We start from the raw sequence: 54802 nt of genomic DNA on the forward strand, positions 1-54802 counted from the left end.
GGGCGGAACTGGTTAACTGTCGCAGCCGAACTTGGTCGAAGCAACAATTGTCAGCTCCGCTAATGTAAGGATAACGAAAATGGCGCGGCGACGGAAAGACAATGCGTCTCGGACAATACAGGGAATGAAGCTATGGTTGGGCAACCGCACGGGATTTACGACAGCTTCACCGAACAGGGGCTCTTTTGGTTTCCCGAAAAGCGCGAGGACAAGGTTCCTGGCACTCTTAGCTATGACCCTGAGAGCGGCGCAGTGCTAAAGCTACTCGGGATCTTCGGCGAATTCCATGAAGCGGTGAAACGAGCTTTCGGGGGCGTGCGCAACGACCAAGTCGTCATTCATGGTGTGACGACCAAAGGCAAACCCATCAGCCTTTTGCAAGCCTTCGATACTAGCAGACACCTCCATATGCCGGGTATCCCTCACGAAACCTGGTGGGCGAACTTGCTAGTGATCGGCGCGCACATCAATTCTGCTGACGATGAGGCCATCTTCGATAAGTCCTATTTCCGGTTTGACGAAATTGAAACGTGGCTTGAGCACAGCCCTTTCACTGATACGTTCGACATCGATACGAGGACGCTGTCCGTCCTTGCCGAGATTCCTCAGGAAACAGCCTTTGCATCGCACACCGATTTTGAGGTGAGTTCGATTGGGAACCTGTATCGCAACAACGATCAATCAACCCGGTTTTTAATCGACGCCCCCAGCCAAATGGCAATCACGCCACGGAAGCCCGAATCACTCAGTTGGCATCTCGATCGAGCCGTCCGTATCCAAGAGTTGGCCTCCCTGTGCACAGGTCATTTCCTTCCGCTCACCTCGCTGGAACTGCGTGGCCCCGATGTGGAACTGGATGGGGGCGGGACGCGGCCTACCGAAGCGCACTTCTACGCGCGCATGATTCACGGCGAAACGCGCAATGACGCCAAGCCTAAACGTCGCACACCGATCGTGACCGGTCTTGAGCTTGTTCGGTTCAATCCGCAGGCCGTGCAACTATGGTTCGACCAGTTTGCTGTGTTCGACCCAGCGTTGCGCCTATTTTTCACGATCACCGGAGAACGAATGATCTTCACGAACATCTGGCTCCTGCTCGCGATCCAGGCGCTTGAGGTGTTTCATCGACGCACCAGCGTCGAGACTGTCATTCCCGAGCACAAATTCGCGGAGTTCGCTGAGGCGATGGTGGCAGCAATCCCACGCGACACCGCGCCCGACATGCGCGAAAAGCTCGAATCTCTCTATCGCTTCGCCAATGAGCCAAGCCTTAAACAGCGCCTGAGGTCGATTGTAGCCTCGCTGACCGACGCCTTTGGCGAGGCGCCGGGAGGCTTCAACGGCAAGTTCTTGCGTAAGCTCGTCGATACGCGCAACTACTATACCCATTTCTCTGAGGAACTCACTCTGCGGACTCTGGATGGGGAGGAGATGTATTGGGCGACCCGGCGTGTCGTGCTCTTGTTGACCCTGCTTTTCCTCCAGCGCCTCGGGATCGCAGCCGACGATATCAAGCCTCTCCTCCAACGGCATCACGAGTTCGCGCAGCTTTGGGCGAAGGCAGACCGACCAGTTTGAGGGGCGCGTCGACGGGTTGATTTGCATTGCTTCTCCGGATTGGAGCCGAAGCGTCGGTTTTAGGGGGCGGCCAACATCCCCTAAGGCACACCCCTCACAACACCCCAACACCCCGCAGGGATGGCGTGATCTGCTCGAACACTGGGCAACGGTCGCCCCCGCATGCACCATCGCGCGCACCGCACCACTACGCACCGTCTACAGGATTGTTTTGGCTAAAACCTTCAGCTAGCTCTTGATTCTAGGGTCGCGGAAAAGCCCGGGGGCGGCATCGCGGATCAGGGTTCAGGGGGGTTAAGGCGATGAAGCGGACGGTCACTCTCACGATGGTCGCGGGCGCAATTGCGTTGATGCCGCAGGCGGGGGCCGCGCAAGACAAGGCGGCCGCGCCTGCGGCCGCTGCATCGGCCGTCCCAACCGCCCCGACCGCTATCGTCTTTTCCGAAAAAGGCGCCAACGGGATGAGCGACCTGCCGATGGGCGTGCATCGCATCCCCGACAGCAACGTCGTCGTGTCCGGCTATCAGGGCGGCGGCGGCTTGGGGATTTTGTTCGGTGTGGTCGGCATGCTGGTGCAGAGCTCGATCAGTACCGAAACCACCACCGGCAAGGTTCGCAATGTCGAGGATGACCTGCGCTTCGACGTCCGGGCGCAGGCGATCGAGGCGACTAACCGGATCATGGCGACCGACCAGTTCCGGACAGCCTATACGCTGACGCCGCAGCCGGGTGGCAGTACGATGACCGTGACCCCCTATGTCGTGCTGACCTTTGTCAAAAAGACCAATGATGTTCGCCCCTTCGTCGTGCTGAAGACAAAAATCGCGACCGGCACCGACTCGGGCAAGACGATCAAATATTTCTGCTGTGAGGGGAAGGCGCTGCCGCTGGCGAGCCTGACCGAAAACAATGGTGCCGGTCTGAAAGAACTGCTGACGAGCGAACTCGATACGGCGGTGAACGTGATGCTGCTGGATCGTTCGCAGCCCTTTCCCCGGAACAACGATGCCAAGGTCGACACCAACGGCTTGCTTCCGTTTGTCGGCAAACCGTTGAAGTGGCGGGGGTTCGATCTGGGGCGTTACAAGGATTACAGTCTGATCGAGTTTCGCGGCGGGCTCTTCGTTTTCTCGGGCGTGAATATCGTCGAGCCGGGCGGGCTGGAAATCACGCCGGTGGTCAAGAAGTAAGCGCCGATACCGCGAGGGGGTGATGCACGGTCGGCTGAGCGACCGACAGATCACCCGGTCATACCAGCTCGCAACGTCAGCTTCCCCTCACCGCCGAGCCCGCTCATCGTCGCGCTGGACGATCAGCTTGCGCACTCGGTCGATGCCGGTGTTGAAGTCCGCCGTGTCGCGCGGGCGGAGCGTTGCCGCGCGGCGATAGGCTTCGATCGCGGCTTCGTAATCGCCGCGCGCTTCGGCGCAGATGCCGACGTCATAGGCGACCGCGAATTGCGGCGCGGCCTGATCGATCGCGGCGAGTTCCGCACAGGCGCCGGGCAGGTCGCCCTGCGTGCGGCGGATCGCCGCCTTGAAGCGGTCGTGATAGTCCTTCGGCAGCCCGTCGCGGCTTTCATAAAAGCGCGGGGCATAGGTTTCGGTGCGGGGGGAGATTTCGCGCGCGATCTCCTCGGCGATCGAATCGGTCATGCCGCGCACCACGCCGTCGACCGGGCCCGGTGCGCTCTGATTGGGGCACCAGGTCACCGCGTTGCGGCGCGGCTTGCGCGTCGAATAGACGACGCGGCCGTCGTTCGCGCGGGCGATGCGCAGGTCGGCGGCGACGTCGATCGTACGCTGGCGGCAATATATCGTCCGCTTTTCCTTGCGCGCGCATTGCTCGCGGCCGAAATTGTCCTTGGTCTTTTCGACGCACTCCTCGCGCTCCTGCGTTACGCGCGATTCGTTGATTTCGGTGGAGACGAAGCCCGACAGGATGCCGTCGACATTCCCGCCGCCGGCGACCACGCTGTAATGGCCACGGTTGCCGATCGCGCGTTCGAGCGCATAGCCCAGCATCCGCCCGTCAGGCCCGTCGATGCGATCGACGCCCATCCGCTTCAGGAAGCTCGGCTCGCGGTAATCGGCGGGGAAGCGCCCGGTGATCTGCACGCTTTCGGCCAGCGCCGCGCCGCTCAGCGCCAGCGCCCCGACGGCCACCAGCTGCCACGACCTGAATCGCCCCATGACGTCCCCCTTTTGCCAATGTTGGCGAGAAGTTAGCGCGGTTGCGCGCTACAGCCAACTGCGTTCGCGGAACCATTTTGTGATGATGTACTTTACGCCGCGCACCACTGGCATGCCTTCGTGGAGCGTGAGCACATTCGGGCTGCCGTCTGCCGCCATGTTGTTCCACGCGAGCAGCAGCCCGCGCTTGGGCGCAACGCGGAAACCGGCCTGCGGGAACCAGGTCGCGCCGCCTTCCTCTACATCGTTCAGATAGACCATCGCGGTCCACGTCCGCTGGCCGCCCTGTTCGCGCACCTTTTGCCAATAGGATTGGGTTTCGAAGAAATAATCGTGGTGCGCGCGGAAATGCTGACCCGGGGCATAACGCTGGCCTTGAATCGTCTCACCATTTTCGGGCGGCTGGCCGAGCAGCGCGGCAATGCCTTCATCGACCGGGCGAATGTCATCGGCCCAGCGTTCGAGGTCGCAGCTTTCGCTGGTGCGGAAATTCTCCTCGGGGTGGTCGCTGAGCAGAGTAGAGGGCCGCCGCCCCGCGTCGATCCGCGCGATCAGCCGCTTGCAGGTGGCGGCGTCGAGAAAGTCGTCGATGCGGTACGCCTGCACGCCATCGACTGCGATCGGCACCGCGCGCGGATTGGCGGCAAGCGAGGCGGCGACCGATGCGCCGATCCCGGCGCGCAGCGGCGAGGCTGGGGACGATTTCCTGAAGCGACTGAACACGGGCGCGACTCTGCCGTCGCCCGATCAAAAAGCAAGGCCCGGCGGGGGTGTCGCCGGGCCTTGTCCGTTCACGTCACGGCATCAGTAGAAGATGCCGTACACCACATCGATCACTTCGCCCGTCTCGACGTCGACGAGCAGCGCGTCGTCATAATAGCGGACCCATTCATAGGGATAATAGGCTTCGGGCAGGCGATAAAAATAGGGATCGCTGATCCAGTAACGCTGGTCGAACAGGATGCTGTTCAGCGTGTAGCCGATCGCGAACCGCCGATAGCCAAAGCTCCAGCCATAGGGCGCGTAATAGCGCGGCAGGCGGAAGACATCGCGGTTGTAATTGCGATAGCTCTGCCAGTTCCAGCGGTTGTCGCGCCGCCAGTCGCGGTTCCACGCGCCGCGATAGCCGTTCGAATAGAACCCGTTGCCGCGATAGTTCGGCTGGTTGCGGTAGGCGCCACGGAAATCCTGCCGGAAGTTGCCCTGGAAGCCATAGCGCTGGTCGCCCCGGAAATCGCGGCGGAAGTCCTGCCGGTCATCGCGGCGATCGTTGCGGAAGTCCTGGCGATCGTCGCGGCGGTCGGCACGGAAATCCGGGCGCTGGTCGCGGCGGTCGTTGCGGAAGTCCTGCCGATCATCGCGACGATCAGCGCGGAAATCGGGACGCTGGTCGCGGAATTGCGGGGCAGGGGCGACGCCACCGAAATTGCCGCGATTCTGGCGCCAGTCGGGCCGGTTCGGGCGCGGCTGGTCCTGCACCTGCGGTTGTCCCTGAAAGGCGGGCGGCGTGACATTGCGCTGGGGCCGGTCGATCGTTACCTGCGGCACATCGGCGCGCGGCTGGTTGAAGCGGCGATCGGGCCGGTTGAATTGCGGCGGCTGTTGCGGGTTGAACGCACGATCGGGCCGCTGAAACTGCGGCTGCGCTTGCGGCTGGGCCTGAAACTGCGGCGGCCCCCGGAAATCGCGCGACTGGCGCGATTCGGACGGCTGAAAGCGCGGGCCGTTTTCGTTGCGCTGGAATTGCCCGCGCCCGCGCAGCTGCGGCTCCTCCTGAGCAAGCGCGGCACCCGGCAGCAATGCCACTGCGGCCAGCAGGCCGACCATAAACGACTTACGCATCATGTCCCTCCAAACAGGCGTCGTTCCGATGGGCCGGTGGCGACGATGACATGCTTTTGCGCCGCGCGCGATGAGCGGTTTCTGAATTGGCGTGACAGCCAATTGAAAGCTTATTTCTTATCCGGCGGCGTCAGCGCGGGGACGATCCGCGCGGCATCGGCGGGCTCGATGCCGGGGCGGGGCGGGCCGACAACTGTTTCGTCGCCGCGCTGGATGCGCGCGGCGAGCTGTACCGCTTCGATCACGCGCGGATAGACGCCGCAGCGACAGATATTGGTGATCGCCGCCTCAATGTCTTCTTCCGACGGGTTGCGGTTCTTCTTGATCAGCACGGCGGCGGCCATGATCATGCCGGGGATGCAGAAGCCGCATTGCGGCACGTTCTTGGCGATCCACGCCTGCTGCACCGGATGTTCGCGCTCGCGCGACAGCCCTTCGATCGTGGTGACGAACGCCCCTTCGAGGCTGCCGATCGCGACCTGGCATGACCGCACGGCATTGCCGTCGACATCGACCGTGCAGGTGCCGCAGTGCCCGGTGCCGCAGCCATATTTGGTGCCGGTCAGGTTGGAGGCATCGCGCAGCGCCCAGAGCAGCGGAGTCTTGGGGTCCATCCGATATTCGATCGGCTGATTGTTGACGGTGAATTTGGTCATGGCGCGAACGGGCGTTGCGGGCTGGCGGTATCTGAGACCATGCGTTCCCCGTCGATGACGATCGGGCTGGCGACGCCGGGGATGCCGTCGCGCGCGATCGCCATCCCGCGTGCGGTCACTTGCGGGTCGGCGAAGACCTCCGCGACGGTGTTGATCGGCCCGGCGGGGACGCCCGCGGCTTCGAGCGCTTCGTAGAGATCGGCCTTTCGCCAGGTAACGATCACGGCGGTGAGTGCGGCGATCAACGCCGCGCGATTGCGCACGCGCTCGGGGTTGGTCGCGAAGCGGGGGTCGTCGGCAAGCGGCAGCGCCAGCACTTCGCACAATTTGCGGAACTGGCCGTCGTTGCCGACCGCGACGATCAGCTCGCCATCGGCGCAGGCGAACGCCTGATAGGGTGCGAGGTTGGCGTGGCCATTGCCCATGCGGTGCGGCACGACTCCGCTCGCCATCCAGTTGAGCGCCTGGTTGGCGAGCACCGCGACCTGAGCGTCGAGCAGCGCCATGTCGATATGCGCGCCCCGGCCGGTTGCATCGCGCTGGCGCAAAGCGGCGAGGATCGCGACGGCCGAATAGACCCCGGTGAAGATGTCGGCATAGGCAATGCCAGACTTCTGCGGCGCGCCATCGGGCTCGCCGGTCATCGACATGATGCCGCCCATGCCCTGAATGATGAAGTCATAGCCCGCGCGGTGCGCATAGGGCCCGGTCTGGCCAAAACCGGTGATCGAGCAGGTGATCAGGCGAGGGTAGGCGGCGCTGAGGCTTGCATGGTCGAGGCCGTATTTGGCGAGCCCGCCGACCTTGTAATTCTCGATCACGACATCCGCATCGGCGATCAGGTCGCGCACCTGCGCCTGACCCTCGGGCGTGGCGATGTCGATTGCGACCGAGCGCTTGCCGCGATTGGTCGAGTGGTAATAGGCAGCGTCGAGATTGGTGCCGTCGGGCGCGATCATGAACGGCGGCCCCCAGTGGCGGGTGTCGTCGCCCGCACCGGGGCGCTCGACCTTGACCACCTCGGCGCCGAGATCGGCGAGCAATTGCCCGCACCACGGCCCCGCGAGAATACGCGCGAGTTCGACCACCCTGATCCCGGCGAGCGGGCGAGGACTCATGCAAGCGGCTCGCGGATGGCGTAGACCACGTGCGGCGTCGGCACGCCCGCCATGTCGAAGTCGATCGTGCGATCGGGGAGCAGCACGCCGCCGATCTTCTCCATCGCGCGGCGCGAGCGGATGTTGCCCTTGCCGACGTAAAACACCGCCGCATCGAACCAGCGCAGCGCGTGGCCGACCATCAGCGTCTTGATCTCGCGGTTGGTGATCCCGCCCCAGTAAGCACGCGCCAGGAAGGTCCAGCCAATCTCGACTTCGCCCGGCTCGACCCGGCTGCGGTCGTACCGGCTGGAGCCGATGACGGCACCGGTCGCATTGTCGCGGATCACGAGGCACCCGCCCGACGCCATCGCATCGGCGAAGAAGCGGCGGAACACCGCTTCCTGCCAGCGATCATGCGCGGGATGCACTTCCCAGATCAGCGGATCGGCGGCGACCGCGAACAGCGCATCCCAATCCGCCGCGCGCAGCGGCGACAGCGTGACGGTGGCGCCGGTCAGCGTCGGCTGCGCGTCAAATTCGGCCGTCTCAACCATCAGAAGGCAGCAATCCCCGTGATCGCGCGGCCGAGGATCAGCGCATGCACGTCGTGCGCGCCTTCATAGGTGTTGACCGTTTCGAGGTTCATCAGGTGGCGCATCACTTGATATTCGGCCGAAATGCCGTTGCCGCCATGCATGTCACGGGCGGCGCGGGCAATGTCGAGCGCCTTGCCGACATTGTTGCGCTTGACGATCGAGATCATCTCGGGCGCGAACTTATGCGCGTCCATCAGTCGCCCGACGCGCAAGCTCGCCTGCAAGCCCAGCGCGATCTCGCTGGCCATGTCGGCGAGCTTCTTCTGATAGAGTTGCGTGCCCGCCAGCGGCCGCCCGAACTGCTTGCGGTCGAGGCCATACTGGCGCGCGGCGTGGTAGCAGAACTCCGCCGCGCCCATCGCGCCCCAGCTGATCCCGTAACGCGCGCGGTTGAGGCAGCCGAACGGCCCCTTCAGCCCCTGCACATTGGGCAGCAGCGCGTCCTCGCCGACTTCGACGCCGTCCATCTGGATCATGCCGGTGATCGACGCGCGCAAGGAGAGCTTGCCCTCGATCTTGGGCGTGGCGAGGCCCTTCATGCCCTTTTCGAGGATGAAGCCGCGAATGCCACCGCCGTGCGCGTCGCTCTTCGCCCAGACGACGAATACGTCGGCGATCGGCGAATTGGAAATCCAGGTCTTGGCGCCCGAGATGCGATAGCCGCCGTCGATCTTCTCCGCCTTGGTCAGCATGCCGCCGGGGTCGGAGCCGGCATCGGGCTCGGTCAGACCGAAGCAGCCGATCCACTCGCCGGTCGCGAGCTTGGGCAGATATTTGTGGCGCTGTTCTTCCGATCCATATTCGTAGATCGGGAACATCACGAGGCTCGACTGGACGCTCATCATCGATCGATAGCCCGAGTCGATCCGCTCGACTTCGCGCGCGACGAGGCCGTAGCTGACATAGGACGCACCGACGCCGCCATATTCGGCCGGGATCGTCGGCCCGAGCAGCCCGAGCGCGCCCATTTCGCGGAAGATTTCGGGATCGGTGGTTTCGTGCTGGAACGCATCGATGATGCGCGGCGCCAGCTTGTCCTGCGCATAGGCAGCCGCCGTATCGCGGACGGCGCGTTCCTCGTCATCGAGCTGATCGTCGATGAAGAAGGGATCGGCCCAATCGAACCTGCTCATGCCGGACATTTTTCGTGCTCCTCTGCGTGCTGCTTTCCGATTCCGCGCAACCGCGTGATTTGTCCAGCCCTGTCCTTTGGGCCGCGTCCCTTTGACGGCTGATCGTCATTCCCGCGAAGGCGGGAATCCATTCTGGCCGAGGTCCGAGAGACTCTCGAAGTTCGGCGGCTATGGATCCCCGCCTTCGCGGGGATGACGAATGCATATGGCTGCATCTTGGCGCGACAGGTTCTAAAGGACGGTCATGACTCAGCCCATCCGCCCCTGCCGCTCCGCGCTCTACCTCCCCGCGTCCAACCCGCGCGCGATCGAAAAGGCGCGGGGGTTGCCGTGCGATGCGGTGATCCTCGATCTCGAAGACGCGGTCGCTCCCGAAGCCAAGGTCGAGGCACGCGCGGCGGCAGTGCTCGCCTTCGATACCGGCGGCTTCGGCGAGCGGCTGACCGTGCTGCGGGTGAACGCGCTCGATACGGCATGGGGCGAGGCCGATCTGGTCGCCGCGGCGAGCTTGGGGATCGACGCGGTGCTCGCCCCCAAGATCGAGACCGCCGCTGATGTCGCGCGCTACCGCGAGCGGCTGGGCGGGCAGAAGCTATGGGTGATGATCGAGACCGCGCGCGCAGTCGCGAACCTCCAGCCGATTGCCGATGCGGTCGGCGCGGGCGGCGCGCTCGTGATCGGCACCAACGACCTTGCGCTCGAGATGCGCTGCGCCGGGCGCGCGCCGCTGCTCCCGATCCTCACCCTCGCGGTCGCGGCGGCGCGGGCGAGCGGGCTGGCGGTGCTCGACGGCGTGCGCAACGATTTCAGCGATGTCGAAGCCTTTCTTGCCGAGGCAGAGCAGGGCCGCGATATGGGCTTCGACGGGAAGACGCTGATCCACCCTGCGCAGATCATGGCGTGCAACGGCGTCTTCACGCCGAGCGCCGACCAGGTCGCGCGCGCCCGCGCGATCGTTGCCGCGTTCGACCTGCCGGAGCATGCAGGCGAAGGCGCGATCCGGCTCGACGGGAGGATGGTCGAGCGTTTGCACCTGAACGAAGCGCAGCGCACGCTCGCGCTTTTCGCGGCGGCCAATTCGGCCTATGCTGGCGCAAAACAGGATTAGGAGACGTCTACGATGGCCACTGCGCTCAAGCCCGCCGAAACGCTCCGCGACCGCTGCTCGCCCGAGGAATGGCAGGCGCGCGTCGACCTCGCCGCCGCTTACCGGCTGGTCGCGATGTACGGCTGGGACGACCTGATCTTCACCCATCTGTCAGCGCGGGTGCCGGGCCCCGAGCATCATTTCCTGATCAATCCCTACACGCATATGTTCGAGGAAATGACCGCGTCGGCGCTGGTCAAGATCGACGTCGACGGCAACAAGGTCGACGACACGCCCGCCCCGGTAAACCGCGCGGGCTTCGTGATCCATTCGGCGATCCATATGGCGCGCGAGGATGCCGCATCGGTGATGCACCTGCACACGCCCTATGGTCAGGCCGTGTCGGCAATGGCCGAAGGGCTGCTGCCGCACACCCAGACATCGATGATCGCCGGGCATGACGTGGCGTATCACGAATATGAGGGCATCGCGACCGAACTCGAGGAACGCGAGCGGCTGGTCGAGGACCTCGGCAGCAAGAACACGATGATCCTGCGCAACCACGGCACCTTGGCGGTGGGCGCGACGGTCGCGCAGGCATTCCTGCGGCTCTATTTCTTGGAGCGCGCGTGCGAAGCGCAGGTGCATATGCTGAGCGCGGGGCGGTCGGGGTTGCACAACCCGCCGCAGGGCGTCGAAGGCAAGGTCGAGGAACAATCGAGCGGCGCCGGGATGGCAATGCTCGCGCAGGGGCTGGCCTGGCCGGCGCTGCTGCGGAAGTTGGACCGGCATAATCCGGGTTATGCGGAGTAGGGGATAGCTTTCCCCACACCCGCAACCGTCACCCCGGCCTTGTGCCGGGGCCCACGGTGCCGCAAGCGATGTAGCTTGAGCGGAAAGTGCATCGCCTGATGCCCGGTGGGCCCCGGCACGAGGCCGGGGTGACGACAATGGGGCACGTCGGCTTTCGCCCCAGTTGCTGTCGTTCATTGAGTACGGAACGACCCTCAAAGTCCACCGTCGCCCCGTGCTTGACACGGGGCTGGGCTTTTCTCGTCGATGCCACCGGCGAACCATTGATCCCAGAGGTCGAGCCACGCCGGATTATCCGCCTCGATCAGTGCGAACTTCCATTCGCGCCGCCATTTCTTCAGCAGTTTCTCGCGAGCGATCGCAGCCTCGATCTCGGCGTGGAACTCGACATAGACGACCCGCGTCTTGCCGAAGTCGCGCACATGAGTCGACCCGGCTCCTTCGCGATGCTGATAGACGCGCCTGATGACGTCGGCTGACACGCCGACATACATTCCCCCGCGATACCGGTTCGCGGTAATGTAGACCCACCCGCCTTTCGCCATGTCGTTTTGTCGCAAGCGGTAGCCCGGAAGAAAAGCCTAGCCCCGTGTCAAGCACGGGGCGACGAGCCAAAAGGGACGGGATGGGTCAGGCACAACGACGGCTAAAAGCAGCGCGACCGCCAACCACCGGTCGCAGCCCACCCATCCCTCAAGGCACCAAAACCACCCGCCCCACGGCCTGCCGACTCTCGATGTACGCATGCGCTTCGGCTGCCTCGGACAGTGCAAACCGGCGGTCGATCACCACTTCCAGCTTTCCAGCGGCGACATCCTCGATCAGCCCCTGGATCATGTCGTGCACCCGGTCGGTCATGATCTCCGCGCCCAGGAACACCCCGCCCAAAGTCCGGTTGCCGCCCATCAGCGAGGCGACGTCGACCTTCATTGCCTCGCGCCCGGCCGCGCCGACCATCGACAGCCGCCCCCGATAGGCGAGCGCGTCGATCGAGCCTTGGAGCGTCGTGCCGCCGACCGGATCCACCACGACATCGGCGCCCTTGCCGCGGGTGAGCCGCCGGACTTCGGCCGCGACCTCGTCGCGCTTGTAGTTGATGCCGTGGTCGAGGCCGTAAGCTTTCAGCCGATCGAGCCGTTCGTCGCTTGAGGCAGTCGCAATCACCGTCGCACCCGCTTGCTTGGCGAGCTGGATCGCGGCGATGCCGACGCCGCTCGCGCCGGCCTGAATCAGCGCGACTTCGCCCGCTTTCAGCCCGCCGCGCCCGAACAGGCATTCATGCGCCGTCCCGAAGGCGACCGGCACGACGGCTGCCTTGGCGAGATCGAGGCCGGCGGGGATCGGCCAGCAATTGCGTGCCGGCACCGGACGCAGTTCGGCATGGGAGCCGAAGGCGTCGACCGTCGCGACCCGGTCGCCGATCTTCAGATGCGATACTTCGGCGCCGACCTCGACGATCTCGCCCGCTGCCTGATAGCCGACGATGTGCGGCGTGGTGACGAGCGGCCCGCGCCAGCGATTGAGCGTGTCGCCGCCCTCGATGCTGACCGCCTCGACGCGGATGACGACGCCCTTGGGGTGGCAGAGGGGATCGGGCACGTCCTCATACACCAGCACGCTGGGATCGCCGTTGGTATAATAGACCGCTGCTTTCATATGTCCGCTCCTGTCTTTGGTTTGCGCGTATCTGCGCCTGTCGCATCGCCGATGGCAAGCGGTGCGGTGGCAGCGCCGAACGGTGCTGTGCGCACGACGAACGGCGCCGAGCGCATCAATCGACATGCTAAATGCAAATGACACATCATTATTGCGATAGTTAACGTCCAGTAAACGATCAATAGAGCTCGACAGTAATCCAACACAGGATCATCATCCAACTCACAAGCCGAGTCGTAGTGAAGATAGCTCCTCGGCAACATTATTGTAGTCGAGCAAAATCGATCTCGAATCGACAGGATGGGGATTTGCCATGGCGGGGATATTGAAGAAGGCCATGTGGATTCATGGCCACAGCATGGATATCGAAAACCCCGGCGCGATCGCCAGCACCTGGCGCGCGGGGTTCTTCATCCGCGTGGTCGGCAAGCCGAACACGACCAACTGGTTCCACTTCCACGTGCCCACGCCCGTGATCGTCAAGGACAAGCGGCTGATGGTCGACTCGGCGATGCTGCGGTACCGTAGCGGGTCGAGCAACGCTGCCGTCACCAACGTCCATGTCTTCGACGGCGAGAACCGCATTGCCGCGCACGACGGCCTCGCGCTCAGCCCGCTCACCAATTTCGCATTCCAGCGCTTCGACGTGCCCGGCAAGCCCGATGTGCTGTGGGGCACCGGCGTCACCGTCGGCGTGCGCTTCGGCGGCGGGACGGATGCGCAGCGCACGATCGAGTTTGCCTCGGTCGGGATCGACTTCAATCTCTACCAGACGATCCGGCTGCACCTGAAGATCCTGGCGACGCCGACGATTCCGATCGACACGATGCTGGCGTCGATGCGCTCGGTCTATGAGCCCGCAGGGTTCCGGGTGGTGCGCGCGAGCACCGAGAACCTCAACCTGCCGCTGCTCAACATCTGCGACGTCGGATCGTGCACGCGCGGCAATACGACGGCCGAGCAGAACACGCTGTTCGGCAACCGCAACAATGTCGGCGCGAACGATGTCGTCGTTTACTTCGTCCAGGGCACCAATCCGGTGCTCAACGGTTGCGCCGCGCACCCCAATGGGCGGCCCGGCGCCGTCGTCGCGAGCATCGCCTCACGCTGGACGATGGGGCATGAGGTTGGCCATGTGCTCGGCCTGTCGCACGTCAATAACAACGACCGGCTGATGACGGGCAACGGCACCAGCAACATCACCAATCCGCCGCCCGATCTCGCCGCGAGCGAGATCACGACGATGAACAACAGCCCGCTCACCGTAAATCCATAAGGGGCCGCCGCCATGCCGATGACCGATGAGGAACTGAAATTCGCGCTGGGCAATGAAGAGCCGCAGTACGGCGTGATCGTCGTCCAGCTGACGGCCGCCGACATTCCCCGGCTGCAGGCGCTGGCCGACGGGGGCGACGTGGCGCTTGCGAGCAAAGCGATCTACGTCGCCAGCCTGCTCAAGGAAGACGCCGCGCATCAGATCGTCGCGCGCGCGGCCAAGAGCGGCAACGAGCTGCTCCGTGTCGCGTCGGCGACCGCGCTCCAGAACCTGCCGACGCTGGCGCGCGCGCAAGTTGCCGACACGCTGATCCAGGACCAGAATCCGAGCATATCGAAAATGGTGATCCGCGCGATCGATGCGCCGACGCCGCAATTGCAGCAGCGGCTGCGCGACCTCGAGACCCGTAGCGCCATTCCCGAGCTCAAGGCGCTCGCGCGGCAGAAGCTCGACAACATCAACTGATCGCAATTTGGAGGGAGGCAGATCATGCTCGAACAAGCAATGTGGGCGCATGGCCACAGCATGGCCGTCGAGGTTCCCGCGAACCTCGTGTCGGAATGGCGCGCCGGATTTTTCATCCGCGTGGTGGGCCGGAAGAACAGCACCAACTGGTTTCACTTCGCGATCCCGACATCGGTGATCGTCAACGACAACCGGCTGCGGATCGATTCGGCGATGCTGCGCTTCCGCTCGGGCTCGACGCTGGCGGACGTGACCAACGTCCATGTCTTCGACGGCGAGAACCGGGTGTTTGCCGCCGACAATCTCAATCTGTCGCCCAATGCGCTGGGGTTTCAGCGCTTCACCTTGCCCAACAAGCCCGAAGTATTCTGGGGCGTGGGGGTGACGGTCGGGGTGCGCTTCACCGGCGCGACCGATGCTGCGAACACGATGGAATTCGCCGCCGCCGGGGTCGATTTCCTGCCCTGATCAGGCGCCGAGCTGGCTCGCCAGATCGGTGATGCTGGTGGCCGACCATTCCCAGTCCTGCGCGAAATGCGCGTCCGGGGCAGGGGCGCCGCCATATTCCATCGGGCGGGCGATGAAGGCGGTCTTTAGCCCCACCGCGCGGGCGGCGGCGAGGTCGCTGTGGTGCGCGGCGACGAGGCAGAGTTCGCCGGCTGCGATGCCGAGAATGTTTGCCGTGCCGAGGTACGCGCCCGGCAGCGGCTTGTAGAGGCCGGTCGACTCCGCGCCGAGGATCGTGTCCCACGGAAGGCCCGCACGCCGGGCCATTGCCAGCGTCAGCGCGATATTGCCGTTGGAGAGCGTGACGATCGGCGAGCGCGCCTTGATCCGCGTCAGCCCCGCCACCGCATCGGGCCACGGATCGAGCCGCCGCCACGCCATCGCCAGATCGGCGCGAGTCGCCTCATCCACGTCTACTCCAAGTGCCGCGAGCAGATCGTCGAGCGTCTCGCGGTTGAGGATATCGAGCCGCGTATAGGGCCGCGCGCCGCTGCGGCAGGCCTCCATCGCGGGCTGGTAGCGCGCGCGCCACTGGTCGGCGAAGCTGTGTGGATCGATGCCGGTATCCACTAGCAGGGGAGCGGCCTCGCGCGCGATGCTGGTGCGCCAGTCGACGACGGTGCCGAATACGTCGAACGCGAAAACCTTGACCTCGGACATGATCGGCTCTCCAACTGTGGTGCATAGGGCACGTCGCTGCTTCCAAGGGCGCGGTCAACGGGGGATGATGATGGCGACGACACCGCGCGGCGGGCTGTGGATGGTGGTGCTGGGACTGATCCTGGCGATCGGCGGCGCCTTCTGGGCATCTTCGGTGCAGACCAGCGGCGGCGTGTCGGTCCGCGATATCCGCTTCGCGGCCACCGGCGGCAAGACGATGAGCGCATTGCTCTATGTGCCGCCGGGCGCGAGCGCACAGGCCAAGGCGCCGGGCATCCTCGCGGTCCACGGCTACATCAATTCACGCGAGACGCAGGATGCCTTTGCGATCGAATTCGCGCGGCGCGGTTATGTCGTGCTGGCGATGGACCAGCGCGGCCATGGCTATAGCGACGGCCCGGCCTATGCCGATGGTTTCGGCGGGCCGGCGGGGCTTGCCTATCTGCGCTCGCTGCCGATGGTCGATACCGCCAATATCGGGCTGGAGGGGCACAGCATGGGCGGCTGGACGGTACTCGCCGCCGCTGCCGCGATGCCCGATGCTTACAAGGCGATCCTGCTCGAAGGGTCGTCGACCGGTGCGCCCTTTGCGAAGGAAGGCAGCCCGAACTGGCCGCGCAACCTCGGCCTCGTCTTCAGCCAGTATGACGAATTCTCTAAGCTGATGTGGGGCGTCGACAAGGCCCGCGACATCGGCACGTCGGCCAAGCTGAAGGCCGTGTTCGGCACGACCGAGACGATCGTGCCGCGCAAGCTCTATGGCTCGATCGCCGATGGCACCGCGCGGGTGCTGGCGACGCCGGCGGTGACGCATCCCGGCGACCATATCTCGCCCGAGGCGGTGGCGCGCGCGATCGACTGGTTCTCGGTGACGCTGAAAGGCGCCAAGCCGATCCCGTCCGACGATCAGATCTGGTTCGGCAAAGAGCTGGGCACTGGTTTGGGTTTGGTCGGGTTCGTGCTGGTAGTGCTCGGCACGTTTGACCTGTTGCTCGGCGTCCCGGCGTTCGCACGTCTGCGCGCCGAGCCGGTGGCGGGCAGCGCGCGGCGAGACGGCAAGTGGCGCACCGCCTTCCTGCAGACCGCTTTCCTGCCGATGCTGACGTTCTTCCCTTGCTTCATCGCGGTGTTCCTGCTGGTGCAGCCCAACCCGGTGCTGCCGCAGACGGTGAGCACGCAAGTGGCGCTGTGGCTTCTGGTGGGGGCGGCGGTCAGTTACTGGATCGGGCGCGGGGCGCGCGTTGGGCCGCAGTCGGACTGGGGCCGCTCGATCGCGATTGCAGCGCTTAGCACGGCGGCGGGCTATGCGCTGCTGCTGGTCGTCGACCGGCTGTTCGTCACCGATTTCCGGCTGTGGGTGGTCGCCATCAAGCTGCCGAGCGTGCAGCAATTGCTGATCGCGGCCATTTACGTCGTGCCGATCACTTTCGGCTTCGTCGCGGCGATGCGGACTCTGACTGGACGGCTGACGGTGAAGGGCGACGGCTGGCTCGCGCAATATGGCTGGGCGAAGGCAGCGATGGTGCTCGGCATCGTGCTGCTGCTCGCGGTCGATTACGGCGTGCTCTTCGCGACCGGGCAATTGCCGACCGCGTTCGACCCGCTGACGACGGTGATCGCGATCCAGTTCGTCGTGCTGCTGCCGGTGATCGCCGCGATCGGCATCTTCACTTGGCGGCGCACCGGCAGCCACCGGCCGGGCGCGGTGCTGATCGGGTTGCTGGTGACGCTCTACACCGTGGCGGGGACGGCGACGCAGGGCTGGTAAAGGGCGCTGCCATTTGCCAAGGCGCGCGCATGAGCTTTGCCCTGCCCGGAGTCGATCTCGACGCGTTCGTCGCAGCCACTTTGGCCGAGGATCTGGGGCAGGTGGGCGACATCACCTCGGCTGCCGTCATCCCGGCCGACGCGCGCTTCACCGGCGTGATGGACAGCCGCGATCCGATTGTGGTGGCGGGGCTGGGGATTGCTGAGGCCTTCTTCCGCGCGCTCGACCCCGAGGTGCGGATTGAGGCGCTGGTCGCTGATGGTGACAAGGTCGCGGCGGGCACTGATCTGCTGCGACTGGAGGGGAAAGCGCGCGCGCTGCTGACGGCGGAACGCTCGGCGCTCAACACGGTGCAGCATCTGTCGGGCATCGCAACAATGACGCGCGGCTATGTCGAGGCGATTGCGGGGACCGGCGCCACCTTGCTCGACACGCGCAAGACGATCCCCGGGCTGCGCGTGCTGGAGAAATATGCGACCCGCATGGGCGGCGCGACCAATCACCGCATGGGGCTGTGGGATGCGGCGATGATCAAGGACAATCACGTCGCGGTGGCGGGCTCGGTCGGCGAAGCGGTGCGGCGCGCGGTCGCGGCGGGGATCGAACGCATCATCGTTGAGGTCGACCGGATCGACCAGATCGCCCCTGCGCTCGACGCTGGCGCCACCCATCTGCTGCTCGACAATATGCCGCCGCCGGTGCTGCGTGAGGCGGTCGCGCTGGTCGCCGGGCGCGTGCCGACCGAGGCCTCGGGGGGCGTGCGGCTCGACACGATCCGCGCGATTGCGGAGACGGGCGTCACCTTCATCAGCGTCGGGCGGCTAACGCAAAGCGCGCCCGCCGCCGACATCGGTCTCGATTTTTCAGCCGCTTGAGCCGCGCGAGCCGGGCGCTATGATGCGGCAACACTAAGGGGAACTACCATGGACCGGCCCGCATCGATCGTTCGCTTCGAACAATTTTATCTCGGCCATATCGTGGTCGGGCTGGTGGGGTCGTCGATCGCCCTGTTCGGCAGCGACAATCCGGCGCTGGCGCAGGCCAATGAGACCGTCGGCCCGTGGCTGTTGCCCGCGACGCTCGGGCTGGGGGTGCTGACCCAAGCGCTGCTCTGGTATTTCATCAGCCGCAAGGGGGCAGTGGTCGCGAAATGGATTCTCGTGGCGCTGACCGCGCTTAACTTGCTTGGCGCCATGTTTCTGCTGTTCGGGCTGGTGACCGGCTTTGGCGCCGAATCGCGCAGCCTCGTCGGCACGCTTTGCAGCCTAGGCGCCTCGGCATTGCTGATCGCGGCGGTCGCCATGATGTTCCGGCCCGACACCCCCGCCTGGTTCGGTGAAGCGGCGCCCGCAGCGTGATCCGCCTCGCGCTTACACTCGCCGCGCTTGCGCTGCCGTCCTTGGCGCAGGCGCAGGCCTATAGCTGCGCCGTCCCGGCCAAGCTGCCGCGCCCGCGTCCCGATTTGCCGACGCCAGCACAGCCCAAGCGCGTGGTGCCGATCGGCGGCTATACGCTCGCGATCTCTTGGGCCGCGCAATATTGCCATAACAACGGCAGCGACGCGTCGGCCAAGTTCGAATGCGGCAGCGGCAATCGCTTCGGCTTCACGCTGCACGGGCTGTGGCCCGATGGTGAGGGCCCCGAATGGCCGCAATATTGCCGCGCGACGGGCATCGTTCCCGCGCCGGTGATCCGTGGTCAGCTCTGCGCCACCCCTTCGGCGCAGCTCATCCAGCATGAATGGGCCAAGCACGGGACCTGCATGAGCCGGACCCCCGCCGACTATTTCGCCAGGTCGTCGCGCCTTTATACGGCGCTCCGCTATCCCGACATGGTGGCGCTGTCGCGGCGCGATGGCCTGACCGCTGGCGATGTCGCCAAGGCGGTGGCAGGCGCCAACCGCGGCATGGCCGCCGACATGATGCGGATCACCGCCAATAAATCGGGCTGGCTTGAAGAGGTCTGGCTCTGTCTCGACAAACAGTTCCGCTACGCGACCTGCCCGGCGCACCAGGGCGGGCTGGCGGCGGACGCGCCGATCAAGATCTGGCGGGGGGCTTCACGTCGATAGTCACGCTCGCCGGATGATGCTTGTCGAGGTGGCGTTTGATGATCTTCAGGTTGCGCGTGTTCGACCGGAAGAAGAAATCGGGGATCGCGCCGACGAACGGGATCAGCCCCAGCCCGAAGTCGATGCCCACATTCGCCGCCATCCGTGTCATCTGCCAGCGCGACATGCCGAGATTGCGCGCTTCCCAAATCATATAGGCGCCCATCGCGGCGGCGACTGCGTCGCCCGCTACCGGCACCAGATCGAGAATTACGTCGAGCCCGATCCGGCGATTGAGCCCGGGGATTTTGACCAGCCCTTCCATCAGATGTTCGAGCGCCTCAACGCGCTGCCGCACCGACGTGGGGTCGTCCTTCAGTGCCAGCGCCTCGGCGAACCGGGCGACGGTTTCGGGATCGATGCGGGACGTGCGACCGGTCATCATTGCCTCTCGTTACGCAGCGCATTCAACGAATGCCACGCGCGGCTGTTCCCCTGCCATTTCGCCAGCCGCAGCGCGACCAGGCTCCAGCGCAGCGGCCGCGCGATCGGGATATAGGCACCGTCCTCGGTCAGTGCCACATCGGCCTCCGCCAGCCGTGCCGACCGGCTCGCCATATCGGGTGCATCGCGCGCTGCGTCGATCTTGGCGGCGACATCGGGACTGCACGGCTGGCATGCGGTGCCGAGGTACCATCGCGCGCTGTCATAGGGGGCAACCGCATCGATCAGCCGAAGGTCGGCATTGGCGTTGATGGGCACGCGCTGGGGCTCGATCCCGATCGAGCGCAGCGACGCGCCGACGAAGCCGAACAGGATCGTCGCACCCGGTCCCTTGGGCAGGGCGATCCGCAGCACCGGTGGGCCGTCATGCTCGGCGTGCCAGCGCGCGACGCGGGCGCGGGCCCCTTCGCGTCGCGCCGCCGGGTCGAGCTTCACCCAGCTCGGCACGGTTGGCGAACTTCCCGAATCAAGCTTTTCGGGCAGCAGCCGCTCATCGGCGGTCCAGCCCGGCGCATAGGCGGCAACCAGTGCGGCGCGGTCGATCGCCTGCGCGACCGCGAGCCGGTTCTGGACATCTCCGAGGAAACCGTCGCGATTGACGACGGCAAGGCCGAACAACCCCGCTGCAGGGTCGATGCGCAGATTGGCGGGCGCAACCGACACGCTTGCCAGCAGCGGCCAGTCAAGAAAGCTGCCGCCCGTCACCATGTCCGATTCGCGCGCGATGAAGCGCAGAATCGCGCGCGAGGCGCGCTCGCCATAAAGCTGGACCGACTGCTCCGGGCCGGGCTCTTCAATGTCCTGCGCCGCCGCGCGTACCGGATCAAACGCCGGGCGCAGCATCACCCAATTGCGACCGCGCGCGCGGACACGAAACGGGCCGCTGCCCGCGGGGGGATGAAGCTTGAACATCGCCAGTTCGGGCTGCGCAAACAGCTTCAGCAAATCGGGGCGCGGTCGCGACAGGCGGATTTCGATGACTTCGGGCGTCATTTCGACAACTTCGTCGATCGCGGTCAGGAACGGCCGCAGCGGGTTGCGCGACTCGCGCCCGATCGTCCGCTTCAGGATCGCGACGACATCGGCGGCCTGCACGCGCTTGCCATCGCTCCATTCGGCGTCGCGCAGCCGGAAGACATAGCTGAGGCCATTGTCGAGCACCGTCCAGCGCTCGGCGAGCCCTGGTGCGATCTGGCCGCTGGCATCGAAGCGGACGAGGCCTTGCGCGATCGAATCGGTCATCAGTCGTGATGGCAGGTCCGCCGTACCGCGCGCCGGATCAATCAGCACAGGCGGCTTGCCGATCGCGCTGACGATCACCGGACCGCGATCGGCGCGGCGGTCGCACCCCGCCACCGCAAGCAGGATAGCGGCGAGGGAGAGGGCAGGGCGGAATCGGCGCATCGCGGTTCTAATGCCACGCGGGCGCGCCCGGGGCTATGGTGCGGACGGCGGGACTTGAACCCGCATTTCCATAGGAAGACAGATTTTAAGTCTGCTGCGTCTACCGATTTCGCCACGTCCGCGGCGCGGCAACGCAAGCCCAGCCGCGCGGCGGCGTCAAGCGGTGACGCGCACGCCGACTACATGTTGAGCCGCTGGCGCATTTCCTTGCCGGGCTTGAAATAGGGCACGCGCTTCGCGCTGACATCGACAAGGTCGCCGGTGCGCGGGTTGCGGCCGGTGCGCGCGCTGCGCGCCCGCGTGCTGAAGGCGCCGAAGCCGCGCAGTTCGACGCGACCATCGGCAGCGAGCTGCGCCGAAATTTCATCGAAGAAAGTGGCGACGATGGCCTCGATATCGCGTGGGGTGAGGTCGCGATTTTCCGCGACCAAACGTTGAACCAACTCCGACCGAATCATGTGCGCCTCCCCGCAATCCCTACGAGTGACGGCTATCATTCGAGTTAGACTCGCCCCCTGATAACGCTGTCACTCACCTCACACAGGTTTAAGCCCTACATATGGCACTGTAAAAGCCATAAATGGGGCGACAGCGTACCATCGCCCCATTTTGGGTATCATCAGCCCTTGTCGGCGTTCCGCGCCTTGAGCGCCTCGCCGAGAATATCGCCGAGCGACGCGCCCGAATCGGACGAGCCATATTGCGCGACGGCTTCCTTCTCTTCGGAAATCTGCATCGCCTTGATCGAGAAGGTCGGCTTCTTCGACCGGTCGAAGCCGGTCACCATCGCGTCGAACTTCTGGCCGACCTGGAAGCGCTCCGGACGCTGTTCGTCACGGTCGCGGCCCAGATCGGTGCGCTTGATGAAGCCAGTTGCGCCAGCATCGCCGACCTGCACTTCGAGGCCCGCATCGCGGACTTCGAGCACGGTGACGGTGACGATCGCATTCTTGGCGAGGCGCGCGCCGTCGCCGACAGGCGCCGATCCGGTTGCGGCACCCGCGACCGGGCCACCGCGCTCGAGCTGCTTCATGCCGAGCGAAATACGCTCCTTCTCGGCGTCGATGTCGAGCACGACCGCCTTCACCATCTCGCCCTTGCGGTGCAGGTTGAGCGCATCCTCGCCCGAAATGCCCCAGGCGATGTCCGACATGTGGACCATGCCGTCGACGTCGTTGTCGAGGCCGATGAACAGGCCGAATTCGGTTGCGTTCTTGACTTCGCCTTCGACAGTCGAGCCGACCGGGTGAGCCTCGGCAAAGGCTTCCCACGGATTGGCCTGCGCCTGCTTGAGGCCGAGCGAAATGCGGCGCTTTTCGGCGTCGACTTCGAGAACGATGACATCGACTTCCTGGCTGGTCGATACGATCTTGCCGGGGTGGACGTTCTTCTTGGTCCAGCTCATTTCGGAGACGTGGACCAGGCCTTCGATGCCCGCTTCGAGTTCGACGAAGGCACCATATTCGGTGATGTTGGTGACGCGGCCCGACAGCTTGGCGCCGATCGGGTACTTGACCATCGCGCCATCCCACGGATCGCTCTCAAGCTGCTTCATGCCGAGGCTGATGCGCTGCGTGTCCTTGTTGATGCGGATGATCTGGACGCGCACGGTCTGGCCGATTTCGAGCACTTCGCTCGGATGCGCGACACGCTTGTAGCTCAAGTCGGTGACGTGGAGCAGGCCGTCGATGCCGCCCAGGTCGACGAAGGCGCCGTAATCGGTGATGTTCTTGACGACGCCGTCGATCACCTGGCCCTCCGCCAGCGACAGGATCAGGCCCGAACGCTGCTCGGCGCGGGTTTCCTCGAGGATCGCGCGGCGCGAGACGACGATGTTGCCGCGCTTGCGGTCCATCTTCAGGATCTGGAAGGGCTGCGGGATGTCCATCAGCGGGGCGACGTCGCGCACCGGACGGATATCGACCTGCGAACCCGGCAGGAAGGCGACGGCGCCGTTGAGGTCGACGGTGAAGCCGCCCTTGACGCGGCCGAAGATGACGCCTTCGACGCGGGCGTTCTTGGCGAATTCGGCTTCCAGCGTGTCCCACGCGGCCTCGCGGCGGGCGCGGTCGCGCGACAGCATCGCTTCGCCGTGGACGTTTTCGACGCGGTCGACATAGACTTCGACTTCGTCGCCGACCTTCAGATCGGCCTTCTGGCCCGGCATCGCGAATTCGCGCAGCGGAACGCGGCCTTCGGACTTCAGCCCCACATCGATGACGGCGAGATCATTCTCGATCGCGGTAACGGTGCCCTTGACGACGCGGCCCTCAAAGCCGTCTGCATCACCGAGCGTTTCTTCCAGAAGTGCCGCGAAATCGTCGCGCGTGGGGTTTGCCGAAGAGGCCATAAAGTGTCGTAATCCCAAGTCAGTTTCCGGCCAGCCGGTTGTCTCCGGCGGTCTTTGGCCATGTTGCCGCGACGGCCGAATGCCGGGCGCAGCATCCCGGGGACGGGCGACGCGGAAGAGCCTAGACGCACAAAAGCGAAAAGGGCGCAGGAGTGCAGGACTCCGCGCCTTCTTCCGCGAGCACCTGCCCGCTGGACGGGGGCGCCATAGCGCATAGGGGGCAGCGAGGCAAGGCGCGGCGGTTGCCGCGGCGGCGGGCTTGTCTATAGCGGCTTTGGTCTTGCGGAAGGGAAGCGACATGCGCTGGTTCGGACGGACTTTGGGGTTGGTCGCTGTGCTGGCGATCGGCGGCACGGCACCTTCGCAGGCAATCGACGATCCGCTGACGCGCCCGATCTCACCCGATTTTGCTGCGCGCTGGCTCGCGCCACAGCCGCCCAAGCGCATTTACGGCAACACCTATCTGGTCGGCTTCCGCAAGATGAGCGTGGCGCTGATCGATACCGGCGCGGGGTTGATCCTTGTCGATGCCGCGCTGCCGCAGACAGTGACGGCGGTCGAGGCCAACATTCGCGCGCTCGGTTTCAAGCTGCGTGACGTGAAGCTGATCCTGAGCACCGAGCCGCATTACGACCATGCCGGCGGCCTCGCCGCGCTCGCCCGCGATACCGGCGCGACTGTCGTCGCAAGCTCGCCCGCCGCGCGCGTCCTGCGCACCGGCAAGCCCGACGCCGAGGATCCGCAGTTCGGCCAGCTGCCGGCGCAGCCCGCGGTGACCGGCAAGCTGCGCGTCGTGCGTGACGGCGAGGCGATCAGGCTCGGCAAGGTGATCGTGACGGCCGTGGCAACGCCGGGCCACACGGCAGGGAGCATGAGCTGGCGCTGGCAGTCATGCGAGCGCGGACGCTGCCTGAACATGGTCTTTGCTTCCAGCCTTAACCCCGTGTCGGTCGACGGCTATCGATTCTCCGACCCGGCGCATGCCGCCTGGGTCGCAGCCTTCCGGCGGACGATCGCGCGAGTCGGTGCATTGCCGTGCGACATCCTGTTCACCGCGCACCCCGACAATTCGGGCAGCGACACCAAGTTCGCCGCGTTCGAGGCGCGACCGGTGCCCAACCCGTTCATCGATTCCGGTGCCTGCCGTGATCTGGGTGCCCGCTATGTGAAAATCCTCGACGATCGGCTGGCGAGCGAGGCGACGCCAAGGTCCTAGAAGTTTGACCTAGGATTTCCGCCCGATCCGCTCCTCGACCAGCGCGATCGCGCGCTGGATGCTTGCTTCGATCGACAGGAAGCTGGTGTCGAGCAGGGCGGCATCATTGGCAACCACCAGCGGCGCGGTTGCGCGCTGGCTGTCGCGCAGGTCGCGGGCGCGGATGTCGGCGAGCACCTTGTCGATGCTGATTTCCTGCCCGCGCGCGCGCAATTCGGCATGGCGACGCCGCGCGCGGATATTGGGGGTCGCGCGCACGAACAGCTTGGCATCGGCATGGGGAGTGATCACCGTGCCGATGTCGCGCCCGTCGAGCACCGCGCCGCCGGGCTGGTTCGCGAAGCGCTTCTGCCGCGCCATCAGCGCCGCCCGGACCAGCGGATGCGCCGAGACGATCGAGGCCGCCTTGCCGACGACATCGTCGCGCAGGGCATCGTCGTGCAACATGCCTTCGTCGAAATCGCATGAGGCGACGCCATCGGCCTCGATCGTGGGGTCGAGCTCATGCCGCATCAGGTTGAGCGCGACGGCGCGATAGAGCAGCCCGGTGTCGAGATGCGGCAGGCCATAATGGCGGGCAAGCGCTCGCGCGATCGTGCCCTTGCCCGATGCTGCGGGTCCGTCGACGGCGATGATCATGCGTCACTCAAGGCCATCGCGGCCCAGCCCGTCAAGCAGGTCGAGAAAGTCGGGAAAGCTCGTCGCGATCGGCGCCGCATCGTCGAGCGTGACAGGCGCGCGGCAATTGAGCGCAGCAATGGCGAGGCTCATCGCGATCCGGTGGTCGAGCAGCGTCGCGATCGTGGCGCCGCCCGCAAGCGCTTCGCCGCCAGTACCAGTGATCGCGAGGCCGTCGGGGAATTCCTCCACCTGCGCGCCGATCGCGCGCAGCGCGCTTGCCATTGCAGCGATCCGGTCCGATTCCTTGACGCGCAGTTCCTCGGCCCCGCGCGCGACCGTGCGCCCGGCAGCAAAAGCGGCGGCGACGAACAGCGCCGGATATTCGTCGATCATGCTCGGGGCGAGTTCGGCGGACACTTCGATGGCCTTCAGCGGCGCGTGGCGGACGATCAGATCGGCGACGGGCTCGCCGCCGACGATGCGCGGCTGAGCCTCGCTGATGTCGGCGCCCATCATCTTGAGCGCGGTGATCAGGCCGGTGCGCGTCGGATTGAGCCCGACGTTGCCGATCACGATTTCCGATCCTTCGACAATCGATGCGGCGACCATGAAAAAGGCAGCGGACGACGGGTCGCCCGGCACGACGATGTGTTGCGGCGACAGTTCGGCTTCACCCTCGATCGCGATCAGCCGGCCCTGCGGCGTTTCCTCGACGGTCAGCCTGGCACCGAAGCCCGCCAGCATGCGTTCGCTGTGGTCGCGGGTCGGCACTGGTTCCAGCACACGGGTGATGCCGGGTGTGTTGAGACCGGCGAGCAGCACGGCCGACTTGACCTGCGCCGATGCAACCGGAAGCGTGTAGGCGATCGGCACCGCCGGGCACAGTCCGCGCACCATCAGCGGCAACGTGCCGCCGGGGCTGGCCGTGATGTCGGCGCCCATCTGCGCGAGCGGGGCGATCACCCGCTGCATCGGGCGCTTCGACAGCGAGGCGTCGCCGATGAAAGTGGCGGTAATCGGGTGGCTGGCGACGAGGCCCATCAGCAGCCGCGTCGAGGTGCCCGAATTGCCCATGTCGAGCGCTTGTTGCGGCTGGAGCAGCCCGCCGACGCCGACGCCATCGACGGTCCACACCCCGTCATCGCCGCGCACGATCGTCGCACCCATTGCGCGCAGCGCGGCGGCGGTCGCCAGCACGTCCTCGCCCTCCAGCAGGCCCTCGATCCGGCTGGTGCCGACCGCGAGGCTGGCGAACATCAGCGCGCGGTGGCTGATCGACTTGTCGCCGGGGACAGTAATCGTACCGCGCAATGGCGCGCGGCGGGCGATGGTGCAGGGGGCGGGGCTGGTCGTCACGGAGCGCGGCTTTGACAGCGCGCTTGCGCTATGGCAAGGCGCCCGCCACTTTGCAGGTATCAACCTGACGATATCCCATATGAAAGGTCACCGATGGTGAAACCGGAATGGGGCACGAAGCGGACGTGCCCGAAATGCGCCACGCGTTTCTATGATCTTGGCAAGGACGATCCCGTCGCCTGCATCGAATGCGGTCACACTTGGGAACCCGAGCCGATCCTGAAGTCCAAGCAGCCGCTGCCGTTCGACGCGCCCAAGGCGGCGGTCAAGGTCGATGACGATGATCTCGCCGATGCAGCCGAGGATCTGGACATCGCCGGCGACGACGAAGAGCCCTCACCCGACGATGAAGTCGATCTGGGCGGCGACGACGATCTCGGCGTCGAAACCGGCGGCGACGAAGAAGAACGTTAAGCAAATAACGTTAACCGGGGCGGTCTAGACCGCTTGCAAAGGAAGCGTCGTCCCGATATGGGCGACGCCTTCCCGCCGGAGATGGGGCCGTAGCTCAGCTGGGAGAGCGTCGCAATGGCATTGCGAAGGTCAGGGGTTCGATCCCCCTCGGCTCCACCATCCATCCGGTTCGCGTGAAAAAAGAAGGCCGACGGGTTTCCCCGCCGGCCCTCTTTTTTGGTCGGTGCGCGGCGTTCAGAACCGCGTGCGCACCCCGGCGAAGACATAGCGCCCGACACCCGACACCGGATAGGCCGAACTGGCGAGGTAAGGCTGAAGATCGGTCAGATTGTTGACCCCGGCATAGAAGCTGAACTTCTTGTTGACCTCGATGCCGACCGACAGGTTCTGGACGTAATAGTCCGGCGCGAACCCCGCATTGCCGAATTCGGCCTGGATGCGCTCGATCTGGATCACGCCGGCTGCCGCCGTGCTTTGAATATATTGCAGGCTGTAGTTGAGCGACAGCGGCCCGCGGCTGACATTGGCGGTGACCACGCCCGAGAATTCGGGGACGCTTTGTTCGCGCAGCGCGGGATTGACCAGATTCGGGTTGCCCGGATCGAAGAAGCGATCGACCTTCTCGGTCCAGTTGCCACTGACCCCCAGATTGACTTTGGTCGAAGCGCCGATGTTGAAGTTATAGTTGACCGAGAAATCGATGCCCGAGGTTTCGATCCGCCCGAAATTCAGCTGCGTCTGTTGCAGGAAGTTGAAGCCGAACGTCGCCGGTCCCGCCGCCGGTCCATTGCGTCGGAACAGCGCGCAGAACTGGTTCGGGAAAGTGATGTTGTCGTAACAGGTGTTGACGATGTCCTGCGCGCTGACGGCCGAAATCGCGTCGTTGATCCGGATCGAATAATAATCCGCCGACAGCGTCAGCCCGCGCACCCAGCGCGGCTGGATCACCGAACCGACCGACCAGGTCGTCGCAGTTTCGCGGCGCAGGTTCGGGTTGCCGCCGCTGGTGCCCGAGAAGCGCCCGGTCAGCGGATCGTTGTAGGTGGCAAGGAACTGCGCCGGGTTGGGAATGCCCAGTGCCGTCGCCGCCGCCAGACAGTTCGCGGCGCGATTGGGGTTGAGGCCGCGGTTGACGAGGTCGCACGGGTCCGATGGGCGGAACGTTGCGCCCTGTGCCGGGCTGAACAGCTCGGCGATGTTCGGCGCACGGATCGCGCGGGCATAGGTGCCGCGGAACCGGATGTCGCGGACCGGCGCATAGACCGCGTTGACGTTCCAGGTGAAGGTGCCGCCCACGGTCGAATAATCGGCGTAGCGACCGGCTGCGCCCACCGTCAGTTCATGCGCGAACGGCGTGTCGCGCAGCAACGGCAGCCGCAATTCGCCGAACACTTCCTTCACGTCGAACGCGCCGCCGGTGTTGAGCGTGCGAGTCGACGGGTCGAAGATCAGCTGCTGGTTGGCGGAAATGCTGCCGATGAAAGTGCCGGCAGGGCCTGCTGGCGACCCGGTCGGCAGCAACCCGAGTTCGAGATCGCTGAAGCGCGACGATGATGTTTCGCGGCGATATTCGAACCCGGCTGAAAACTGCGGGGCGCCGCCCGGCAGATTGAAGAAGCCGCCGGTATCGCCGGTTACGGTCGCGGTGATCACCGTTTGCGTCAGCCGGAAGTTGTCGGTCGTCGGCTGGGTGATGAAGTTCACGCCTTCCTGACTGACCGAATTGACGCCGTTGAACAGCGTGACCGGGCGGCACTGGCCATCGCCGGGGCGGAAAGTGAAGAAGCCGCCTTCGATGAACGGGAAAGTTTCCGAGCCGACATAGGGCACGTTGCTGATGTCCGAGCGGCAGATCGGCCGCCCGCCGGGCCCGCGCACCACGTCGATCGCGGCGAACAACCGGTCGTAGAGTACCGAATTGCTCTGCGTGATCTTGTTGTCGGTGCGACCATAGTTGCCAGTGACGTCGTACCTCAGGTGCGGCGTGATTTCGCCACGCACGCCCGCGACGATCCGATAAGTGTCGCGGTTCGCCGTCTGGATGTTCGGCCCCAGATCGAGGAAGTCGCGACTGATACGCAAGCCACCCGCCGCATTGGCTTCACCCTGCAACACGGCCGGGATGAAGGGGTTGTCGGGCAGAATCAGCAATGAATCGTAGAAAGTGTTGTAATTGTTGCGCGAAACCGTGTTGTTGCGCGTGTATTTGGCGTCGATGAAGACTTCGGCGGCGGGCGAAAACTCGAACCGCGCGCGGAAATTGCCGTAGAAGCGCTCGCTGCCCGGGGTCAGCGACGTCTCGTTGGTGCGTTCGACCGCACCGTCGCCGCCAAACTGGTTCTGGCCGGTCGAAATGATGCCGTCCTGGAAAATGCGGACACCACCGCCCGGGGTCGAGACGTAGCAGCCACCGCCGCCGAAGCCGGTCCAGCCAACGTAGCTTTCATTACAGTCGCGAATGCCGTTGTTGTTGATGTCGGTCGTGAACAGGCCGAAATCGGCGCGGAAGATCAGGCCTGCATTCGAGCTGATGCCGAACACCGGCTGCGCGCCGATCACGAACGCTGACGAATTGGCAGCACGGTCGATCAGCGCCTGCTCGGCGGCCGTTGGGGTGCGACCGGGGAACAGCGCCTGAAACGCGGCAAGCGTCGTCGGGATGGTCGGGCCGAAACTGATCCGCGTGGTGCGCGGCCCCGGGCCGCCGACGCGGAAATAGCTTGCGAAATTGGGCGTTGTGGCGGCGTTGATGTCGCCGACCTGGAAGCGCCGCGCCGGGTTGGAATAGGTGGTCGAATTGTTGCCGCGCCCGTTGTTGGCGGTGAAGTCGCGGTCGCCGAGCAACACTTCATTTTCGTTGGTGTAGCCGCCCGCGATGGTGATGTTCCCGCGTCCGCCGGCAAAGTTCAGCCCATAGGCGGCATCGATGCGATAGCTCGCGCCATCGCCGCGATCCGACACGCCCGCCTGTGCATCGACCGTGAGGCCCTTAAAATCGCGCTTCAGCACATAGTTGACCACGCCGGTCACCGCGTCGGCGCCGTAAATTGCCGACGCGCCGCCGGTCAGCACGTCGACGCGGTCGATCAGGCCGGCGGGGATGGTCGACACGTCGACGGTCTGCGTGCCGGCGACGCCCGAGACGTGGCGCTGACCGTCGATCAGCACCAGCGTGCGGTTCGACCCGAGCTGTCGCAGGTTGAGCGTTGCCTGGCCGGTGCCACCACCCCCGCGCTCGATCGAATCGGCGACGGTGCCCGAGGAGATGAGTGCGGGAATCTGGCGGAGCGTTGCGGTCACATCGGTGGCACCCGCTGCGCGAAGTTGATCGGCGGTAACCGAGCTGACGGGCAGCGGCTCGGTCGCATTGGGATCGAGCTTCAGGCGGCTGCCCGTGACAACCACCTCTTCGCTATCGGCGGGCTTGGCGTCGCCGCCGACGGGCGCCGTCTGCGCCCAAGCCGGTGCCGCGCAAACAAGCACCCATGCCGATGCCCCGGCCAGCACCACTGCTTTCAATTTCATACGAAACCAACCCCCTCAACATTGCAAAATTACAACATAGAGGCTGAAATAAGTTTCATTATTTTGCAACTGCACCACGCGGTGCGAGTTGGCGTACTGCGGAAAATTTCGCAGGCGTGACATTATTGCGACACTGCAACTATTGCGCTAACGCTGGGGCGGCTTGGTCACGGGCCGATCGCCGTTAGCGGCGCGGGTTGGGGCCATGAACAGGATGCGCATCAGCGTATCGCCGGGATCGCGCAGCGGGTCGGTTGCAATCGAGCTGACCCAGCCTGACTGTGGCGCCGTCAATGTCTCTAGCGTGCGGCCGAACGGATCGGCAAGCGTAGCAACCGTCTGACCCTTGGCGACGCGGTCGCCCAGATCGACCAGCAGCGCCGCATAGCCGCCCCGGCTGGTGCGGACGGTTGCAAGCGAATCGCCGATGATTGGGTCCTTCGTGCGTAGCGGCGCGCTGCCGGGGGCGAGCATTTTCATGTCGACCATCAGCCGCAGCAGGCCATCGACCGCGCGGCCAATCACCACGCGGTCGAACATTTCGGGCCGGTTGAGTTCGAGCGTGATGGCGGGCACGCCGCTCTTCAGCATTTCGGTTTCGACCGTCCCCTTGATGCCGGGGTCGAGCTTGATCATGTCGGGGCCGATCAGCTCGGCAATCTCGCGCGCGCGCGGCGACCCTGCAAAGGCGTACATCGGATAAGCGGTGCCGCGCGACTGGGTGTGCAGGTCGATCGCGGTGTCGGCATTGGGGCGCATCAGCTGCGACCAGAGTCGTGTGGCATAGCGATCGGCACGGTCGGTGCTTTTGGGATCGCCGGGCATGATCCGGTTGAGATTTTCGCCGTCGCGCCCGTCGCCCGGCGTGAAGGCCCGCGTGTGGTGGAGCAGGCCCGGCGTGTTGAGCCCGGGGATGGCGATGATGCTGCCGCTCAGCGCCGCCGGATCGATCCGGTTGACGAGCCGGTGGATGACATCGACACCGTTCAGTTCGTCGCCGTGGATCGCAGCGGTCAGCAGCAGCTTCGGCCCCGGCTTCGCGCCGCGCACGACGACGACGGGCACATACCAGCCCTGGCCGATCGCATTGTCGGTGACGCGGAACCAGAAGCGGTGGACTTGGCCCGGCGCGAGATCGGCAACGTCGAGCTTGTCGATCACCGGCGTCCCGTCGACGCGGTCGCCGGTGAGCACCGTTTGCGCTTGCGCCGGCAGCGCAAGCAACAGCGCAGCCAGACCAAGGGCGCGCGACAAGGCGAGAGAGCGAGCGATGTCGCTTCCTAAAGCGAGCGCGGGTCGAAACGCAACGGCGTGTCGAAAGTGTGTTGCGTCAATAACACGGACGTGGAATAATCTGTCGGTACTGCGACGCTTTGGGGAAATGCATCATGCTAAGGCGCACGAAGTTGGCGATTGCCTTGCTCGCCGGATGGATCGCAGGGCAGTCAGTCGCGCAAAAGCAGGCGCCCGCGCCTGCTCGTCCCGCCACTCTGATCCGCGGTGCCACTGTTTTCGACGGCACGCGCAGTCTGGGCCGTCACGATGTCCTGATTCGCGGCGACCGCATCGTCGCGATCGATCCGCGCACAAAGCCCGCCCCCGATACCCGCATCATCGATGGCACGGGCAAGACGCTGCTACCGGGGCTGATCGATGCGCATGTCCATGCCTTTCAGGCGCTCGACGATCCATTGCTGTTCGGGGTGACGACGCAGCTCGACATGTTCATGCCGCCCGAGGCGGTCAAACCGGTGCGGGAGCGGATGGCGCGCCGCGCCAATGATCGTGCGGCGGACCTGTATTCGGCGGGCTATCTGGCGACCGTGCCAAATGGGCATGGGACAGAATATGGCCTGCCGGTGCCGACGCTGACCACACCGGCAGAGGCTGATGCCTGGGTTGCCAAGCGCGTCGCCGAGGGGTCAGACTATATCAAGATTGTGATTGAGCCCGGCACCACCGTCGGGCGTCCCTGGCCAACTCTCGATGCGGCGACGGTCAAAGCGCTGGTGGCCGCAGCGCACAAGCGCGGTAAACTTGCCGTGGTCCATGCGCAAAGCCTTGCCAGCGCAACCGAAGCCGTAGAGGCAGGCGCGGACGGGCTGGCGCATCTGTTCATCGATCAGGATGGCGGCGCGGCCTTTGCCGCGCTGGCAAAGAAGCACGGCATTTTTGTTGTGCCGACGTACACCGTTTTTGAGGGTTTTGCCGGGCGACCGGGCACGGCGACGATGCTCGATCAGCCCGGGCTAGCGGGTCTGCTGCCCAAGGCAACCGTCGAAGGCCTGCGCCGGCGCATGGGGAACGACCGGACCGCGAAGCTCGACGCCATCTATGCTGCCAATATCACCGCGCTTGCCAAGGCCGGTGTGCCGATCCTCGCGGGCACCGACTCAGGGAACCCTGCAACCTGGTACGGTATCAGTCTGCACCGCGAGCTTGATCTGCTTGTGAAGGCCGGACTGACGCCGGTGCAGGCGCTGAACGGCGCGACGGCGGCGACAGCCAAGGCTTTTCGCCTCGCCGATCGCGGGCGGATCGCGCCGGGGCTGAAGGCCGATCTGCTGCTGGTCGACGGTGACCCGACGGTCACGATCACCGATATTCACCGGATCAACGAGATTTGGAAGGATGGCCGCTCGGCGAACGATCTGCGGGCTACCCGCCGCGCCGAAGTCGCGCAGGCGGCGGCAGCGCCAAAGCCGGGAGCCGCCGCCTTGCCCGCCGATGGACGGATTGCCAGCTTCACCACAGCTGGCGGCAAGGTCGCGGTTGGCGCGCCCTTCGGCATCGGTTGGAGCCCATCAACCGATTCGATGGCAGGCGGCAAGTCGACGGTCACACTCGCCCCCGGCGCGACGGCGCCCAATGGCCAACCCGGCTTGCTGATGGCCGGGACGCTCACCAGCGACTTTATCGCGCCCTGGGCCGGCATCGCCTTTCTGCCGGGTGCGCAGCCGATGGCGCCTGTCAGTTTGGCGCCAGCGCGCGCGATCCGCTTCTGGGCGCGGGGGGAGGGCAAGAGCTTTGCCATCATGGGCTTTTCGTCGGCGACCGGCCAACGTCCGGCGGTCGCGTCATTCTCGGTCAGCCCGGAGTGGCGTGAAGTGACGGTCCCGTTTACCGAGCTGAGGCGCTTTGACGCCGCCGAGGCGACACTGCTGTTGATCGTCGCCAACCAGCAGCCGGGGCCGTTCCGGATGGAGGTCGCGGACATCCGGCTGGTGCGGGAATAGAGGGCGGCGAGACCGTCCCGAAGCTGGACGGCGCTTAACCACTTTTCGCGGCTACCAAAGCGTAAACGGCGCGTTAACTTCGCTGCCATGCGCACTGACGTTCTTGTCGCCAATCCTGCCGCCCGCCACCCGATGCGGCGGATGATTCGCCCGCCCGCGCCGGCGGCGGAGGCAAAGCCGAGCAGCGACGATCAGGACCTGAAGCTGTTTGCGCTCAGCTTCACGGCCTTCTTCATCTGCATCTACAGCCTGATTTTCTAGGCCGCGTTCAGTCGCAGAGCTGGTGCAGCCGCCATGCGAGCCAGGCAGCGACCGGCGACATCGCCGCGACCAGCAGGATCGTATTTTCCGGCTGGAGACCCGCAACGCCCAGCCCGATCACCACCAGCGTGCCGCAGGTCATCGCACCGGCATTGACGATGTTGTTGGCGGCGACGGTGCGGGCGGTCTCGTCCTTGCCGACGGTTGTCGTCAGGAAGGCATAGAGTGGCACCACGAACATGCCGCCAGTGACCGCAATCGCCATCAGCGCCGCGATCACTGCCCAGCCCATCGGCAATGCGAGGAAGGGCATGATCGCATAGAGCGTGCCCGGCGGGGCGGGCGTCCAGGCACGGCACAGCGCCGAGAAAGCGATCACGCACAGCCCCATCGCGATCACCGACTGCGGCGCATATTTGGCTGAGGTGTGCCCGCCGAGCAGCGCATTGATTGCCACCGACCCGACCGCAACGCCGATCGAGAACAGCGCGATGACCAGCGTGGTCACGGCTTCGTCGGCGGTCAGCACATTCTTTACCAGCGCCGGGAAGACGACGATCAGTACGGCGCCCATCGACCAGAAAAAGCTGATCGCGCAGATCGCCATGAACAGCCGTGGGATGTGCATCGTCGCACTGACGACGCGCCACGATGCCGTTAGCGGGTTGTAGGCGACCTTGAGAACGGGGCCGAGCCGGGGCGCGGGCGGCACCAACATCGCCGTCAACCAACCGACCACCGCGATCGCCAATACCGCCACCACCGTGATCTCGGCCGGCAGCTTCGCCAGCACGCCCGCCATCACCGTGCCCGACAGGATCGCCAGATACGTTGCCGCCTCGACCAGCCCGGTGCCGCCCAGCACTTCGTCGGCGTGAAGATGCTGCGGCAGAATCGCATATTTGATCGGGCCGAAGAATGTCGAATGGATGCCGAGCCCCAGCACCGCGAGCAGCATCAGCGCAATGCCGGCCGTCGAATAGCCGGCATGCGCGATCAGCAGCCCGGCCGAACCGACGATCATGATCAGGATTTCGGCGGTCTTGACGATGCGGATGATCCGCGCCTTGTCATGCGTATCGGCCAATTGCCCCGACAGCGCCGACAGCAGAAAGAAGGGCAGCACGCCAAACGCGGTCGCCAGCGCGTTGAAATTCTGTTCCATCTTGGCGTCGTTGTAGATCTGATAGGTCGCGAACAGGACCATCGCCGTCTTGAACAGATTATCGTTGAACGCGCCGAGGAACTGGGTGACGAACAGCGGTAGGAAGCGGCGCTCTTTGAGTAGCCCGAGCGCATTCAGCATGACAAGTTTCGGAACCTTTATGGCGGTTGTGTGAACGCCGCATAGCCGAGGTCGCGCAAATGCGGCAATCGGTTTCGTTGCAGCGGCAATGTCGGCGCTTTCAAGCCGGGACGGTCGCGGCTAGAGCGGGGCAGTGTTGACCCTGCCCAACCTCCTGACACTCAGCCGTATTGCTGCCGTGCCGCTGCTCGCGCTACTGCTGTGGTGGCCGGGCTGGAGCCTTGGCTATACGGCGGGATTCGCGCTTTATTGCGTGTGCGGCGCGACCGATTATCTCGACGGCTATCTCGCGCGCGCGCAGGGCGCGGTGTCGAAGCTCGGCATTTTCCTCGACCCGATTGCCGACAAGATCATGGTGGCGGCGGTCATCCTGATTCTGGTCGCAGTGCGCGCGATCGACGGCGTGCACGTGATCGCCGCGCTGATCATCCTGCTGCGCGAAATTGCGGTATCGGGCCTGCGTGAATTTCTTGCCGGGCTGCAGGTGTCGGTACCGGTGTCGATGCTGGCGAAGTGGAAGACGACGCTGCAGATCGCGGCGCTCGGCACGCTGATTCTCGCCGGTGCGTTGCCGGGCGTCGCGTGGATCTGCACGGTCGGACTCGCGGCCTTGTGGCTGGCAGCGGTGCTGACGTTGGTGACGGGCTATGATTATCTGCGCGTCGGCTTGCGGCACATGGACTGACCGACATGATGATCGAGATGCTCTATTTCGCGTGGGTGCGCGAAGCGATCGGAACGGGTGCCGAGCGGGTAACGCCCCCCGCTGGAGTGGCGACCGTCGCCGCGCTGATCGATTGGCTGAGCGCGACGAGCGAAGGCCATGCGCGCGCCTTTGCTGACCGCGGTCGGCTCCGCGCCGCGATCGACCAGCAGTTCGTGCCGCTCGACACCGCCATCGTCGGCGCGCGCGAAGTGGCGATCTTTCCCCCGGTGACGGGCGGATGATCCGCGTCGTCGTTACTGACGCGCCGCTCGACGCGGCGGCAGAGCTTGCAGCGCTCGAAGTGGCGGGCGCGGGCGGCGTCGCGAGCTTCACCGGGCTGGTTCGCGCCGACGATGGCGTGACCGCGCTCGAGCTGGAGCATTATCCCGGCGCGACCGAAGCGGCGCTGAGCGCGCTCGCCGAGCAGGCGCGCGACCGCTGGGCGTTGTTGGCGACAGTGGTCGTGCACCGCGTCGGGCGGATGGTGCCTAGCGACCGAGTGGTGTTTGTCGGCACGGCCGCTGCGCACCGCCAAGCGGCGCTGGAGGCCTGCGCTTTCCTGATCGACCGGCTGAAAACCGAAGCGCCGTTCTGGAAACGGGAAGTGTTGCCCGATGGCGCGCGCTGGGTCGAAGCTCGCGCCACCGACGATGACGCCGCCGCGCGTTGGGCCGATCCGATAGCGGACCGGCCCGCTTCCGCTTAGTCCAGCTTCGGGATCAGCACGCCGTTGATGACGTGAACGACGCCGTTCGACTGGCGCACGTCGGCGATCTCGACATAGGCGGGGTTGCCGTTCGAATCGGTGAGCTTGACCGCGCCGCCGTCGAGCTCGACCGTCAGCGGCTGGCCTGCGACCGTGGTCAGCACGGTCTTGCCGCCGCCCGCCTTGATCATGTCGAGCAGTTGCAGCCCGCTGATCGACCCCGGCACGGCGTGATAGGTCAGGATCTTGGTCAGCGTCGGCTTCGATTCAGGCTTCAACAGCGCATCGACCGTGCCCGGGGCGAGGCGGCCAAAAGCGTCATTGGTCGGCGCGAACACCGTGAACGGGCCGGGGCCAGCCAGCGTTTCGGCCAGCCCGGCCGCCTTCACCGCGGCGACCAGCGTGGTCAGGTTGGGCGCTGCCGAGGCGTTGTCGACGATCGTCTTGGTGTCGAACATGTCGGCGCCGCCGACCTTGGGATTGGGCGCTGCGGCGGGCGCGGTCGTGGGAGCAGGCGCCGGGTTCGGCTGAGCCTGCAGGGCGATCGGCGCGGCAGCGAGCGACAGAATCGAAAAAAGCATTGCTTACTCCGTAAGGGGTTCAGCTCGCGACCGGACAGCGAGCTCCTGTCAGATACGAGTTCAAGACAGTTTGGTTGCAATTTTGCGGCAACGCAAGATCATCGCTGCAGCGCGGCACGCCCTTAGCGTGCGGCGGCGAGCACGTCGGCCAGCAGGTGAAAGTCACGCTCACGCGGGGAGGCCCGCCGCCAGATCAGCGCGATGTCACGGATCGGCTGGCCGGCATCGAGCGGCCGCGCGGCGACGCGGGTGTGCGCCAATATGCCGGCGTCGATCGCCATTTCCGGCAGGATCGTCACGCCCAGCCCGTTGTCGACCATCTGCACGATCGTGTGCAGCGATGTGCCGAGCATCGTCGCTTCCGCCCGCAATTCGGGCCGGTTGCATGCCGACAGCGCATGGTCCTTCAGGCAGTGCCCGTCTTCGAGCAGCAGCAGCCGCGTCTCGTCGATGTCGGCAGCGGCGATGCTGGCCGGGCACGGGACATATTCATTCTCGGGGAAAGCAACGAACAGCCGGTCGGCGAACAGCGGCGCCGATGCGACATCACCGCAGGCAAAGGGCAGCGCGAGCAGCACGCAATCGGTGCGGCCATTGTGGAGCCCTTCGCACGCCGCGCCGCTCGGCTCTTCGCGCAGATAGAGTTTCAGCTCGGGATAATCGGCGCGCAGCCGGGGCAGGATGCGCGGCAGCATGAACGGCGCGATCGTGGGGATGACGCTCATCCGCATTTCGCCCGACAACGGACGCCCTGCGGCGCGCGCCAGATCGCCCAGTTCCTCGGCCTCGCGCAGCACCCGCCGCGCCTTGTCGGCTATCCGCTCGCCGACAGGGGTGAAGCGCACCACCCGGCGAGTGCGCTCGACCAGGGTCACGCCGATCAACGTCTCGAGCTCGCGCAGGCCCGCCGACAATGTCGATTGCGTGACGAAACAGCTCTCTGCCGCATGACCGAAATGGCCATGATCGCGCAGTGCGACCAGATATTGCAGCTGTTTCAACGTCGGCAGATAGGTCGTCATGATTGATCGCTCCAATCGATCAATGCGGCCGAAATAACGTACTTGTCAACTAAGTGATGGCTTCTTATGTGCAGTGCAGCATGGAACGGCAAGGGCTGGCATGTGTTGCACTGGTGGCGGTTTGAGGACGCCCCATACCCCGAAATTCAAACCTTTTAGTGGAGGCTTTCCAACATGTTGACCGTTGGCGACAAATTTCCCGACATCACTGTTCCCGTCCAGCAGGGCACCAATGCGCTGCCCGCCGGCGAAACGATCAACGTCCTCACCACGGCGCCCGGCAAGTGGAAGATCGTTTTCTATTGGCCGAAAGACTTCACCTTCGTTTGCCCGACCGAAATCGTCGGCTACGCACAGCTGAAGGGCGATTTCGAAGACCGCGACGCCGTGCTGATCGGCGCATCGACCGACACCAGCCACGTCCACCTCGCCTGGCGCAAGTCGGACCCGGATCTGGCTGCGGCCGACTTCCCGTGGATTGCCGACAACGGCGGCAAGCTCGCCTCGGCGCTCGGCATTCTCGATGCCAATGAGCATGTCGCCTATCGCGCGACCTTCACCGTCGACCCCGACGGCATCATCCAGGCGGTGCAGGTCAATGGTCTGAACGTCGGCCGCAACCCGCAGGAAACGCTGCGCGTGCTCGACGCGCTGCAGACCGACGAGCTGTGCCCGTGCAACTGGAACAAGGGCGACGACGTCCTCCAGATCGCGGCGTAACCAGCGTCGAAATGTCGGGGGCGCGGGCCAGGTGGTCCGCGCCCCTTTCGTTGTTCGCATCAATCCGCAGGCGTCCGGCCCGCGGATATAGAGAGGTATTATGTCGCTCAAGGATTTCGCCGGGCTGCTGCCCGATTTCGCCAAGGACATCCGGCTCAACGTCGGCTCGCTGCTCAACGAGACGCAGCTGGGCGACCAGCGCAAATATGGCCTGCTGCTCGCCTGCGCGCACGGCACCGGCCACAAGCCGCTGGTCGAGGCAACCGAAGCCGAATGCGAAGGCAAGCTGAGCCCCGAGGCCGCCAATGCCGCGCGTGCCGCTGCTGCCGTCATGGCGATGAACAACGTCTATTACCGCTTCACGCATCTGGCCGGAAACGACGAATATCAGCGCATGCCTGCCAAGCTGCGGATGAACGTCATCGGCGCACCGGGCATCGACAAGGTCGATTTCGAGCTCTTCAGCCTCGCGGTATCGGCGATGAACGGCTGCGGCATGTGCATCGACAGTCATGAGCAGGTGCTGAAGAAGGCCGGGGTGACGGCGGAGTCGATCCAGAATGCCGTCCGCATTGCGGCCGTCATGAAGGCGGTCGCGACCGTCCACGCCGCGCTCAACTGATCGCGCGCACCACCGTATAGGCGCTGGTGATCGTCAGCAGCGCGCCCACCAGCGCCATCAGCGGGCGGGCGGGCACTCGCTTGGCGATCACCGCGCCGAACGGTGCCGCCGCGATCCCGCCGATCAGGATGCCGATCGTCGCGACGGTGAAGGCCGCAAAGCCCATCGTCGCGATGAACGTCGCCGAAATCGTTGCGGTCAGGAAGAATTCGGACGTGTTGACCGTGCCGATCGTGCTGCGCGGGCTGGCGCCTTGCACCAGCAGGTTCGACGTGACCACCGGCCCCCAGCCACCGCCGCCGATCGCGTCGAGGAAGCCGCCGATGAAGCCCAACGGCCCGACGATCCGGGGTTCGCGCACCTTCGGCGCGCCGCGCCATGCGCGGTACAGCAAGTAAAGGCCGACCAGCGCGAGATAGGTCATCACGAACGGCTTGGCGATGGCGGCATCAAGCCCGGCCAGCACATAGGCGCCGAGCACGCCCCCGATCAGGCCGGGGATCATCAGCCGCCGGAACAGCCGCCAGTCGACATTGCGGTGAAGGACGTGGCTGGTGCCCGATGCTGCCGTCGTGAAGGTTTCCACCGCGTGGACACTCGCCGACGCGACGGCCGGCGACACGCCCATGAAGCTGACGAGAATCGTCGAATTGACGATGCCGAACGCCATGCCGAGCGCGCCGTCGATCGCCTGCGCCAGAAAACCGACGGCAATAAATGGCAACAGAGTCGCCCAATCCCAAGACAAATCGCCGATCCTCGCTGACCCCGCCGAACTTGTAGCAGAACGCGGCGCGGCGCAATTATCTCCGACATCGACGCTAGGATTTGGCGCGCATTGATATGCGCTTGCGCGGGGTCATGGATTTCGTTGCGGACAATCCCTAAATAGCGGCCTGCAAAGACCGAAGTGGACCGCGCCCATGTTCCAGCGCCTGACGACCTATCTCGATTCAATCAAGGCGCGCGATCCGGCGCCGCGCTCGCGGATGGAGATCCTGCTTTATCCCGGTGTGCTCGCGCTCGGCCTGCACCGCTTGGCGCACCGCCTGTACCGGGCTGAGCTCTATTTCCTCGCGCGCTTCGTCAATCACCTGTCGCGCTGCCTGACCTCGATCGACATCCACCCGGGCGCGAAGATCGGGCGCAATTTCTTTATCGATCACGGCTTTACCGTGATCGGCGAGACGGCGGAGATCGGCGATAACGTGACGATCTATCAGTGCGTGACGCTCGGCGGGACCAGCCCTGACAACGGCGTCGCGGGCAAGCGCCATCCGACGCTCGCCGACAATGTCATCATCGGTTCGGGCGCGCAGGTGCTGGGGCCGATCACCGTTGGCGTGGGCGCGCGCGTCGGCGCCAATGCGGTCGTGACCAAGGATGTCGTGCCCGGCGCAGTGATGGTTGGCATTCCGGCTCGCCCGACGATGATCGAGGGCAGCCGCGGCGAAAAAAGCTTCGTCCCCTATGGCACGCCGTGCCGCGACATGTTCGATCCCGAAACGCAGAAGATCGAGCTGCTGCGCTGCGAGCTTGAGCAGCTGCGCCGCGAACTCGCCGAATTGCGGGGCGACCGCCACGGCCAGCCGCCAGAGGAACACCGCGACTGCGCCTGATGGGGACGATCACGCCCTTTCCCGTGCTGCCCGGTCGTGCCCCGATCCAGATCGGCTTCGACCGGGCCGAACTGACGCGCATCCTCGACCTTTATGGCCGGATGGTCGCGGCGGGGCACTGGCGCGACTATGCAATCGATCTCGGCCGCGACGCCGCGATCTTCGCCGCCTTCCGCCGCGCCACCGAACGCCCCGAGTTCCGGATCGAGAAGCGCCCGGCCTTGCGCGGCAAGCAGGGGATGTGGGCGCTGATCGGCGAGCAAGGCGCGGTGCTCAAGCGAGGGCATGAACTCGCGCCGGTGCTCGCCCCGGTCGAGCGGCGGCTGCTCAAGCTGGTGGCGGAGTAGGGGGCTATCAAAAACCCCCCGGCAGCCTCAGCCACCGGGGGTGAAGTTTCGTACCAACCGGGCTGAGGGGCAAATCTCAGGCCGGAATCATCGTCTGCACCGGGGGCAGGCGATCCTTGAGGCCACCAAGCAGCGCGACCACCATGCGCCGCATCTGATGCCAGAATACCGACAGCGTCAGCAGCGCCGAGCCGATCACGAAGGCGGTCAGCGCCGCGCTCAGCTCGACCGCGCCGGTCTGCTGAATGAGCGCGTACATCGCATAGAGGACGTAGGCGAGGCTCGACACCAGCAGCGCGCGGCGGTCGACCGCCAGCGCCACAAAGGCGAAAACCAGGTAAAGCCCGATCACCAGCAGCGCGCGCGTCGCATCGACATCATTGTTGAGCACGCCGAGCATGTGGAAGATCGGATGCGCGATCAGCGGGGCGGCGGCGAGGTGCAGCCAGAAGGCAACGTCCGATCGGCGGGTGCGGCGCTCGCGGTCGGACACGTCCCACCACATCGCCAGCGCGAACACCGCGAGCCCACCGGCCAGCGCGATCGGGTAGAGCGCGTCCTGCGTCAGGCCGAGCGCGCCGACCACCAGCGCAGCGACGGTCGCAACCAGCGCGACGGCGCCTGCCGCCACCGTGATCGGCACCATGAACCGCCGCCAGTGCAGCCAGGTCGCGCCGGCGGTAATCAGGGCAATGCCGCCCATGATCAGCGCGGCGGTCCGCTCGGGCACATCGACTTCGAGTCGCACCAAGACGCCGATCATTGTCGCGGCAACACCCCCGGCAAAAGCCAGCAGCAGCAGGATCGAGGGGAGCGCCATCCGGCGCTTGCGGGTAAAATACTCGGCGAACAGCCACGCCGACGCCGCCACTGCCGCGCCGCCGAGCGGCTGCAGGAGCTGCCAGCCGATCTGCCCGATCGCGCCGAGCGACAGCGCCAGCGCAATCGCGACGAAAATGTCGTTGAAGCCGGTCAGCAGCTTGAACTGCTCTTCATCGACGGCGGGGGCTGCGCGCAGTTGCGCGGTGTGGTTGCGGAATGCGGCGGCGGCTTCCGGGCTGATCACCCCCGCCGCCACCGCATTCTCGATATCGCTTTCGCTATACATGGCTGTTCCTTCCCTGTTGGGACTGGTGTAGCACACGTGTGTTGGTGAAGCAATACGGTAAGGCGTGTGCTAGAAGTGGAACCCCACGCCAAGCCCGCCGCTCAGCTGGTTGGCGCTGCCTTCGCGACCGACCACCGGGCTCTTCGCGAAGTCGCCGAGGAGCCGCTTGTAGCCGGCAAAGCCGACGATCGACCAGCGATCGGTGACCTTGTACGCCGCGCCGACGCTGAGCCCGACGTCCTTAATGCCGCCCTTGGCGTCGAAAGCGGCGAGACCACTCGTGGCCGACCCTTGCGGGGTGACGGTGAAATAGCGGCGGGCATAATCATCACTGGCGCCCGAAACCGATGCCGTGCCGGTCAGCCGGAAGCGCTCGCCGAAGCGATGCGCGTAGCCGACGCTTGCGGTGCCGATCCAGCCATTGTGGACTTGTGCCACGTCGTGCACGCCTTCCAGCGCCAAGCGGACTTCGCCATGCTTGCCGACTGGCAGGGTGGTGGCGACAAACGCACCGATTTCATAGGCATCATTGATCCGCCCGAGCCGGGCAACGGCAGCGCTGTCGATCTTGTCGCGACGCCCGAAAGTGAGGTGCGCGACCGGGCCGAATTCTACGCGACGGCTGTTGAGGATATTGCCGCGGATGGCGAGCCCGTCGAGCTCGACATAGCGCCGGTCGAAATAGGCGCGGCCGTTGGCAAGCGGGATGATCCGATAGGCGTCGGCACCTTCATATTCGGGCACCGCGCCCAGTCCCACTGCGGTCGTGCCGTGGAAGCCGTGGTCCTCTTCTGCCTCCTGCGGCGCCGGGTTGGCGGTTTGCGCTGCGGCGGGCTGGGCCAACATGCTAAGCGCGATAATGGCCATAAGGGCTTGAAAAACGTTCATGAGTTGAGTCCTTTCGGGTGGATGGTGCGACGGCGCGGGGAAACAGGGCACCGGCCGTCGCGGCGGTGCCGTTGGAAACGGGGCGAGGTGACGGAGGTCGGGCGTTCGCGTCAGGCGGGGCGAGGCGCGCGGACCAGGCCGATGCCGGTGGCGACCATCCAGCCGGTCAGCGCGAGGAAACCCGCGATGGTGAAGGCGCCGAACGCGCTGCCGACGCTTTGCGTGGCAAGCGCCAGCCCTTCGCCGCTGCCGATCGCGATCAGGATCGCGGTGACGATGCCGATGGTGCTGGTCAGCCGGGCGCTCTCACGCGCCTGCAGCCAGGCGAGTTGCAGCACGAACATCACCAGCAGGATCTGCCCCAGCGTCTCGCCGATCGCGACGCCGCCATAGGCATTGAGCAGATCGAAAGTGCGTTCGGCAGCACGGCGGGCTTCTTCGGTGGCCGTCGGATCGGCGTGCAGGCGCGCGAGCCCCGGCACCACCAGCGACCAGCGCAGCAACCCGGTCGTTTGGGTGATCGCGGCGAGCGTGGCGGTGACCGCCGCGCCGATCGCCAGCGCGGGATCGCGGACCAGCCGTTCGCGCGTGATCGACAGGGCAATACCGATGGGCGCCAGCGCCAGCGCCGTCATCGCAAAGCCGTGCCATGTCAGGATCAGCTGGCTGCCGCCCGCGGCAAAGCGATCGAGCACTGCACCGGCGCTGTGGCGCAGGATGCCGGGATAATCGAACATCGTCGCCAGCACGGCGTAGGGAATGTTGAAGGCAAAGGCCAAGCCGAGCGTGGCAAGGCCGGTGAGCGAGCGGCGGTTCATGGCGTGTCTCCAGTTGGTGACAACGCCATTGCCACCGATCGGTGACATGTGCAAGCGAAAAAGTCACCGATCGGTGATAAAAATGCTGGACCGATCAGCGCGAGCCGTTAGGGTAGGGCGCAAGGAGCCGATGATGACCGATCAAGCCACTGACATTGCCCCAAAAAGTCGCGATCGCGCGCGCACGGAGGAGGCCATTGTCGCCGCCGCGCGTTCGGTGCTTGCCGAAGCTGGGTTCCAAGGCTTCGGAATCAATGCGATCGCGCGCAAGGCAGGTTGCGACAAGCAATTGATCTATCGTTATTATGGAGGACTGGACGGCCTCGCCGAGGCAATCGGTAACGATGTCGCCAACAGCCTGGGGCGCCAGTTGACCGAACAGATGCGCGGCACGCCTGCGTCATCCTATGCCGACCTGATCGAGCGACTCGTGCTCGGCTTCATCGAAGTGCTGCGCGCCGATCCGCTGCTCCAGCGCGTGGTGGCGTGGGAGATTTCGGAGCCGACGCCGATGGTTCTGCGATTCGCGGCGGCGCGCGCCTTTGTGCTCCGCCGCTGGGTGGAACGCGAGCGCGGGACGCTTCCGCCGCCCGAGGGGCTGGATGTCGCCGCGCTCAACGCGGTGCTGATCGCCGCTGCGCAGCAACTGGTCTTGCAAGCGACCGCCACCGGCGGCTTTGCCGGGATCACGCTCGACGATGCCGGCTGGGCGCGAATTCGTGCGAGCATGCAGCAGATCGTCCACGTCGCCTATCGCAGCGCGGTGGATTGATCGACCTCACCAGCCACGGCCCCGCAAGCAGGGCCGCGGCTGGCAAGGCGCGCTTACTGCCCCTGCAGCTTGCGCAGGATCGACATCGATTGTTCGCTGCCCGACTGCGGCGTCAGCTCGCCCGCGCGGTCGGTGATTTCCGCCCAGTGTGCGGCAATGCCCTCGGGCGACAGGTCGTCGCCGGTCAGCAGCTTGCCCTGCGTCAGCGTCACATAAGCGGCCTGGAACACGCCCGCGCCCGCGCCGATGATCATGTTGGTCGGCGCGTCTTCGGAAACGAGGAACAGCGCGGCAGGGGCAACCTTGTCGGGCGAGAAAGCGGCAAAGGCCTCGGCAGGGAACAAATCCTCGGTCATGCGCGTGCCGGCGGTCGGCGCGATCGTGTTGACCTTGATGTTGTTCTTGGCGCCTTCGATCGCGAGCGTCTTGGTCAGGCCCGCGAGGCCCAGCTTGGCCGCGCCATAATTGGCCTGGCCGAAATTGCCATAGAGCCCGGTCGACGATGCCGTCATCAGCACGCGGCCATAGTTTTGCGCGCGCATCGTCTCCCAAACTGCCTTGGTGCAATTGGCCGAGCCGTTCAGATGGACGTCGACCACGAATTTGAAGTCGGCGGGCTCCATCTTGGCGAAGCTCTTGTCGCGGAGCACGCCGGCATTGTTGATCAGGATGTCGACGCGGCCCCATTTCTCCTTGGCGGCTTCGACCATCGCGACCATCTGGTCGTAATCGGTGACGCTGCCGCCGTTCGACATCGCTTCGCCACCGGCGGCGGTGATTTCTTCGACCACCTTCAGCGCCGCATCCGAATGGCCGGTGCCGTCGCGGGCGCCGCCGAGATCGTTGACGACGACCTTGGCGCCGCGCTTGGCGAGATCGAGCGCATAAGCGCGCCCCAGGCCGCCGCCCGCGCCGGTGACGATGGCAACGCGATCGGTGAAGGAAATGGTCATCGAGGAAGCTCCCTGAGAGTGGTTCGGGGAGCTTCCTAGGCGATGATCGGGCGCGCGAAAAGCCGCCCAGATTGGTGGGCCATCAGCGGCGGCGGGGCCGGCGCTGTTTGGTGCTGCGATTACCCGGTTCCATGCACTTGTCGAACTGGTTCGCCTTGCAGATCGGATAGTGATCGAGCGGGGCAGGGGCAGGCATGGCCTCGCTCGGTGCCATCGCCGGTTGGACGACGACCGGCACGCCGGGCGGCGGCGGTGGTGGCGCGGGCTGGTCGACGGCGGTGTTGGCGGACGCGGCGGCGTTATTGGCGGGCTGATCAGCCTGCTGCGCGCGCGGGCCGGTCGAGGGGACGGGCTCGTTCGACAGCGCAGTGTTGGGCACCGCATCGGTTGGCGGGGCAGGCGGCGTGGTCTGCGCAGGCGGCGGCGTCTGGGGCGCAGTTTGCGCCATGACGGGCGTGGCCAGCGCGAATGTGGCGAGAATCAAAATCTTCATCGGCATCTCCTGCGGTCATCGACGCAGCCGAAGCGGGCTGCATGCCGGCTGAAACGACCGGCAATCTCGATGGCTCCGCAGCCGTGCCTCAGGTCCCCGCATCCAGTGCATAGCCCGCCGACCGCACGGTGCGGATGATGTCGGGCTTGTCGCCGATGTTGATGGCTTTGCGCAGCCGACGGATATGGACGTCGACGGTGCGGCTTTCGATGTCGCTGTCATGGCCCCAGACCGCGTCGAGCAGGCGTTCGCGGCTGAACACCCAGCCGGGATGCTCCAGGAAATGCTTGAGCAGGCGGAATTCGGTGGGGCCGAGCGGCACGACCTCGCCGCCGCGCCGTACCTTGTGGCCGACGGTATCCATCTCGATGTCGGCGTAGATCAGCTGTTCACCGGCGAGCGCCGGGCGCACGCGCCGCAGCACCGCGCCGACGCGCGCGACCAGTTCGCGGGGGCTGAACGGCTTGGTGACATAGTCGTCAGCGCCGGTTTCGAGCCCGCGCACCCGGTCTTCCTCTTCGCCGCGCGCGGTCAGCATGATGATCGGGACGTTCGCGGTTTCGGGCATGCGGCGCAGGCGACGGCAGACTTCGATGCCGCTCAACCCCTCGACCATCCAGTCGACCAGGACGATGTCGGGCGTGGCTTCCTTGGCGAGCAACAATGCTTCCTCGCCGTCGGGGGTTTGCTGGACGTCGAAATCCTCGCGCTTGAAATGCCAAACGAGCAATTCGGCGAGGGCCGCATCGTCTTCCACCAGCAACATCTTGGCGCGTGCCATTGGTCTTCTCCGTCAGATGATCGTGCGGGCGCCGCGTTCGCGCTCGCCCATATGGACGCCGGTGGCCGCGAAATAGACCATTTCGGCGACATTGGTCGCGTGGTCGCCCACACGTTCCAGATTCTTCGCGATGAACAGCAGATGGGTCGCCTGGCCAATGCTCGCCGGGTTTTCCATCATGTACGTAACCAGCGTGCGGAACAGGCTGTTGTAGAAATCGTCGACAGCGCGGTCGGTTTCGGTGACGCGGATCGCCGCTTCGGCATCGCGGGCGGCAAAGGCGTCGAGCACGTCGTGCACCATGCGGCACGCGAGATCGGCCATCGCGGGGAGCACCGACAGCGGCTCAATGTCGCTGTGATCGTCGACGGCGGCGACCCGGCGGGCGATGTTCTTGGCATAATCGCCGATCCGCTCGACGACGCTGGCGATTTTCAGCGCCGCCACGACTTCGCGCAAATCATCCGCCAGCGGCGCGCGCAGCGCGATCAGTTCGACCGCGAGCCGTTCGACTTCGTGCTCGATCGCGTCGATCCGCCGGTCGCCGGCGATGACTTCGTCGGCCGCTTCCAGATCGTGGCGTTTGAGCGCTTCCATCGACTGGATGATCGCTTGTTCGGCAAGCCCGCCCATCTGCGCGATCAGGCCGCGCAGCCGGACAATATCGTCGTCGAACGCCTTTACCGTATGCTCAACCAAGCCAAATCTCGATTCTGTTGCGATCAGCCATAACGGCCGGTGATGTAGTCCTTCGTCCGCTCCTGGCGCGGATTGGTGAAGATGTCCGACGTCGCGCCATATTCGACCAGCGCGCCCAGATGGAAAAACGCCGTGCGCTGTGACACGCGCGCGGCCTGCTGCATGTTGTGCGTGACGATCACGATTGCGTAGCGACCTTTCAGTTCGTGGATCAGCTCCTCGATCTTGGCGGTCGCGATCGGATCGAGCGCGCTGCACGGCTCGTCCATCAGGATCACTTCGGGGTCGACCGCGATCGCGCGCGCGATGCACAGCCGCTGTTGCTGGCCGCCAGAGAGGGCCGTGCCGCTGTCGGTCAGCCGGTCCTTGACTTCGTCCCACAGACCCGCGCGGCGCAGCGATTGCTCCACGATCGCGTCCATCTGGGTGCGCCCGCTCGCCAGCCCGTGGATACGCGGACCGTAGGCGACATTTTCGTAGATCGTCTTGGGGAAGGGATTGGGCTTCTGGAACACCATGCCCACGCGCGCGCGCAGCTGCACGACGTCCATTTCGGGCGCATAAATGTCTTCGCCGTCGAGCCGGATGTCGCCTTGGGTGCGCGCGCTCGTGATCGTGTCGTTCATGCGGTTCAGCGTGCGCAGGAAGGTCGACTTGCCGCAGCCCGACGGGCCGATCAGCGCGGTCACCTGATCGAGCGGGATGTCGATCGACACGTCGTTGATCGCCTGCTTGTCGCCATAGAAGACGTTGACGTGATGAGCGGTCATCTTGGGGAGCTTGGAGTCGGTCACCAGCGGGTCTCGAACTTGTTGCGCAGATAAATGGCAAAGCCATTCATCGCGAGGAGGAAGACGAGCAGGACGATGATCGCCGCACTCGTCTTTTCGACGAACCCGCGGCTCACTTCATCCGACCAGAGGAAAATCTGCACCGGCAGCACCGTCGCCGGATCGGTCAGCCGGGTCGGGGGCGTGGCGATGAAGGCGCGCATGCCGATCATCAGCAGCGGCGCCGTCTCGCCCAGTGCGCGCGCCATACCGATGATCGTGCCGGTCAGGATACCCGGCAGCGCGAGCGGCAGGACGTGGTGGAACACGACCTGCACCGGGCTCGCGCCAATGCCGAGCGCGGCATCGCGGATCGACGGCGGGACGGCCTTGATCGCATTGCGGCCCGCGATCACGATCACCGGCATCGTCATCAGCGCCAGCGTCATGCCGCCGACCAGCGATGCCGAGCGCGGCAGATCGAACAGGTTCAGGAACACCGCCAGCCCGAGCAGCCCGAAGATGATCGACGGCACTGCCGCCAGATTGTTGATCGACACTTCGATCAGGTCGGTCAGCCAGTTCCGCGGCGCATATTCCTCGAGATAGAGCGCCGCGAGCACGCCGACCGGGAAGGCGAGCAGCAGCGTGACCAGCATCGTGAAGATCGAGCCCTTCAGCGCGCCCCAGATGCCGACAATGGTCGGGTCACTCGAATCGGCAGCGGTCAGGAACGCGACGTTGAAGTGCATGTGCAACTGGCCACGCGCCTTCAGCCGCGTCACGATGGCTTCGGCTTCCGGCGTGCCGAGCCCCTTTGCCGCGACGTCGATTTCAGTCGCGGCGGGCACCGACACGACGGCGCGCCCGGCGAGCAATTCGGGATTGGCCTTCAACTGGTCGCGCAGCATCAGCCAGGCGCTTCGTGAAATCAGTTGATCGCCGCCGCGGCCGAAATGGGCGATGGCGGCGCGCATCATCGCGTCCTCAAGCCCCGCCCCGGCAAGCGCAAGGTCGGCGCCGTCGCCTTTCAGTCGCGCCGGATCGAGCGACAGGCCAGCGCGGGCGAAATCGACCGGCACGTCGATCCGCGTCTGCAGGAACCCCTGCGCGCCGTTCATCACCATCGTGAACAGCAGGAACGCGAGGAATCCTGCCGAACCGACGATCGCCGCCAGTCCGAGCAGGCGAAAGCGGCGTTCGGCGGCATAGCGGCGCTGGACGCGGCGCTGCATGGCCATCGACCGCCATTCGGTCGGCGCGCGTTCGGGCACGCGGGCGGGGGCGCCACGATCAGTCATAAGCTTCGCGATATCGTTTCACGACCGTCAGCGCGATGATGTTGAGCATCAGCGTGACGATGAACAGGCTGAGCCCCAGCGCAAAGGCGGCGAGCGTCTTGGGACTGTCGAACTCGGCCTCGCCGGTCAGCAAGTCGACGATCTGCTTGGTAACGGTGGTCGCGCTGGACAGAGGATTGAGGCTGATCGTCGCCGCGCCCGACGCGGCCATCACGACGATCATCGTCTCGCCGATCGCGCGGCTGACCGCGAGCAGCACGCCGCCGACCACGCCGGGCAGCGCCGCGGGCAACAACACGCGGCTGATCGTCTCCGACGTGGTCGCACCCATCGCCAGCGAGCCGTCGCGCATCGACGCGGGGACTGCAGCGAGCGAATCGTCCGCCATCGACGACACGAACGGGATGATCATCACGCCCATCACCAGCCCGGCAGCGAGCGCGCTTTCGGAACTGGCATATTTGACGCCGATCGACACCGCGAAGTCGCGCACCGCGGGCGCGACGGTCAGCGCGGCGAAATAGCCATATACGACGGTCGGCACGCCGGCGAGAATCTCGATGATCGGCTTCATCCAGCGGCGCACGCCGGGGCGCGCATATTGCGTAAGGTAAATCGCGCTCATCAGCCCGAACGGAATGGCGACGATCATCGCGATCACGGCGCCGATGAAGAAAGTGCCCCAGAATAACGGCACCGCGCCCAGCGCCGCGCCCGGATCGGCCGGGTCGATGACCTGCGGGCTCCAATGCGTGCCGAACAGGAAATCGCCGATCGGCACCAGCTGAAAGAAACGCCACGATTCGACCAGCAGCGATCCGACGATACCGATCGTCGTCAGGATCGCGATCAGCGATGCGCCGAGCAGCGCCGCCATGATGACGCGTTCGATCCGCGTTCGCGCGCCGAAACCCGGCTTGACGCGGACATAGGCAGTGCCGCCGCCGATCATCGCCAGCAGCAGCGCAATGGCGGCGCCGATCCAGCTGTAGCGCGCAGTCGCTTCGCGATAGGCCGGCGCCAGTGCCTGCGCGCCGGCGCTGGCGGCTTGCGCCGGGCGGCCCTCGGCGATCGAGCGCGCCTGGCTGAGCACGGCGGCACGCTCGAACCCCGGCGGCGGCAGGGTTGCGGCTGCGGGCGCCTTGAGCACCCGGTCGGTTACCAGCGCCGGTGTCGTGAACGCCCAGACGCTCAGGAACAACAGCGCCGGACCGACCGTCCACATCGCGACATAGCCGCCATGATGCGACGGCAGCGAACTGAAGCGGCGCGTGGTTCCACGCCGAAACGCGACCGCGCGGACGCGCGCCGTCAGCCAGCCGATCAGTCCCAGACCGGCAATGACGAATAGAAGCGCAAGGGTGGACAAGTTTTGGATCAGTTCCTGCTGGGCGAGCAGGCGGCGCACCCGTTGACGATGCGCCGCCCGTCGTCGACTATTTCAGCTCGCGCCCGTCAAGCGTCGTGCCGTTGGAAATAATGGCCGCCGATGCGTCACGCACCGCTTGCGGCGCAGCGATCAGGCCGCGCTTTACCAGCGGACCGTCGGGCGCCCATGCCTTTGAATAGGCCTCGACGAACTTGTCGAGCCCCGGAATGGCGCTCATGTGCGCCTTCTTGACGTAGATGTAGAGCGGACGCGCACCGGGATAGGTGCCCGCCGAGATCGTTTCATAGGTCGGCGCCTGGCCGCTGATCGGCACGCCGGTGAGCGTCGCCTTGTTTTCTTCGAGATAGCTGTAGCCGAACACACCAAGCGCATTGGGGTTCGACTGGAGCTTCTGAACGATCAGATTGTCATTCTCGCCCGCATCGACATAGGGGCCGTCGCTGCGAACGACCTGGCATGCCTTCTTATACTCGTCCTCGCTCTTCTTCTTCATGGCGAGGCTGTCGGGATAAACGGCTTCGCAGCCGCGCGACATGATCACTTCGGCAAGCGCGTCGCGAGTTCCGCTGGTCGCGGGTGGACCATAGACCTGGATCGGGATCGCCGGCAGCGCCGGGTTCACATCCTTCCAGGTCTTGGCGGTGTTGGGCTTGCCGCGCGGGTTGGCGGCGAGCGCGAGATAGATGTCAGCCGGCGTCAGCGACAGCTTGGGGCCGTTCGCCGCTTCGGCAAAGGCGATGCCGTCGATGCCGATCTGGATTTCCATGATGCGGTCGACGCCGTTTTCGGTGCAGTTCTTGAACTCGGCGGCGGTCATCCGTCGCGATGCGTTGGCGATGTCGGGGTGCGCCGCGCCAACGCCGGCGCAGAACAGCTTCATGCCACCGCCAGTACCGGTCGATTCGACGACTGGCGCCTTGGTGCCGGGGTTGGCATTGACATATTGTTCGGCGACCAGCGTGGTGAAGGGGTAAACGGTCGATGAGCCCACGGCCTTGATCTGGTCACGCGAACCGGCGCCGCCGCCGTTCGCCTGATCGTTGCATGCCGAAACTACGGTCGTAAACGTGAATGCCGTTGCAGCAATGAGTGCGGTCTTGAGACGCATCGATTGTCCTCCCTGTCGGTTCTCTACCCGGCGACCGGCTATCACCCTGATGTACGTGCCTCTGTGACGATAACGTGACTCTTTGATGACACCCGCTCCTTGGGCGCCGTCGATGCAATTGCCGGAAGCAGGATCGACGCGGTCGTGCCCTTGCCGACCGTGCTGGCAATATCGAGCCGTCCGCGGTGCCGCTCGATGATGTGCTTGACGATCGCAAGCCCCAGACCGGTCCCGCCCAACGCGCGGCTGCGCCCCGCATCGACGCGGTAGAAGCGCTCGGTCAGCCGCGGCAGATGTTCGGGCGCAACGCCGTCGCCTTCGTCGGCAACGGTCAGGCGAATCATGCCGGTCTGGTCGCGGCGGAGTCGCGTGATGACGGGAGTGCCGGGGCGTCCATATTTCATCGCATTGCCGATCAGATTGTGCAGCACCTGGCTCAGCTGGGCCCGATCGCCTGCCACTGGCGGGACATTGCCGTCGATTTCGGCAATCAGATCCTCACCACGTTTGTCGAGCGTATCGGCGAGCTCGGCGTGAACTTCCTCGATCAGCACTGCGAGATCGACTTCGGCAGCGGGCAGGCGGTATTTCTCGGCCTCGATCCGCGACAGCGAAATCAGATCTTCGACCAGCCGCTGCATTCGGCGCGCTTCGTCGAACATCACCTTCAAAAACCGTGCGCGAACATCGGCATCGCCGCCCGCCTTGTCGTCGGACAGCGTCTCGACGAAGCCAAGGATCGAGGCGAGCGGCGTGCGCAGTTCATGGCTGGCGTTGGCGACGAAATCGACGCGCATCCGCTCGGCGGCATAGCTGCCGGTCTGGTCGATCAGATGGACGACACGGCGCCCGTCCGACATGTTGGTGACGCGCATTTCCCAACGCTGGTCGAGCGTGCCCAGCCCGACCAGATTGATCGGTGCGCTCGGCGCCGGGCCGCGGTTGGTCAGACGATCGGCGGCGGCGGGATGGCGGATCGCGAGGCGGACATCCTCGCCGATGATATGCCCGCCCAGCAGCGCCCGCGCCGGCTGGTTGGCGTGGGCCACGCGGCCGCCCGCGACAATCAGGATCGGCTCGACGATCGCTTCGATCAGCTCGTCGGTATTGACGGGCTGGCCATCGTCGCGGGTCACGCGTTCGATCGTGGGGGCGGGGGCAGGGGCTTCGCCCGTCCCGGCGGCGACGAGCACCGCGGCGATGCCACCCACCAGCACGATCATCGCTGCCTCGACATCGGGCTGCAGCAGCCAGGTCGCGATCACCACGATGGCGACCACGCCAAAACCGGCAAATGTGCGGAGGCCAAAAGGATGCTGCATTAACCAGTGCCTAGCGCAAAGTGGGACAGGCGGCGAGGGGGAAGCAACCCCAGATGCTTGCGCGCGCTTTACGATTGTGAAAGGGCTTGAGCGCATGGAACATCGGCAATGAGCGAAGAATTTCCCGATGCCGCCGCCCCCGAAGGGACCACGCGGCGGCGCGCGCTGATGCTGGGTGCGGCTGGCGCGACTGCGATCGTGTCGATCCGCCCGGCGCTTGCGCAAACCGCTGCATCAGTCACGGCATGCGAAATCCGCGTGCCCGATGCCGGGCGGGCCGGGCAATATATCGCCGCCGATGGCACGGTGGTGCCGAGCGGCACTGTGGGCGCCTTTCCGCCCGCGGGCACGCCGTTCAAGGCAGCTGACGTCAAGCGCGCGCTGTCGGGTGGGCAATTGCCGGGCGTCGATGCCGATCGCAGCAACGCCTATATGCAGTATATTCGCCGCCTCCAGTCGGGCACGAGCGGTTTCACCTGTTTCGCATCGCTGCAGATGCCGCGC

General features: G+C 65.4%; 58 protein-coding genes and 2 tRNA genes (1 of these 60 cut by a window edge). 25 read left to right on the forward strand and 35 right to left on the reverse strand.

Annotated elements, in window-relative coordinates:
- Positions 1-132 precede the first annotated feature (132 nt).
- Positions 133-1578: a HEPN domain-containing protein gene (locus AX672_RS06835; RefSeq protein ID WP_066650255.1), complete on the forward strand. Its 1446-nt coding sequence runs from the start codon at positions 133-135 to the stop codon at positions 1576-1578.
- A 302-nt stretch (positions 1579-1880) separates the two neighbouring features.
- Positions 1881-2768: a hypothetical protein gene (locus AX672_RS06840; protein ID WP_066650257.1), complete on the forward strand. Its 888-nt coding sequence runs from the start codon at positions 1881-1883 to the stop codon at positions 2766-2768.
- Positions 2769-2855: 87 nt separating this feature from the next.
- Here AX672_RS06840 and AX672_RS06845 read toward each other — a convergent pair whose 3' ends face one another.
- The 7 genes from AX672_RS06845 to AX672_RS06875 form a co-directional block, all read right to left on the reverse strand.
- Entirely contained in the window at positions 2856-3770 is a 915-nt protein-coding gene (locus tag AX672_RS06845) for a tetratricopeptide repeat protein (protein ID WP_066650259.1), read from the reverse strand.
- 48 nt (positions 3771-3818) lie between these two features.
- Positions 3819-4493 (reverse strand): prolyl hydroxylase family protein, encoded by a 675-nt coding sequence (locus tag AX672_RS06850; RefSeq protein ID WP_066650260.1) that lies wholly within the window; start codon positions 4491-4493, stop codon positions 3819-3821.
- Positions 4494-4574: 81 nt separating this feature from the next.
- The gene (locus AX672_RS06855) at positions 4575-5612 is read right to left on the reverse strand and encodes an RcnB family protein (RefSeq protein WP_082730430.1); all 1038 of its coding nucleotides are present in this window, start codon (positions 5610-5612) and stop codon (positions 4575-4577) included.
- A 110-nt stretch (positions 5613-5722) separates the two neighbouring features.
- Positions 5723-6268: a (2Fe-2S)-binding protein gene (locus AX672_RS06860; protein ID WP_066650263.1), complete on the reverse strand. Its 546-nt coding sequence runs from the start codon at positions 6266-6268 to the stop codon at positions 5723-5725.
- Positions 6265-7386, reverse strand: coding sequence for a CaiB/BaiF CoA transferase family protein (locus AX672_RS06865; protein ID WP_066650264.1), 1122 nt, complete (start codon positions 7384-7386; stop codon positions 6265-6267). The genes AX672_RS06860 and AX672_RS06865 overlap by 4 nt, the downstream gene beginning before the upstream one ends.
- Positions 7383-7922 (reverse strand): GNAT family N-acetyltransferase, encoded by a 540-nt coding sequence (locus tag AX672_RS06870; protein WP_066650267.1) that lies wholly within the window; start codon positions 7920-7922, stop codon positions 7383-7385. Before AX672_RS06870 ends, AX672_RS06865 begins: the two co-directional genes overlap by 4 nt.
- Entirely contained in the window at positions 7922-9106 is a 1185-nt protein-coding gene (locus tag AX672_RS06875; protein WP_066650276.1) for an acyl-CoA dehydrogenase, read from the reverse strand. Before AX672_RS06875 ends, AX672_RS06870 begins: the two co-directional genes overlap by 1 nt.
- A 235-nt stretch (positions 9107-9341) precedes the next feature.
- On the opposite strand from AX672_RS06875, the gene AX672_RS06880 reads away from it, so the two are divergent.
- Together AX672_RS06880 and AX672_RS06885 are read left to right on the forward strand one after the other, a co-directional pair.
- Entirely contained in the window at positions 9342-10205 is an 864-nt protein-coding gene (locus AX672_RS06880) for an HpcH/HpaI aldolase/citrate lyase family protein (protein ID WP_066650278.1), read from the forward strand.
- Positions 10206-10217: 12 nt separating this feature from the next.
- Positions 10218-10997: a class II aldolase/adducin family protein gene (locus AX672_RS06885; protein WP_066650280.1), complete on the forward strand. Its 780-nt coding sequence runs from the start codon at positions 10218-10220 to the stop codon at positions 10995-10997.
- 194 nt (positions 10998-11191) lie between these two features.
- Here AX672_RS06885 and AX672_RS06890 read toward each other — a convergent pair whose 3' ends face one another.
- Together AX672_RS06890 and AX672_RS06895 are read right to left on the reverse strand one after the other, a co-directional pair.
- Positions 11192-11542 carry a GIY-YIG nuclease family protein gene (locus AX672_RS06890; protein ID WP_082730424.1) on the reverse strand — a complete coding sequence of 117 codons (351 nt, stop codon included), beginning with the start codon at positions 11540-11542 and terminating at the stop codon, positions 11192-11194.
- Between the two features lie 148 nt (positions 11543-11690).
- Positions 11691-12653, reverse strand: a complete 963-nt coding sequence (locus AX672_RS06895; RefSeq protein WP_066650282.1) for a quinone oxidoreductase family protein — start codon at positions 12651-12653, stop codon at positions 11691-11693.
- Between the two features lie 313 nt (positions 12654-12966).
- Between AX672_RS06895 and AX672_RS06900 the strand changes: the two genes are divergently transcribed.
- From AX672_RS06900 to AX672_RS06910, 3 genes are read left to right on the forward strand one after another with little or no spacing between them, the layout of a single operon-like run.
- On the forward strand, positions 12967-13929 hold the full coding sequence (locus AX672_RS06900; RefSeq protein WP_202189265.1) for a DUF6623 family protein: 963 nt from the start codon (positions 12967-12969) through the stop codon (positions 13927-13929).
- Between the two features lie 12 nt (positions 13930-13941).
- The gene (locus tag AX672_RS06905) at positions 13942-14394 is read left to right on the forward strand and encodes a hypothetical protein (RefSeq protein ID WP_168727373.1); all 453 of its coding nucleotides are present in this window, start codon (positions 13942-13944) and stop codon (positions 14392-14394) included.
- Positions 14395-14418: 24 nt separating this feature from the next.
- A complete protein-coding gene (locus AX672_RS06910; RefSeq protein ID WP_066650289.1) occupies positions 14419-14862 on the forward strand; it encodes a DUF6623 family protein in 444 nt (147 codons plus the stop codon).
- Here the strand turns inward: AX672_RS06910 and AX672_RS06915 are convergent, their stop codons facing one another.
- Complete coding sequence (locus AX672_RS06915) at positions 14863-15561, reverse strand: haloacid dehalogenase type II (RefSeq protein WP_066650292.1); 699 nt, start codon at positions 15559-15561, stop codon at positions 14863-14865.
- 70 nt (positions 15562-15631) lie between these two features.
- Between AX672_RS06915 and AX672_RS06920 the strand changes: the two genes are divergently transcribed.
- The 4 genes from AX672_RS06920 to AX672_RS06935 are packed head-to-tail and all read left to right on the forward strand — an operon-like array spanning position 15632 to position 19400.
- Positions 15632-17329, forward strand: a complete 1698-nt coding sequence (locus AX672_RS06920) for an alpha/beta hydrolase family protein (RefSeq protein ID WP_082730431.1) — start codon at positions 15632-15634, stop codon at positions 17327-17329.
- A gap of 29 nt (positions 17330-17358) precedes the next feature.
- A complete protein-coding gene (nadC, locus tag AX672_RS06925) occupies positions 17359-18204 on the forward strand; it encodes a carboxylating nicotinate-nucleotide diphosphorylase (RefSeq protein ID WP_066650294.1) in 846 nt (281 codons plus the stop codon).
- 48 nt (positions 18205-18252) lie between these two features.
- Complete coding sequence (locus AX672_RS06930) at positions 18253-18687, forward strand: hypothetical protein (protein ID WP_066650296.1); 435 nt, start codon at positions 18253-18255, stop codon at positions 18685-18687.
- Positions 18687-19400 (forward strand): ribonuclease T2 family protein, encoded by a 714-nt coding sequence (locus AX672_RS06935; RefSeq protein WP_066650403.1) that lies wholly within the window; start codon positions 18687-18689, stop codon positions 19398-19400. The genes AX672_RS06930 and AX672_RS06935 overlap by 1 nt, the downstream gene beginning before the upstream one ends.
- Here AX672_RS06935 and AX672_RS06940 read toward each other — a convergent pair.
- From AX672_RS06940 to rpsA, 5 genes are all read right to left on the reverse strand, one after another.
- Entirely contained in the window at positions 19369-19821 is a 453-nt protein-coding gene (locus AX672_RS06940; RefSeq protein ID WP_082730432.1) for a DUF4112 domain-containing protein, read from the reverse strand. The two genes, AX672_RS06935 and AX672_RS06940, sit on opposite strands and share 32 nt — an antisense overlap.
- Positions 19821-21287, reverse strand: a complete 1467-nt coding sequence (locus AX672_RS06945; RefSeq protein ID WP_066650297.1) for an ABC transporter substrate-binding protein — start codon at positions 21285-21287, stop codon at positions 19821-19823. Before AX672_RS06945 ends, AX672_RS06940 begins: the two co-directional genes overlap by 1 nt.
- Positions 21288-21323: 36 nt before the next feature.
- Positions 21324-21409, reverse strand: a tRNA-Leu gene (locus AX672_RS06950).
- 57 nt (positions 21410-21466) lie between these two features.
- Complete coding sequence (locus AX672_RS06955; protein ID WP_082730425.1) at positions 21467-21745, reverse strand: integration host factor subunit beta; 279 nt, start codon at positions 21743-21745, stop codon at positions 21467-21469.
- Between the two features lie 161 nt (positions 21746-21906).
- A complete protein-coding gene (gene rpsA / locus AX672_RS06960) occupies positions 21907-23637 on the reverse strand; it encodes a 30S ribosomal protein S1 (RefSeq protein WP_066650301.1) in 1731 nt (576 codons plus the stop codon).
- 298 nt (positions 23638-23935) lie between these two features.
- Here rpsA and bla point away from each other — a divergent pair, with 298 nt between their 5' ends.
- Positions 23936-24853, forward strand: a complete 918-nt coding sequence (gene bla, locus AX672_RS06965) for a subclass B3 metallo-beta-lactamase (protein WP_066650302.1) — start codon at positions 23936-23938, stop codon at positions 24851-24853.
- A gap of 9 nt (positions 24854-24862) precedes the next feature.
- On the opposite strand, the gene cmk is transcribed toward bla, so the two are convergent.
- Both cmk and aroA read right to left on the reverse strand, forming a co-directional pair.
- Positions 24863-25492: a (d)CMP kinase gene (cmk, locus tag AX672_RS06970; protein WP_066650304.1), complete on the reverse strand. Its 630-nt coding sequence runs from the start codon at positions 25490-25492 to the stop codon at positions 24863-24865.
- A 3-nt stretch (positions 25493-25495) separates the two neighbouring features.
- Positions 25496-26830, reverse strand: coding sequence for a 3-phosphoshikimate 1-carboxyvinyltransferase (aroA, locus tag AX672_RS06975; protein ID WP_066650305.1), 1335 nt, complete (start codon positions 26828-26830; stop codon positions 25496-25498).
- 93 nt (positions 26831-26923) lie between these two features.
- Here aroA and AX672_RS06980 point away from each other — a divergent pair, with 93 nt between their 5' ends.
- Positions 26924-27244 carry a TIGR02300 family protein gene (locus AX672_RS06980; RefSeq protein WP_066650307.1) on the forward strand — a complete coding sequence of 107 codons (321 nt, stop codon included), beginning with the start codon at positions 26924-26926 and terminating at the stop codon, positions 27242-27244.
- A gap of 83 nt (positions 27245-27327) precedes the next feature.
- Positions 27328-27403: transfer RNA gene (locus tag AX672_RS06985), tRNA-Ala, on the forward strand.
- A gap of 75 nt (positions 27404-27478) precedes the next feature.
- On the opposite strand, the gene AX672_RS06990 is transcribed toward AX672_RS06985, so the two are convergent.
- Both AX672_RS06990 and AX672_RS06995 read right to left on the reverse strand, forming a co-directional pair.
- Positions 27479-30769: a TonB-dependent receptor domain-containing protein gene (locus AX672_RS06990; RefSeq protein WP_066650312.1), complete on the reverse strand. Its 3291-nt coding sequence runs from the start codon at positions 30767-30769 to the stop codon at positions 27479-27481.
- Positions 30770-30916: 147 nt separating this feature from the next.
- The gene (locus AX672_RS06995) at positions 30917-32023 is read right to left on the reverse strand and encodes a succinylglutamate desuccinylase/aspartoacylase family protein (RefSeq protein WP_066650314.1); all 1107 of its coding nucleotides are present in this window, start codon (positions 32021-32023) and stop codon (positions 30917-30919) included.
- A gap of 152 nt (positions 32024-32175) precedes the next feature.
- Here AX672_RS06995 and AX672_RS07000 point away from each other — a divergent pair, with 152 nt between their 5' ends.
- Both AX672_RS07000 and AX672_RS18850 read left to right on the forward strand, forming a co-directional pair.
- Positions 32176-34005, forward strand: coding sequence for an amidohydrolase family protein (locus tag AX672_RS07000; protein WP_066650315.1), 1830 nt, complete (start codon positions 32176-32178; stop codon positions 34003-34005).
- An 87-nt stretch (positions 34006-34092) separates the two neighbouring features.
- Positions 34093-34266, forward strand: coding sequence for a hypothetical protein (locus AX672_RS18850; RefSeq protein WP_202189266.1), 174 nt, complete (start codon positions 34093-34095; stop codon positions 34264-34266).
- A gap of 7 nt (positions 34267-34273) precedes the next feature.
- Here the strand turns inward: AX672_RS18850 and AX672_RS07005 are convergent, their stop codons facing one another.
- Positions 34274-35572 carry an MFS transporter gene (locus AX672_RS07005; protein WP_066650316.1) on the reverse strand — a complete coding sequence of 433 codons (1299 nt, stop codon included), beginning with the start codon at positions 35570-35572 and terminating at the stop codon, positions 34274-34276.
- Between the two features lie 133 nt (positions 35573-35705).
- Here AX672_RS07005 and pgsA point away from each other — a divergent pair, with 133 nt between their 5' ends.
- The 3 genes from pgsA to AX672_RS07020 are packed head-to-tail and all read left to right on the forward strand — an operon-like array spanning position 35706 to position 36984.
- On the forward strand, positions 35706-36257 hold the full coding sequence (pgsA, locus tag AX672_RS07010; RefSeq protein ID WP_066650318.1) for a CDP-diacylglycerol--glycerol-3-phosphate 3-phosphatidyltransferase: 552 nt from the start codon (positions 35706-35708) through the stop codon (positions 36255-36257).
- Positions 36258-36262: 5 nt separating this feature from the next.
- Entirely contained in the window at positions 36263-36520 is a 258-nt protein-coding gene (gene moaD, locus AX672_RS07015) for a molybdopterin converting factor subunit 1 (RefSeq protein WP_066650320.1), read from the forward strand.
- Positions 36517-36984 (forward strand): molybdenum cofactor biosynthesis protein MoaE, encoded by a 468-nt coding sequence (locus AX672_RS07020; protein WP_066650323.1) that lies wholly within the window; start codon positions 36517-36519, stop codon positions 36982-36984. The genes moaD and AX672_RS07020 overlap by 4 nt, the downstream gene beginning before the upstream one ends.
- Here the strand turns inward: AX672_RS07020 and AX672_RS07025 are convergent.
- The gene (locus AX672_RS07025; RefSeq protein ID WP_066650326.1) at positions 36981-37565 is read right to left on the reverse strand and encodes a fasciclin domain-containing protein; all 585 of its coding nucleotides are present in this window, start codon (positions 37563-37565) and stop codon (positions 36981-36983) included. The genes AX672_RS07020 and AX672_RS07025 overlap by 4 nt on opposite strands.
- 122 nt (positions 37566-37687) lie before the next feature.
- Entirely contained in the window at positions 37688-38587 is a 900-nt protein-coding gene (locus AX672_RS07030; RefSeq protein ID WP_066650327.1) for a hydrogen peroxide-inducible genes activator, read from the reverse strand.
- 174 nt (positions 38588-38761) lie between these two features.
- Here AX672_RS07030 and AX672_RS07035 point away from each other — a divergent pair, with 174 nt between their 5' ends.
- On the forward strand, positions 38762-39307 hold the full coding sequence (locus AX672_RS07035; protein ID WP_066650328.1) for a peroxiredoxin: 546 nt from the start codon (positions 38762-38764) through the stop codon (positions 39305-39307).
- A 100-nt stretch (positions 39308-39407) separates the two neighbouring features.
- On the forward strand, positions 39408-39929 hold the full coding sequence (locus AX672_RS07040; protein WP_066650329.1) for a carboxymuconolactone decarboxylase family protein: 522 nt from the start codon (positions 39408-39410) through the stop codon (positions 39927-39929).
- Here the strand turns inward: AX672_RS07040 and AX672_RS07045 are convergent.
- The gene (locus AX672_RS07045; protein WP_372587555.1) at positions 39922-40656 is read right to left on the reverse strand and encodes a sulfite exporter TauE/SafE family protein; all 735 of its coding nucleotides are present in this window, start codon (positions 40654-40656) and stop codon (positions 39922-39924) included. The two genes, AX672_RS07040 and AX672_RS07045, sit on opposite strands and share 8 nt — an antisense overlap.
- 196 nt (positions 40657-40852) lie before the next feature.
- On the opposite strand from AX672_RS07045, the gene epsC reads away from it, so the two are divergent.
- Both epsC and AX672_RS07055 read left to right on the forward strand, forming a co-directional pair.
- Positions 40853-41548, forward strand: a complete 696-nt coding sequence (epsC, locus tag AX672_RS07050) for a serine O-acetyltransferase EpsC (protein WP_066650335.1) — start codon at positions 40853-40855, stop codon at positions 41546-41548.
- Entirely contained in the window at positions 41548-41895 is a 348-nt protein-coding gene (locus AX672_RS07055) for a DUF2794 domain-containing protein (RefSeq protein WP_066650337.1), read from the forward strand. The genes epsC and AX672_RS07055 overlap by 1 nt, the downstream gene beginning before the upstream one ends.
- A gap of 76 nt (positions 41896-41971) precedes the next feature.
- Here AX672_RS07055 and AX672_RS07060 read toward each other — a convergent pair whose 3' ends face one another.
- The 3 genes from AX672_RS07060 to AX672_RS07070 form a co-directional block, all read right to left on the reverse strand.
- On the reverse strand, positions 41972-43003 hold the full coding sequence (locus AX672_RS07060; protein ID WP_066650338.1) for a hypothetical protein: 1032 nt from the start codon (positions 43001-43003) through the stop codon (positions 41972-41974).
- A 69-nt stretch (positions 43004-43072) separates the two neighbouring features.
- Positions 43073-43891: a MipA/OmpV family protein gene (locus AX672_RS07065; protein WP_082730428.1), complete on the reverse strand. Its 819-nt coding sequence runs from the start codon at positions 43889-43891 to the stop codon at positions 43073-43075.
- A gap of 110 nt (positions 43892-44001) precedes the next feature.
- Positions 44002-44709, reverse strand: a complete 708-nt coding sequence (locus AX672_RS07070; RefSeq protein ID WP_202189267.1) for a DUF4386 family protein — start codon at positions 44707-44709, stop codon at positions 44002-44004.
- A gap of 133 nt (positions 44710-44842) precedes the next feature.
- Between AX672_RS07070 and AX672_RS07075 the strand changes: the two genes are divergently transcribed.
- Positions 44843-45481: a TetR/AcrR family transcriptional regulator gene (locus AX672_RS07075; RefSeq protein WP_082730434.1), complete on the forward strand. Its 639-nt coding sequence runs from the start codon at positions 44843-44845 to the stop codon at positions 45479-45481.
- Positions 45482-45534: 53 nt separating this feature from the next.
- Here AX672_RS07075 and AX672_RS07080 read toward each other — a convergent pair whose 3' ends face one another.
- The 9 genes from AX672_RS07080 to AX672_RS07120 form a co-directional block, all read right to left on the reverse strand.
- On the reverse strand, positions 45535-46434 hold the full coding sequence (locus AX672_RS07080) for an SDR family NAD(P)-dependent oxidoreductase (RefSeq protein WP_066650347.1): 900 nt from the start codon (positions 46432-46434) through the stop codon (positions 45535-45537).
- Positions 46435-46516: 82 nt separating this feature from the next.
- Entirely contained in the window at positions 46517-46927 is a 411-nt protein-coding gene (locus tag AX672_RS07085; protein ID WP_168727374.1) for a hypothetical protein, read from the reverse strand.
- A gap of 88 nt (positions 46928-47015) precedes the next feature.
- Positions 47016-47708 carry a phosphate regulon transcriptional regulator PhoB gene (gene phoB / locus AX672_RS07090; RefSeq protein WP_066650349.1) on the reverse strand — a complete coding sequence of 231 codons (693 nt, stop codon included), beginning with the start codon at positions 47706-47708 and terminating at the stop codon, positions 47016-47018.
- A 12-nt stretch (positions 47709-47720) separates the two neighbouring features.
- Positions 47721-48407: a phosphate signaling complex protein PhoU gene (phoU, locus tag AX672_RS07095; RefSeq protein ID WP_066650354.1), complete on the reverse strand. Its 687-nt coding sequence runs from the start codon at positions 48405-48407 to the stop codon at positions 47721-47723.
- Positions 48408-48430: 23 nt separating this feature from the next.
- Positions 48431-49177: a phosphate ABC transporter ATP-binding protein PstB gene (gene pstB / locus AX672_RS07100; protein WP_066650406.1), complete on the reverse strand. Its 747-nt coding sequence runs from the start codon at positions 49175-49177 to the stop codon at positions 48431-48433.
- A 20-nt stretch (positions 49178-49197) separates the two neighbouring features.
- Complete coding sequence (gene pstA / locus AX672_RS07105; RefSeq protein ID WP_082730435.1) at positions 49198-50412, reverse strand: phosphate ABC transporter permease PstA; 1215 nt, start codon at positions 50410-50412, stop codon at positions 49198-49200.
- A 58-nt stretch (positions 50413-50470) separates the two neighbouring features.
- A complete protein-coding gene (gene pstC, locus AX672_RS07110; protein WP_066650408.1) occupies positions 50471-51847 on the reverse strand; it encodes a phosphate ABC transporter permease subunit PstC in 1377 nt (458 codons plus the stop codon).
- Between the two features lie 67 nt (positions 51848-51914).
- Positions 51915-52976 (reverse strand): substrate-binding domain-containing protein, encoded by a 1062-nt coding sequence (locus tag AX672_RS07115; protein ID WP_066650356.1) that lies wholly within the window; start codon positions 52974-52976, stop codon positions 51915-51917.
- Between the two features lie 41 nt (positions 52977-53017).
- On the reverse strand, positions 53018-54298 hold the full coding sequence (locus AX672_RS07120; RefSeq protein WP_066650357.1) for an ATP-binding protein: 1281 nt from the start codon (positions 54296-54298) through the stop codon (positions 53018-53020).
- A gap of 108 nt (positions 54299-54406) precedes the next feature.
- Here AX672_RS07120 and AX672_RS07125 point away from each other — a divergent pair, with 108 nt between their 5' ends.
- Positions 54407-54802, forward strand: the 5' portion of a protein-coding gene (locus AX672_RS07125; protein ID WP_066650359.1) for a hypothetical protein. The gene runs 6 nt beyond the window's last position; the window shows 396 of its 402 coding nt (coding positions 1-396); the start codon lies at positions 54407-54409; the stop codon falls past the right edge of the window.

Source organism: Sphingomonas sp. CCH10-B3, assembly GCF_001556185.1.
In the GTDB taxonomy this organism is placed as follows: Bacteria; Pseudomonadota; Alphaproteobacteria; order Sphingomonadales; family Sphingomonadaceae; genus Sphingomonas; species Sphingomonas aquatica.

Excerpts from the sequence above, each read along its gene's own strand:
- AX672_RS07060 (WP_066650338.1), bottom strand. The coding sequence starts at position 43,003 with ATGTATAGCGAAAGCGATATCGAGAATGCGGTGGCGGCGGGGGTGATC.
- AX672_RS06895 (WP_066650282.1), bottom strand. The coding sequence starts at position 12,653 with ATGAAAGCAGCGGTCTATTATACCAACGGCGATCCCAGCGTGCTGGTG.
- AX672_RS06920 (WP_082730431.1), top strand. The coding sequence starts at position 15,632 with ATGGCGACGACACCGCGCGGCGGGCTGTGGATGGTGGTGCTGGGACTG.
- AX672_RS06930 (WP_066650296.1), top strand. The coding sequence starts at position 18,253 with ATGGACCGGCCCGCATCGATCGTTCGCTTCGAACAATTTTATCTCGGC.
- moaD (WP_066650320.1), top strand. The coding sequence starts at position 36,263 with ATGATGATCGAGATGCTCTATTTCGCGTGGGTGCGCGAAGCGATCGGA.
- AX672_RS06940 (WP_082730432.1), bottom strand. The coding sequence starts at position 19,821 with ATGACCGGTCGCACGTCCCGCATCGATCCCGAAACCGTCGCCCGGTTC.
- AX672_RS06955 (WP_082730425.1), bottom strand. The coding sequence starts at position 21,745 with ATGATTCGGTCGGAGTTGGTTCAACGTTTGGTCGCGGAAAATCGCGAC.
- AX672_RS07120 (WP_066650357.1), bottom strand. The coding sequence starts at position 54,298 with ATGCAGCATCCTTTTGGCCTCCGCACATTTGCCGGTTTTGGCGTGGTC.
- AX672_RS07055 (WP_066650337.1), top strand. The coding sequence starts at position 41,548 with ATGGGGACGATCACGCCCTTTCCCGTGCTGCCCGGTCGTGCCCCGATC.
- AX672_RS07040 (WP_066650329.1), top strand. The coding sequence starts at position 39,408 with ATGTCGCTCAAGGATTTCGCCGGGCTGCTGCCCGATTTCGCCAAGGAC.
- AX672_RS06890 (WP_082730424.1), bottom strand. The coding sequence starts at position 11,542 with ATGGCGAAAGGCGGGTGGGTCTACATTACCGCGAACCGGTATCGCGGG.
- phoB (WP_066650349.1), bottom strand. The coding sequence starts at position 47,708 with ATGGCACGCGCCAAGATGTTGCTGGTGGAAGACGATGCGGCCCTCGCC.
- AX672_RS06910 (WP_066650289.1), top strand. The coding sequence starts at position 14,419 with ATGCTCGAACAAGCAATGTGGGCGCATGGCCACAGCATGGCCGTCGAG.
- AX672_RS06835 (WP_066650255.1), top strand. The coding sequence starts at position 133 with ATGGTTGGGCAACCGCACGGGATTTACGACAGCTTCACCGAACAGGGG.
- AX672_RS06880 (WP_066650278.1), top strand. The coding sequence starts at position 9,342 with ATGACTCAGCCCATCCGCCCCTGCCGCTCCGCGCTCTACCTCCCCGCG.
- AX672_RS06905 (WP_168727373.1), top strand. The coding sequence starts at position 13,942 with ATGCCGATGACCGATGAGGAACTGAAATTCGCGCTGGGCAATGAAGAG.
- AX672_RS07085 (WP_168727374.1), bottom strand. The coding sequence starts at position 46,927 with ATGAAGATTTTGATTCTCGCCACATTCGCGCTGGCCACGCCCGTCATG.
- AX672_RS06870 (WP_066650267.1), bottom strand. The coding sequence starts at position 7,922 with ATGGTTGAGACGGCCGAATTTGACGCGCAGCCGACGCTGACCGGCGCC.
- AX672_RS07080 (WP_066650347.1), bottom strand. The coding sequence starts at position 46,434 with ATGACCATTTCCTTCACCGATCGCGTTGCCATCGTCACCGGCGCGGGC.
- AX672_RS06865 (WP_066650264.1), bottom strand. The coding sequence starts at position 7,386 with ATGAGTCCTCGCCCGCTCGCCGGGATCAGGGTGGTCGAACTCGCGCGT.
- pstB (WP_066650406.1), bottom strand. The coding sequence starts at position 49,177 with ATGACCGCTCATCACGTCAACGTCTTCTATGGCGACAAGCAGGCGATC.
- AX672_RS06855 (WP_082730430.1), bottom strand. The coding sequence starts at position 5,612 with ATGCGTAAGTCGTTTATGGTCGGCCTGCTGGCCGCAGTGGCATTGCTG.
- AX672_RS07005 (WP_066650316.1), bottom strand. The coding sequence starts at position 35,572 with ATGCTGAATGCGCTCGGGCTACTCAAAGAGCGCCGCTTCCTACCGCTG.
- cmk (WP_066650304.1), bottom strand. The coding sequence starts at position 25,492 with ATGATCATCGCCGTCGACGGACCCGCAGCATCGGGCAAGGGCACGATC.
- AX672_RS18850 (WP_202189266.1), top strand. The coding sequence starts at position 34,093 with ATGCGCACTGACGTTCTTGTCGCCAATCCTGCCGCCCGCCACCCGATG.
- AX672_RS07075 (WP_082730434.1), top strand. The coding sequence starts at position 44,843 with ATGACCGATCAAGCCACTGACATTGCCCCAAAAAGTCGCGATCGCGCG.
- epsC (WP_066650335.1), top strand. The coding sequence starts at position 40,853 with ATGTTCCAGCGCCTGACGACCTATCTCGATTCAATCAAGGCGCGCGAT.
- AX672_RS06840 (WP_066650257.1), top strand. The coding sequence starts at position 1,881 with ATGAAGCGGACGGTCACTCTCACGATGGTCGCGGGCGCAATTGCGTTG.
- bla (WP_066650302.1), top strand. The coding sequence starts at position 23,936 with ATGCGCTGGTTCGGACGGACTTTGGGGTTGGTCGCTGTGCTGGCGATC.
- AX672_RS07020 (WP_066650323.1), top strand. The coding sequence starts at position 36,517 with ATGATCCGCGTCGTCGTTACTGACGCGCCGCTCGACGCGGCGGCAGAG.
- rpsA (WP_066650301.1), bottom strand. The coding sequence starts at position 23,637 with ATGGCCTCTTCGGCAAACCCCACGCGCGACGATTTCGCGGCACTTCTG.
- AX672_RS06915 (WP_066650292.1), bottom strand. The coding sequence starts at position 15,561 with ATGTCCGAGGTCAAGGTTTTCGCGTTCGACGTATTCGGCACCGTCGTC.
- pstA (WP_082730435.1), bottom strand. The coding sequence starts at position 50,412 with ATGCAGCGCCGCGTCCAGCGCCGCTATGCCGCCGAACGCCGCTTTCGC.
- AX672_RS07035 (WP_066650328.1), top strand. The coding sequence starts at position 38,762 with ATGTTGACCGTTGGCGACAAATTTCCCGACATCACTGTTCCCGTCCAG.
- AX672_RS07070 (WP_202189267.1), bottom strand. The coding sequence starts at position 44,709 with ATGAACCGCCGCTCGCTCACCGGCCTTGCCACGCTCGGCTTGGCCTTT.
- nadC (WP_066650294.1), top strand. The coding sequence starts at position 17,359 with ATGAGCTTTGCCCTGCCCGGAGTCGATCTCGACGCGTTCGTCGCAGCC.
- AX672_RS07030 (WP_066650327.1), bottom strand. The coding sequence starts at position 38,587 with ATGACGACCTATCTGCCGACGTTGAAACAGCTGCAATATCTGGTCGCA.
- AX672_RS06990 (WP_066650312.1), bottom strand. The coding sequence starts at position 30,769 with ATGAAATTGAAAGCAGTGGTGCTGGCCGGGGCATCGGCATGGGTGCTT.
- AX672_RS06885 (WP_066650280.1), top strand. The coding sequence starts at position 10,218 with ATGGCCACTGCGCTCAAGCCCGCCGAAACGCTCCGCGACCGCTGCTCG.
- AX672_RS06900 (WP_202189265.1), top strand. The coding sequence starts at position 12,967 with ATGGCGGGGATATTGAAGAAGGCCATGTGGATTCATGGCCACAGCATG.
- AX672_RS06875 (WP_066650276.1), bottom strand. The coding sequence starts at position 9,106 with ATGTCCGGCATGAGCAGGTTCGATTGGGCCGATCCCTTCTTCATCGAC.
- AX672_RS06860 (WP_066650263.1), bottom strand. The coding sequence starts at position 6,268 with ATGACCAAATTCACCGTCAACAATCAGCCGATCGAATATCGGATGGAC.
- AX672_RS06980 (WP_066650307.1), top strand. The coding sequence starts at position 26,924 with ATGGTGAAACCGGAATGGGGCACGAAGCGGACGTGCCCGAAATGCGCC.
- AX672_RS07065 (WP_082730428.1), bottom strand. The coding sequence starts at position 43,891 with ATGAACGTTTTTCAAGCCCTTATGGCCATTATCGCGCTTAGCATGTTG.
- AX672_RS07115 (WP_066650356.1), bottom strand. The coding sequence starts at position 52,976 with ATGCGTCTCAAGACCGCACTCATTGCTGCAACGGCATTCACGTTTACG.
- AX672_RS07025 (WP_066650326.1), bottom strand. The coding sequence starts at position 37,565 with ATGCTTTTTTCGATTCTGTCGCTCGCTGCCGCGCCGATCGCCCTGCAG.
- AX672_RS06845 (WP_066650259.1), bottom strand. The coding sequence starts at position 3,770 with ATGGGGCGATTCAGGTCGTGGCAGCTGGTGGCCGTCGGGGCGCTGGCG.
- AX672_RS06945 (WP_066650297.1), bottom strand. The coding sequence starts at position 21,287 with ATGCGCCGATTCCGCCCTGCCCTCTCCCTCGCCGCTATCCTGCTTGCG.